This window comes from Streptomyces sp. NPDC089799 (assembly GCF_040684755.1).
Taxonomy (GTDB): domain Bacteria; phylum Actinomycetota; class Actinomycetes; order Streptomycetales; family Streptomycetaceae; genus Streptomyces.
On sequence record NZ_JBFBGR010000001.1, the window covers coordinates 403,700 to 444,770 of the forward strand.

Sequence of the window (41,071 nt, forward strand, 5' to 3'; positions counted from 1 at the left end):
CAGCAGCCGGGCGTGCGGCTCCCGGTCCGGTTCCGTCCAGTCCAGGCAGGAGCGGTCGCGCGTGGCCGGGTCCTGCGGGTCGGGGACGTCCGCTTCGGACCGGCCGTGCGCGGCGAACTCCCGGCGCCTGCCCGCCCGTACGGCATCGCCGAGGGCCGGGTCCACGTGGTCGGTGAAGTACTGCCAGGGGGTGCGGGCGCCCCACTCCTCGCCCATGAACAGCATCGGGACGAACGGGCCGGTCAGGGTCAGGGCCGCGGCGCAGGCCGACAGGCCCGGCGGGAGCGACGCGGACAGGCGGTCGCCCAGTGCCCGGTTGCCGATCTGGTCGTGGGTCTGGGAGTAGCCGAGGAAGCGGTGGGCGGGGGTGCGGCGGCGGTCCACGGGGCGGCCGTGGCTGCGGCCCCGGAAGGACGACCAGGTGCCGTCGTGAAAGAACACCCGCGTGATCACCTTGGCCAGGGCGGCGAGGGGCGCCGCGGCGAAGTCGGCGTAGTAGCCCTGGTCCTCGCCGGTCAGCGCGCAGTGCAGGGCGTGGTGGAAGTCGTCGTTCCACTGGGCGTGCAGACCCGTTCCGCCGGCCTCGCGGGGGGTCGTCGTACGCGGGTCGCACCGGTCGGATTCGGCGATCAGGAACAGCGGGCGGCCGGTCTCGGCGGCCAGTGCGTCCACCGCCTCCGCCAGCTCCTCCAGGAAGGTCACCGCCCGGCCGTCGGCCAGCGCGTGCACCGCGTCCAGCCGGAGGCCGTCGATGCCGTGGTCCCGCAGCCAGGCGAGGGCGGAGCCGATGAAGTACGCCCGGACCTCGTCCGAGCCGGGGGCGTCCAGATTGACCGCCGCACCCCACGGGGTGTGGTGGGTGTCGGTGAAGTACGGCCCGAAGGAGGGGAGATGGTTCCCCGACGGGCCGAGGTGGTTGTGGACCACGTCGAGGACGACCCCCAGGCCGTGCCCGTGCGCGGCCGCCACGAACCGGTCCAGCCCCTCCGGGCCGCCGTACGGCTCGTGCACCGCCCAGGGGGCCACCCCGTCGTAGCCCCAGCCGTGCCGGCCGGGGAACGGACACACGGGCATCAGCTCGACGTGCGTGACGCCGAGCGAGACGAGGTGGCCCAGGCGGGCTGCGGCGGCGTCGAAGGTGCCCTCGGGGGTGTAGGTGCCGATGTGGAGTTCGTAGAGGACGGCGTCCTGCAGGGGGACGCGGCGCCGCGGCGCGTACGAGACCGGCGGCAGGCCCGACGGCCCGGAGCCGGGTGCGTCGGCGGCGGGTACGGGTGCGGGGGGCGGCGCCGTGACCGCGGTCACCGCGGAGAGGCCGTCCGGCCCGTCCGGGAGCCGCCGCCCCCGCGGGTCGGGCAGCACCGCCGGGCCGCCGTCGAGCAGGAACCCGTACCGGTCCCCCTCGGCGGCCTCGGCGTCGGCCAGCCACCAGCCGTCCCGGCCCGGGTCGCGCTCCATCGGGACGGTGCCCTCGTTGAGCCGCATGTCCACGCGCGCCGCGTACGGCGCCCACACCTCGAACTGCACGGACGGTCCCCTCGTGGTCATCGGGGCCGGTGGTGACCGGCATGCGGGCCGTCGTCCGGGCCCGCATTCAGCCCCATCATTCCCGGCCGGACGGGGGAGTTCTGGACACTCCGCCCCCGACGGGCCGACAATCACCCTGTGACGTCCAGTTTCGAATTGCCCGCCTACCCCGCGCCGCGGCTGTCCGACGCCGAGCGCGACCGGGCGCTGGGCCTGCTGCGCGACGGCGCCGCCGAGGGGAAGCTCTCGCACGACACCTTCCTGCGCCGGATGGAACTCGCGCTGGTGGCGCGGCGTTCCGAGGACCTGGCGGTGCTGACCGCCGATCTCGAAACCCGGGGCGGCGGCGAAAGCCCCTGGACGCGCAGGCTGTTCGGCTGGGTGGGGCGGGTGTCCGCCGTCAGCGTCGGCATCCGGCGCGCCTGGCACGCCGAACGACTGCCGAAGCTGCTCCTGCCGATTCCGGGCGGGGCTCCGCTGCGGATCGGCCGGGATCCGGGCAACGGCCTGCGGCTCACCCACGAGACGGTGTCGCGGAGCCATGCCGAACTGAGCCTGCGGGACGGGCTGTGGGTGCTGCGCGACCTCGGCTCCACCAACGGCACCACGGTCAACGGGCAGCGGCTCACCGGCTCCGCGGTCGTCCGCGACGGCGACCAGGTGAGTTTCGGGCGCATGTCCTTCCGGCTCTCCGCCCGCTGAGGCCGCCGTCCGGCACCACGACCACCACGACCATCAGGACCGCCACGCCCATCAGGACCACCACGGCCACCACGGCCACCACGGCCACTATGGCCATCACGACCACCGCGATCAGGCCTCCGTGGCGGAGGATGGCGGACATGACCACCACCGGCTCCGCCAGAACCCCCTCCGGGCAGCCCGCGCACAGCGTGCGCCGGGCCCGCCCCGAAGACCTGCCCCGGATCGTCGAGCTCGTCCACGAGCACGTCGCCTACGAGAAGTCCGCGCCCCGGCCCGCCGGCCTGGCGGACCGGCTCGGGCCGAGGCTGTTCGCCGAGGACGCCCGGCTGTGGGTGCTGCTCGGCGTGACGCCGGACGGCGAGGTGAACGGATACGCCGCCTGCTCGGCCGAGTTCGCGTTCTGGGACGCCCGCGAGTACCTGCACATGGACTGTCTGTACCTCGCCGAGGGCGCCCGCGGCCACGGCCTGGGCGCAGCCCTCATGACGGCGGTGGCCGCCCTTGCCCGCGACCTCGGCCTGGACCAGGTCCAGTGGCAGACCCCCGACTGGAACGAGGGCGCCGTCCGCTTCTACGACCGCCTGGGCGCCCGGGCCCTGCCGAAGCTCCGCTACGCGTGGCCGGTCGGCGACCGGGGCCTGTCCGGTGGACCGGGGCCGGACAGGCCCTAGCGCGCCTCAGGCCACCGCCTGCTTGACCAGTGCGGCGATCCGCTCCTCCACCTCCGGGGTCACCTCGGTCAGGGCGAAGCCGGCCGCCCACATCGGGCCGTCGTCCAGCTTGGCCTGGTCGCTGAACCCGAGGGTCGCGTAGCGCGCCTTGAACTTCTCCGCACACTGGAAGAAGCAGACGATCTTGCCGTCCAGCGCGTAGGAGGGCATCCCGTACCAGAGCTTCGGTGCGAGGGCCGGGGCGGCGGCGGTGACGACGGCGTGGACGCGCTCGGCCATGATCCGGTCCGAGTCCTGCATCTCGGCGATCTTCGCGAGCACATCCCGCTCCGCCTCCGCAGCCTTCTCCGCGGCCGTGCCGCGCCGCGCCGACGCCTTCTTGAGCGCCTGCGCGTGGTCCTTCATCGCGGCCCGCTCCTCGGCCGTGAATCCCTGGTGCGTGCCGGCGTCGGTGCTGCTCATGGTGGATCTCCCTTGAGGTTTCTGGATGTGAAGGTCTGGACGAGTGGATCGTGGGACGGGGCGGGGCGGGACCGGGCCGGGCGTCAGGCCAGCCAGCGGCCCTCGCGCATCAGCTCGCGGCCGGTCAGCTCGTTCTCCTCCCGCCAGGCCTGGACGCGGCGAGGGGTGATGCGGAACCAGCGGTACGTCGCGGTCAGCGAGCGCGGGTCGAAGCCGGTGCGTGCGGCGAACCGGTCGCCCAGGTGCGGGGGCAGTGCGTCGATGTCGAGGACCTCGACGTCGCCTTCGATCATGGCCACGTCGCGGGTGTGGCCGAGGGCGAGCCGGGCGGTCCGGGTCGCGTCCAGGTTCCTGCCGGTGGGGCTGTGCGCCGGGGTGGCCGCCAGGAGCGCCTCGCCGTCCCAGTCGAAGGACAGCGGCACCAGATGGGGCGAGCCGTCCGCCGAGGCACTGGCCACCCAGACGTCGACGTCGGTGGCGAGCCGGTGCTCGGTGTCACGACGGCGCTCTGCGCGGGAGCGGGGAAGGGCGCTCACCGGTCCTGCACCAGCCCCAGGAGGTTGCCGTCGGGGTCGATGAGGGTGGCCACCAGGCGGCCGCCGCCGACGTCGTGCGCGGGATCCTTGACGGTGGCGCCCGCGGCGGTCACCTCGGCGAGCTTCGCCTCGATGTCCGGCACGTGCCAGTAGGCCAGCGACGTGGTCAGGCCCTGCGGCCCGCCGCCCGGGAGGAGGCCGATGTGCTGGCCGGCGGCCTCGAAGCCGACGTAGTGCGGTCCGTCGGTCTGCGGTTCCACACCGAGCAGCGCGGCGTACACGGCCTTGGCCTGGGCGAGGTCGGACACGGGATGCAGCACGGTCTTGATCCCCTGGGTGGCAGAGCCGGTCACGGTCACTCCTGTGGTCGCGGGTTCCGATCGGCCCGGTCGTCCGCCGGGCCGTTCGCTGTGGTCACAGCCTCTCCCGGCCGGGGTACGGAGCGCCTCCGTGCTCACCACGGAAAGCACTACGGATCACGGAGGGCACTACGCATAATGACCCGGTGTCCACTCCAGTGATCTCCGCCCGGGAAGCCGACGTGCTCGCTCTGCTCGGGGAGCACCTGAGCAACGCGGAGATAGCCGCCCGGCTGTTCATCTCGGTACGGACGGTCGAGTCGCACGTCTCCTCGCTGCTGCGGAAGTTGGAGGCGCCGGACCGGCGGGCCCTGTCCCGGCGCGCCCCCGAACCGCCGCCTGCCGAACCGCAGTGCACCGAACCGCCGCGTGCCGAGCGGGCGCGCCCGGCAGCCGCGTTGCCGGCGCCGCTGACGGCGTTCGTCGGCCGGGCGCGCGAACGCGCGGAACTGACAACGGCAGTGACGGAGCGTCGGCTGGTGACCGCCGTCGGTCTGGGCGGGGTGGGCAAGACGCGGCTCGCACTGGCGGTAGCGGCCCGGGTGGCCGGCGACTTCGCCGACGGGGTGTGCTTCGTCGACCTGGTCCCGGTCGCCGATCCGGGGCGGGTGGGCGCGGCGGTCGCGGCGGCCATGGGTGTGGGTGAGCAGCCCGGCCGCGGCATCGACGACGCACTGGTGGCCGCCCTGGCGGACCGTCAGGCGCTGCTGGTGCTGGACAACTGCGAGCAGGTGCGCGACGGGGTGGCGCCGTTCCTGGAACGGCTGCTCGTGGCCTGCCCGGGGATACGGGTGCTCGCGACCAGCCGGGCCCGGCTGATGGTGCCGTTCGAGTGGGTCTTCCCGGTACCGCCGCTGTCACGGGTCGGCGGCGGCGGGTCGGAGGCGGTCGCCCTGTTCCTGGAGCGGGCGGCGGCGGTCGGAAGGGCCCCGGCCCCGGCGGAACACGACCGGATCGCGGCCCTCTGCGAACGACTCGACGGCATGGCGCTGGCCATCGAACTGGCGGCGGCACGGTGGTCCACGCTCGGTCTGGACGGCCTGACGTCCGGCCTCTCCGACCAGCTCCGGATCCTCGCCGGCGGCCCCCGTGCCGACGGCAGGCACCGGTCGGTGCGGGCCGTCCTCGACTGGAGCCACGACCTGCTCGAACCGCAGGACCGGGCCCTGCTGCGGCGGGTGTCGGCGTTCGTCGCCCCGTTCACCGCCGAGGCGGCCGCCGAGGTGGCCGGGTTCGCCCCGCTGGAGGCGGCCGCGGTCGCCGACGGGCTCGGCCGGCTCGCAGAGCAGAGCCTGCTCGCCGTGACGCCGTCCACGGCCGGCACCCGCTACCAGGCCCTGGAGACCCTTCGCCAGTACGGCACGGAGCGGCTCGGTGAAGCCGGTGAGCTCGACGGTGTCCGATCGCGCCACCTGGCCTGGTGCCTGGCCGGTGCGGACGACCTCCGGGAGGACGGCCTCCGGGAGGACGGCGGCCCGGACGGGCGGGCCGGGTTCGACGCGGTCGCGGAGGACCTGCGGGCCGCCTTGACCTGGGCGGCCGGCCGGCCGGAGCAGCGCGCGGACGCGTACCGCCTCGCCCTCCGCCTGGCCGAGCTGGCCTTCCCCCGGAATCTGCTGGGTGAGGCCCAACAGCGCTACGAGCAGGCGGCCTTGCTCGCTGTGGACGCCGACGCAGATGCAGATGCAGGGGCAGGCGTGGACGCGGACGCCGATGCGAAGGCGAAGGCGAACGCCTGCGCCGCGGCCGCGCTGCGGCAGGCCGCCGGGGTGGCCGGGTGCCGCAGGCTCGGCGACGACATGTACCGCCTGCACAGGGCCGCCGCCGAAGCCGCCCGCCGGGCCGGGGACACCGCCGGGGCCGCCCGCGACCTGGCGGCCGCAGCCACGGCCGCGTACCGCTTCTCCAGCACGTTCGAACGGGTGCCGCCCGTGGACGAGGTGAGCGGCCTGCTCGCGGAGGCGCGCGGGCTGGCCGGTGAGGACGACCCGGCCGCCGTGGCCGCGCTCGCGCTGGCCGAGGCCGCCGTGGTCGCGGACGCGTTCGGCGCGGTCCAGGGGGCCCCGGACAACGCCGCGCCGGACACCGTCGCATGCGCCGAACGGGCCGTCGAACTGGCCCGGCGCGCGGACGACCCGGTGGCACGGTCCGCCGCCCTCGACGCGCTCTCCGGCGCCCAGAGCTGGGCCGGCGAGACCTTCGCCGCCGCGGCCGCCGCCCGGGACCGGATCGACGTCCTGGCCTCGGCACCGAGCACCCCCGCCCGGACCCACGAACTGATCGACGCCCTTGCGATGGCCGCCGCGACGGCCGTCGGCGCGGGCGAGCTGTCGGCGGCCCGCCGGTGGGGAGCCCGGCTCGCGGACCAGCCCCAACTCGCCGACGTGGGCGACCACGCCACGTCCTGGCTGCTGGTCGCGGACGCGTTCGCGGGCCGTGCCGACGAGGTGCTCACGGGCAGCGTGCGCTTCCTCGACGCATGGGAGACGACCGGCCGGCAGCGGTCGTTCTCGCTCGGCCCGGCCGCCGCGGCCGTCGCGATGGTCCACGGTCTGCGCGGTGACCACGAGGCCCGGGCCACCTGGCTCGCGATCACCGACCGGGCGGGCGGCAAGGAGGACCACCGCCACGGCCACGGCGCCGTCTTCGACGCCATGGTCCTGCTCCACCACGGGGACGCACACGCGGCCCTGGACCGCGTGGCGCCCGAGCCGGAGCAGGTGTGGAAGTGGGTCTGCTGGGTCTGGCTGCACTGGTACGAGGCGCTCCGGGCGGAGGCGGCGGTCCTCGCCGGGCACCCGGACGCCCGGGCCCGGGTCGCCACCGCCCGGGCCGTGGTCGCCGGGAACCCCGTCGCCACCGCCCTGGTGGACCGCGCGGAGGCGCTGCTCGACGGCGATCCGGCACGGCTGCCGGCGACCGCGGCGGCGTTCGACGCGGCCGGCTGCCGCTACCAGTGGGCGCGCACGCTGCTGCTCGCCGGAGGCGAGCACGCCACCACCGGCGCGTCCGCACTGGCCGCCCTCGGACTCGCGCCCATGGCCCTGCGGTAGCCGCACCACGGGCGCTCCCGGAACGCACCGTCGGGACGGGGCGTGCGCGAACATCCGCACACCCCGCCCCGCGTCAGCCTCGAAGGGCTTCGGCCGGCTGTACGGACGACGCACGCCGGGCCGGGTAGATCCCGGCCACGACGCCGGTCGCCAGACCGATGAGCGGGGCGGTGGCCAGGGTCAGCGGGTGCATGACCGGCGTCCAGTCCCTGATCAGCGCCACCACCAGGACGGCCACGGTGCCGAGGGTCGTCCCGATGAGTCCGCCGAACGCGCCCAGCGTGCCCGACTCGGCGAGGAACTGGGCGGTGACGTGCCGCCGCTGTGCGCCGAGGGCACGGCGCAGGCCGATCTCCCCGGTGCGCTCCAGGACCGCCACCAGTGTGGTGTTGGCGATCCCGACCGCTCCGATGACCAGGCACACCCCGGCGAGCAGCAGGAAGAGTTGTTGGAGGTCGGAGGTCACCGAGGTCCGCAGGCTCTTGGGGTCGGGCGGCGGAACCGCCTTGAGGTACTCGGGGTGGTCGGGGCGCAGTGCCGTGGGGGCTTCCCCGGCCACCTGGCGGGCGGCTCCCAGGTCGGTGGCGATGAGCATCCTGGCGCCCTCGGCGGGTCGTCCCCACATCTCGACCGCGGTGGTCTGGGGTACCAGTACGGAGAGCAGTACGTCGGGCTGGCGCTGGGCGTCCTCGACGATGCCGATGACGGTGAACGGCTGCCCGCCGATGAAGATCGCCGGCTTGGTCTCCAGCGTGGTGATCCCCAGGCGGGCGGCGATGCCCGAGCTGATCACGGTGACGCGCTGGCGGGCGCCGGCGTGGAAGTCGTCGTAGAGCCTGCCCTGGGAGAGCCGGGGTTCGGCTGCGCGCAGGGCGGCGGGGGCGGCGGCCACGATGGTGAGGGCCTGCCCTCCGGGGTCGCCCACCGGGGCTGCGGTGACGGCGAGTTCGGCGGCGTTGCGCCGGGGTTTGACCGTCCACAGGACGCCGGCGTGCCGCACCCCGTTGAGCCGCTCGACGCGGTCGGTGGCGTCGTCGGGGAACGCCGGGTCGGCGAACTTGTCCTGCTCCCGGGCGATGTCCTCGACCGTCACCTCGGTCGCCGAGAGCACGTTGAAGCGGTCGTCGATCTGCGAGGAGGCGGTGGCGGTCAGGCCGAGAACGGCGACGAAGGCGCCGACGCCCAGGACGGTGCCGAGCATGGTGAGGGCGGAGCGGGCGGGGCGCTGGAGCATCCCGGCCAGCGCCTCGGCCAACAGGTCGCGGGGCGCGAACAGGGAGCGTCCGATGTCGGAGAGGGGCACGGCGTGCCGTGTCCTTCCGTTGGTCCGGCTCAGCATGCGCCCACCTGCTCGCTCTCGCTCAGGACGCCGTCCCGGATGGTGATGGTCCGCGCGCCGCGGGCGGCCACGGCCAGGTCGTGCGTAATCAGGACGACCGTGATGCCCTCGGCGTTGAGGGTCTCCAGCAGCCGGAGCACCGCTTCGGCGTTGGCGGTGTCGAGGTTTCCCGTCGGCTCGTCGCACAGGAGCAGCGAGGGCCGGGCGACCAGGGCCCGCGCGATGGCCACGCGCTGACGCTCGCCGCCGGACATCCGGGTGGGAAGGGCCTCGGTGCGGTGGCCGAGGCCGACCCGGTCCAGTGCCTCGCGGGCCCGTTCGGGGCGCTCGCGACGCGAGACGCCGCCGTAGACCATGGCGAGTTCGACGTTCTCGCGGGCGCTGCGGTGCGGCAGCAGGTGGAAGGCCTGGAAGACGAAACCGATACGGCGTCCGCGCAGGGTGGTGCGCTGGGTGTCCTTGAGCCGGCCGGTGTCGATGCCGTCGAGCAGGAAACTGCCCGTGGTGGGGGTGTCGAGGAGACCGGCGATGTTCAGGAACGTGGACTTCCCCGATCCGGAGGGGCCGACGACGGTGATGAACTCGCCCCTGCGGACGGTGAGGTCGCTGGGGCGGAACGCCTCCACGGGCGGCGGCCCCGGGTAGGTGAGGCCGACCTGCCGGAATTGGATGACGGGCGGCCCGTCCGGGGTCGGCTCGGACGGGGCCGGGGACGGAGTCGGGGTCGGGGTCGGGGAGGTGGTCATCCGGTGCCTCCCTGCACGGCGCCGTCGGCCCGGACCCCGATCACCACCCGGTCGCCTTCGCGGAGGGCATTGCCGTCCAGGGGGGTGACCTCGACATTGCCGTCGCCGGTGGTGCCGGGCTTCACCCGCACCCGGCGCTGCCTGCCGTCGTCCTCAAGCACGGTAACCGCGGTGGTGCCATCGGCGCCGGCCGACACCGCACTGACGGGTACGACCAGGACCTTGCCGCCGGTCGTGGCGGCGAGGACGGTCAGTCGGACGTTCTGCCCGGTCCATTCGGCCTCCAGCGGCCGGCCGGGTGCCACGATCATCAGATAGCCGTCCGCGTCGGCCTGCACACCGGTCTGCCCGCCGGTCTGCTGGCCGCCCTGCGCGCCGGCATCGGTGCGTGGCGTCGTACGCGTGCCGGCGATGGACCGTACGGAGGCAGCGGCGGTGGCGCCGTTGGTCTCCGAGAGGAGCTCCGCCTTCTGGTCCGTCCTGATCAGGTCCTTCTGGTGGTCGGGCACGTAGGCGTGCACCACCAGGGGGCCCGAGGCGACGGTCATCACGGCTCCCTCCACCTTCCCGCCGAGCCGTACCGGGAGGTCCTGCACCCGCGCCGGGAAGCTCTCCAGGAACGTCACCTCGCCGGACGGGACCATGGGGCCGGAGGCCGCCCGCGCGGCGACGAGGCCCTCGCGCGCGGTGCCGAGGTCCTCCCGGGCACGGCTGACCGCCTTGCGGAGCGGCGCCAGATCGCGAGCACCGCCTTCCGCCTTGCCCGACGCGCCGGCGGTCGAGCCCGCCGTCTTCGAGCCCGTATCGGACCCGGACTTGGACCCGGACTTGGACCCGCTCTCTGCGGTCTTCAGTGCGTCCTTGGCGTCGTCCAGGGCTCGTTCGGACGAGGTCACCTGGGCTTCGGCGGCGGTGACGGCGGCCGAGCCTTCGGCGCCGCCGACCGGGACGGGTTCGTACCCGGCCGCGTCGTAGAGCTTGCTGACCGCTGCCTTCGTGCCCTCGCCGAAACGCCCCCGGTTGTCGGGGGAGGTGGAGTGGCCGAGCCGCTGGAGCGCGTCCTGGAGCTGGCCCACGTCACTGCCCTGGGCACCGGGCTTGAGGTCGCGGTAGAGCGGAACGGTGCCCTGGAGCGCGATCACCGGACGGCCGGAGATCTCGACGAGCAGCCGACCGGCCCGTACTTCGTCTCCCGCCTTCAGCGGCAGTTTCGAGACCGTGGGACTGCCTCCATCGGCGGATCCTCCGGGAGCGATCTCCACGCTCTGCCCGGCGACCACCGTCCCGCGCAGGACCATCGAGGAGGCCAGCGCCCGGTACTCGACCGGAGTGGTGATCACGGACGGCGCGGGGGGCCGGGAGTCCGCCGCGGCCTGGGCGGGCGACTTGACCAGCAAGGAGGCTCCGAAGCCCGCCCCGGTCAGCGCGACCGCGCCCACCGCGATCAGGGCGAGCCAACGACGCCTGATCCGTACGCCGTCACCACCGTCACCACCGTTACCCCCGCTACCGCCGGCCGCCTCGGCCACGTCCACGGAGGGCTGTTCGTCGTTCTGCATTCAGTTCGCCAATGCCTCGTTCGCCGACTTGATGACCGCGCCCTGATCCTTCTTGATCTCGGCGAACCCGGCGGCATTCTGCTCGATGTAGTCGTTCTGGATCTTCGTTTCGGCGCGGAGCAGCACGGTGGCGAGTTTCGTCTCCTGCTTGCACTTCACATCGGCCTTGGCCACGACCTTCTCCTCCGGTGACGCGGAGTTCCCCTGGGCCGCGTACTTCTCGGCGGGCTGCAGGAACGCGGTGTGCTGATAGCCGGACTTCTTCATGCAGGCCACCCATTCGTCCTGCGCCTTCTTGAACTCCGGCGTCGCCTGGGCCTTCCCGAAGGAGGAGTAGTCGATGCTGAGCAGTCCGATCTTGCCCTTTGCGGGGTCCTGCACCTTGTCGAGCCCCAGCTTGCGGCCCGCCTCCCCGATGCAGCCGCCCTCGGGGATGTCCTTGCCCTGGTAACTGCCGCCCGCGCCGGCCTTGCCGCCCTTCGCGCCGTAGACCATGTACGCCTCGGGCGGAAGCTTGGGCGCGCGGGACACGGAGCCTTCGGCGTGCTCACTGTCGCCCGCCGACGCAATCACGTGATAACCGTGCTCGGCGGCGACCTTCTCGCCGACCACGCCGTACCGACGGTTCACGCCCTTGGCTGCCTCGGCCTTCTTGACGGGCCAGTCGAAGCCGAACCGCTTCATGCAGTCGGCAGCCAGCGTGGAGTGAGCGTTGTCCACCAACGCCTGCTGCTCGGCGGTGAACAGGTACGCGGACACCGGGAGGACGATGTCGGCCTCCGTGACGACATCCCGGACAGCGGCACCGCCGCCGCCACCGCCGGCACCTTCCTGGCCGCCCTCTGAGCAGCCGGTGAGCAACAGCATGCCGACCCCGGCCGCGATGACGAGACGCGTGTAACGCAAGGGAACCCCTGGATAGAGTGGATGTGCGCGGTGGGGCGGAATTGGCCTCCGCCCCACCGTGGTCATGAGCAGGCGATCAGAAGCTGTACACGCTCCCCGAGCAACTTTCGCCGAACCTGTGGGAGTTCATTTTGTCGTTGGCCTCCACACCAACCCCGAGCCAGATGTTCGCCATGTTGGACACGTTGCCGTAAGCGGCGATCTTGAAGCAGGGACCGGCGTATCCGGAGTTGTAGAACACGGAGATTTTGGTGTCGTAGTCCCAGTTGCTGATGGAGCTGACGTTGTCGAGGTGGTAGTCGCCCTGGTAGAGGGCGGGGCCGCCGATGTAGTAGATCTGGGACCAGTTGGGACGGGAGCTGAAGTCGTCCCGCATCATTCCCCAGAAGTCGCTGTCCGAATAGAGGCAGGCGTTGTCCGGGGTGCAGGCCTGCGCGGGCGCGGCCATGGCGACGCTCGCGCCGAACAGGGATGCCGCGGCAAGCAGCATTGCCGAAATGCGTCGAATCATGATCTGTTTCCTCGTTCTTTCTCCATGCCGAACAAGCGGCTGGTAACTGGTGGGAGGTATCCGGCACACAGTGGGGTGAAATTGGCCTCCGCCCCACCTTGGTCATGGGCCGACGATCAGAAGTTGTAGGTGGTCGCCACGCACTCGTTGCTGAACTTGTGCGAGTTCATGCGGTCGTTGGACTTCATTCCGTTACCAAGGGTGATCTGCTCGAAGTTGCTCACGGCGCCGTACGCCTCAACTTTGAAGCAGGGGCCGGCGTAGCCGGAGTTGTAGTACACCGAAATCCTGGTGTCCGGGTCCCAGTTGTCAATGGAGCTGACGTTGTCGACAACTCCGTCTTCCTGGTAAAGCCGGTTGTAGTTGTTGTTGTCGTAGAAGATGAACCAGCTGGGGCGGGAGGTGTAGTCGTCCCGCTTGTGTCCGGTGAAGCCGCTGTCCGACCAGAGGCAGGCGTTGTCGCTGGTGCAGAGGGCGGCCTGCGCGGGCGCGGCCATGGCGACGGTCGCGCCGAACAGGGATGCCGCGGCAAGCAGCATTGCCGAAATGCGTCGAATCATGAGCTATTTCCTTGTATGCGATGTCGAGCAAAAGGAGTGGGGCACCCGGTCCCTCTGCCGCTGATCTCCCAATCCGCTTTGGAGTGGGTGGTGCGGTGGGGCGGAATTGGCCTCCGCCCCACCGTGGTCATGAGCCGAGGATCAGTAGGCGAAGTCGTAGGTGGTACCAGAGCACCAGTCGCCGAACCTGTGCGAGTTCATGACGTCGTTGGCGTTCTTGCCGCTGCTGAGGGTGATGTAGCTCATGTCGCTCACCCTTCCGTACTTCTCGACCTTGAAGCAGGGGCCGGCGTATCCGGAGTTGTAAAACACTGACACCCTGGTGTCCATGTCCCAGTTGTCGATGGTGCTGACGTTTGAGACGACGTTGTCACCCCGGTAGAGCGGGAGGCTGGTACCCCCGTAGGTGATGTTGGCCCAGTTGGTGCGGGAGCTGTAGTCGTCCCGCTTGTCTCCCGTCCAGTTGCCGCCCGACCAGAGACAGACGTTGTCGGGGGTGCAGACGTCGGCCTGCGCGGGCGCGGCCATGGCGACTCCCGCGCCGAACAGGGATGTCGCGGCAAGCAGCATTGCCGAAATGCGTCGAATCATGAGCTGTTTCCTCGTTCTCGATCCATGCCGAATGAACGGTCAATGACCGGCGAAGGAGGCAGCGGAAAGTGGCACCACGCAACCCCCTGTCGCCAATGTGCACGATGTATGGGCATCAGGTGCGAAGTCGAAGGCTAGTCGATCTTCAATGCAATGGAAGTGATCTTGGCTGGAAGCTGTCGATCTTCTGTCGATCCGCCAACCTCGGTAGGTGGATCAGCCAATCCGGCGCGCGCTGATTGCGGCCATCACGGTCGGCGGCATTCCGAGTGTGAGGGGAGGGCTTCCGGTGCGGCGGGACGGAGGCCGTTGTGCGGCTTCAAGGCGCTTTGCTCCGCCGGTTCCGTTTGATCCCGAAGGAGGGGTCTCGGGATGGAGCGGATGGGCGCCGTGGGGTAGGCCGGCCTCCGACCCGCCGTGGCCGTGACTCGGCGATCAGAAGTCGTACATGTTCCCCACGCACGCGTCGCCGAACTTGTGCGAGTTCATCTTGTCGTTGGCGCTGCTGCCGACGCCGATGTTGATGTTCCCCAAGTTGCTCGCGCTGCCGTAAGCGGCGATCTTGAAGCAGGGTCCGGCGTATGCGGAGTTGTAGAACACCGAGACCCTGGTGTCCGGGTCCCAGTTGTCGATGGAGCTGACGTTGTTGATGACGCCGTCACCCTGGTAGAGCGGGATGGAGGTGCCGTCGTAGGTGATGTTGCCCCAGTTGGTACGGGAGTAGAGGTCGTCCCGCTTGTGCCCGGTGAAGTTGCCGTCCGAGTAGAGGCAGGCGTTCTGGATGGTGCAGGAGGCGGCCTGCGCGGGCGCGGCCAGGGCGGCTCCCGCGCCGAGCAGCGATGCCGCGGCAAGCAGCGTTGCAGAAATGCGTCGAATCATGAGCTTCTCTTCCTCGTCTTTTGTCCATGCCGAACGGGCGGTCCGGGAGTGGCGAGGGGTATCCGGGATGCGGTGGCGTCGGCCGGTCCGGTGCGCGACTGCTCGGGTGCGTCGCATTGCACGTCTGTCGTTGTGTACGGCATCCGTGAATAGGCATGCCCATGACACCCACTCACCTTCGTGATGGGCATGCGAAGACGGCACCTCGGTCAGTCCGTGAAGGGTGTGATCACTGCTTCAGCGCAGTACGAACAGGGGCAGACACCCCGTGCCGGCTGACGCTCGTCCCATGTCAACACCGCATCTGTGCGTAGCCCGTGAATTGTGTTCACGCCGGGCCCGTGTCGCCGGAGGTGAATCTAGGCCGGAGCGGCGTGCGGTGGTGTGCGTTGAGTGCCGCGTTTCTGTGCACTCAGTGTGGGGTGACCAAGGAGAGCGCCCGGTGTTTGGTGGGGGTGAGGCCGTAGGTTTCGCGGAATGCGCGGCTGAACGCGGTGGCGGTGGGGAACCCCCAGCGGGCGGCGATCGCCTGGATCGGCCGGCTGCTCAGTTCCCGGCGTGCGAGGTCGTTGTGGGCGCTCTCCAGGCGGCGTTGGCGGATGAGGGCGGCGACCGTCAGGGGCTGGTCACCGAAGAGGGTGTGCAGACGCCGCAGGGAGATGTTGTGCCGGTCGGCGATCAGCCGGGGGGTCAGGTCCGGGTCACCGAGGTTGTTCTCGATGAAGCGGTGGACCCGCTGCGGGGTCTCCTGCGCGCGGGCCTCGGCGGGCGCCTGGCCGGGATCGCCGAGCTGTCGCGCGAGGAACGCGGTGGCGAGGTCAAGGGCGACGGCTCCCATGGCGGGCAGTTCGTCGGGGTGACAGTGCGGGCTGCGTGCGACCAGAGACTTCAGGAAGTCGGCGAGGATTGCTCCCGACCCCGTGTCCGCGGACAGGCCCTGGGCCAGGAGACGGTCCAGCCGGTCTGAGCCGAGCGGCAGGGCCTGGCGCGGGATCTGCAGCATCAGTGTCCCGATCTGCCCTCCCGTGCAAGCCCCCTCGCTCGGTCGCGAGGTGTCCGTGAGCACGAGGCCCCCCGCGACCACCGATTCGTTGCCCCGCTGCGAGATCCTCAAGGTGCCCTGCGTGATGAGTGCCAGCTGCAGGTGCTCGGGATCGCCGCGCCGGACATGGGCCGGGGTGCGGCGCGAGATGACCGGTGAGCAGGTCACGGAAGACAGCTGTGCCACGCCGAGGTCCACGTACATGAGGCTCGCGTGGAAGTCGGCCGCGTTCCGGGTGTTGAGCGCGATGGGCATCACGTCGCTGGACACCGTCTCGCAGAACCAGTCGAATCTGTCCTCGCGCTCCAGAGCATCCGACGAAACCAGCGACACCATGCGCTCCCTCACACCTCGACGTGACGGCGCTCCAGCCCTTGCCGGTCGTCGCACAGCCGCGCTCCACTCCCACCGTCACGAGGTCGATTATCAGACGCGCACTTTCGGACACCTTCTCGGTCGTTGCGGCGAGGAGGTCGGAGGGGTAGCGGTGGCTAGAGGTGGGGGCGGAGCCTGTGGTGAATGGACAGGACCGTGCGGGCCTGGTGTTCGACCTGGGTGGCCACCGGCACCCACCGGGCCCCGAAGCGTGCGGCGAAGGCGTCGCACCACTCCGCCACCAGCAGGTCCAGCCCCGGTGCGGCCGGATGTCCGCCCGCCCGGAGCACCCGCAGCAGCATCGCCGCAGCGCGCAGTGCCAGCCGCCGCCCGAACGCGTCCAGGCTGCCGACGTACGCCCTGGACGCCTCCTCCGGCGCCCCCGGCCCCGTCCACTCGGCCGTGATCCGCGGGATCAGCCCCAGGGTCCAGTCCACCGACCGCAGCAGCGGCCCCACCAGCGGCGCCGGCGACGGATCGTCGCCCGGCAGGCCCCCGCGGCTCGCGGCCAGCACCCCCGCCACCCGCTCGGTGTCCCGTTCCAGCCGTCCCGCCAGCCGGCGCAGCGCCCGCCGCGGATCGGGGTGCGGGGCAGGGTCGTCCACCGCGTCGCTCGCCCACATCGGGACCTCGACGATCGCGGTGGTCCCCGCGTACCGGTGTGCGTGGTACCAGGTGCTCAGCCGGGTGTCCTCGGGGTGGAAGGCCCCTTCCGCCCCGGCGCCCGCCTGCGGCATCACGAAGATCCCCGGCCCGGGTGAGGGCCAGCCGGCGGCGTCCGAGGCGCCCGTCTCGACCGGGATCCGCAACTCCGCCGCCGACTTCCCGAACGGTTCCGCCAGCCCCGGTACGTCCCGGGTCAACTGCACCCAGCTGCCGCCCAGATCGGTGCCGTGCAAGGACACCTGGAGCACCGGCCGCAGCTCGTCGATCAGGCCGATCAGCACCCGGGTCTCCGGCGGCAGCCGGTCCGCGGGCAGTAACGACGGAGCCCACTCGGGCTGTTCGGGACCCGGCGGCCGGAAGAAGTTCCGGTGGTAGTCGAGCAGCGAGTACGGGTGCGGGGTGCGGTGCAGGGCCGCCCCGTCGGGGTCCGCGCACAGCAGGAAGTGCCAGCCGCCGCGCCCGCCGCGCCCGCCGCGCCCGGTCCGGCACTCCGGGTCGCGGATGACGCGGCGGGCCAGTTCGAGGGCGGTGGGCCCGCCGACGGGTTCGTTGGCGTGCGCCCCGGCCACGACGAGCACGCCGCCCTCCCGGGCCTCGTGTGCGCCGGCGCCGACGGAGAGCAGCCACAGCGGCCGTCCGCCCCGGGAGGTCCCGACCCGGCGGAGCCGGACCAGCCCGGGGTGTTCGTCCGCCAGCGCGCGGCCGGCCAGCGCCAGTTCGCGGGGTGTCGGGTAGTGCGGGTCAGGGATGTGGGTCACCGTGGTGGTCTGCCCGCCCCGGGGGCGCGCTACCACTGCGGGGGTGCCACCGGGTCGGCGTGCGAACCCTGTTCGACCCGCACAGGGCTGCGCACGGCCGAACACGGCTGCCCACGGTCGAACACGGCCGCGCCCGCCCGCCCGCCCGCTCGCGGTCGAATACAGCCGCGCCCCGGCCCCCGGGTCACTGCTGGTGCAGCCCCCGCCCGGCCAGGCTGAGGAAGACCTCGCCGACCGCCTCCGACAGCGTCGGGTGCGCGTGGACGTGCCGGGCCACGTCTCCCGGTTCCGCGTCCCAGCCGACGATCAGCTGGCTCTCGGCGATCATCTCGGACACGTGCGGGCCCACCAGGTGCACGCCCAGCACCCGGCCGTCGCGCTCGGCGACCACCTTCACCGTGCCGCCCTGCCCGTGCACCATGCCCTTCGCGACCGCCGTCAGCGGCATCGAATTGACCACTACGTCGTACGAACGGGAACGCGCTTCCGCCTCGCTGAGCCCGACCGCCGCGGTCTGCGGGGCCGAGTACGTCACCCGCGGCACGGCCGCGTAGTCCACCGGCGCCGAGGGGACCCCGGCCAGGGTCTCCGCGACGAGCAGGCCCTCGGCGAACGAGGCGTGCGCGAGCCCGAGCGACGGCGGCGGCAGCAGGTCACCCACCACGTGCACGCCGGGCACCGCGGTCTCCAGCCGCGACCAGTCGGCGGGCGGCACGAAGCCCCGCTCGTCGGGGGCCAGACCGGCGGCCTCCAGCCCCAGCCCGTCGGTGACGGGCACCCGGCCGACCGCCACCAGCAGCCGCTCCGCGGAGATCTCGCGGACCTCGCCGCGGGCGGTCCGCACGACGGCCACGACCCCTTCGCCGGTCCGCCGGCAGGACTCCAGCCGGGCCCCGGTCTGCACGTCGATCCCGCGCTTCTTCAGCCCCCGGGCCAGGTGCCGGGAGACGTCCGCGTCCTCCAGCGGCACCAGCCGGTCCGCGGCCTCGACGAGGGTCACCCCGGCGCCCATGGAACGGTGGAAGGAGGCGTACTCGACCCCGATCGCCCCGCCGCCGAGCACCAGCACGGAAGCCGGCAGCCCCGGCGCGAACAGGGCGTCGTCGCTGGTCACAACGGTCCGGCCGTCCGGCTCCAGACCGGGCAGGACGCGCGGCCGGGAGCCGGTGGCGAGCACCAGGCCCCGACGGGCGGTGAACTCCCGGCCGGCCGGCCGACCGTCCTCGGCGCGTACCGTCCGGGGCCCGGTGAGCCGGGCGGAGGCCCGCACCACCCGCACCCCGGCGTGCGCCAGGTGCGCCTCCACGCCCTTGTGGTTGCGGGAGACGATGTCGTCCCGGGTGGAGGTCAGCGCCGCCCAGTCCACCGAGTCCAGGGTCGCCTTGACGCCCCACCGCTCGCGCGCCTCGGCGATCCCGTCGACCAGCTCGGCCGCGTGCAGCATCGCCTTGCTGGGTATGCAGCCGCGGTGCAGGCAGGTCCCGCCCACCTTGTCCCGCTCGAAGAGGACGACGTCCAGGCCGAGCGCGGCCGCGCGGAGCGCGGTGCTGTAGCCGCCGGTGCCGCCGCCGATCACGATCACGTCGGATTCCGGGGCGATGGAGGTGTTGTCGGTGTCCATGCGCCAACCATGCGGTCCGGCACCGCCATGGGTCCAAGGCAATGATCTTGTAGGAACCATGCACGCTGTTTATGCCGATGCCAACGGCTCTATGCTCCGGCTCATGAGCCTGCGTCAGATGGAGTACTTCCTCAGCGTGGTGGAGGAGTCCTCCTTCACGCGGGCCGCCGAGGCCCTGCACGTCACCCAGCCCGCGCTGTCCCACCAGGTGAAGGCCCTGGAACGGTCGGTCGGCGGGGACCTCCTCGAACGCCTGCCGCGCGGGGTCCGCCTCACCGCGATGGGCCGCGCCTTCCTGCCCCACGCCCAGCTCGCCGTGCGCAGCGCCCGGCAGGCCGAGCGGGCCGCCCGGGCCGCCGCGGGGGCGGCCGGCGGCGAACTGCACCTCGCGACCGTGCACGCCCTCGCGGTCGGCCTGCTCCCCGGGGTGGCGGCCCGCTGGCGGGAGGGCCATCCCGGAGTGCAGCTGGTGGTGCGGGAGTTCGGCTCCACGGAGGAGCTGGAGGAGCAGCTCGACCGCGGGGTCGCCGACCTCGCAGTGGGCCCCGAGCCCAAGGAGTGGAACGGCCCGCTCGTGCCGTTCGGCCGCGAGGAGATCGTGCTGGTCGTTCCCTTCGACGACCCCCTCGCCGGCCGGGGCACCGTACGGCTCGCCGAACTCTCCGACCGCGGCTGGATCCGCTGTGCCATGGAGCCGCTCGTCCAGGGGCAGCCGGTGCTCGACTGGGCCTGCGGACTGGTTGGTTACACCCCGCGCACGGTGGTCCGTACGGAACACACCTCGACCGCCGTACGGATGGCCGCGGCCGGCGTCGGCATCGTCGCCGCACCGTCCCACATGGTCCGCGGCGCGGTCGGCGAGGACTGCGTCCTGCTGTCCCTGGACCCGCCCTGGCACCGGCCGCTCGCCGTCTGGTCCCGGGTGCCCCTGACCGGCGCGGCGGCGGCCTTCACCGACCTGTTGCTCCGCCGGGGCCCGTCCGGCGGATCGGGGCCGGACAGGCCCTAGCGAACGTCCGCCGCCGCACGGCCGAGCCGGAGGATCCGCCCGTCGGCGGTCCCCGCGACCAGCCCGCCGTCCGGCGCCACCGACAGGGACAGCGCGACCGCGGGCATGCCGTGGACCCGCAGTCCGGTGCGCCACCGGACCGACCCGTCGACGGCGTCCAGCGCCACCAGGGTCCCGTCGTTCCGTGCGACGTGGACCAGTTCGCCGTCGGTGTCGAGGGCGGTGGCGGGCGCGTCCGCGCGGTGCTGCCACTGCACGGCGCCGTCGGCCAGGGAACGGCGTACGACGAAGGCGCTGCCGGGAGGCATGCCCTGCGGGTGGTGGACCGTGCCCGCGTACACCAGGGACTCCCCGATTTCGGCGGCGGGACCGCCGAAGAGGTGCTCCCCGGCCCAGGAGTGGGGCACGAGGGGGCCGAGGGTGCCGTCGCCGGCAACGGCCGCGATCCACTTGTCCTTGTGCGGCTCCTCCCGGTCCGCGCCGACCAGGACGTACGGCCGGGTGGCGCGGCGGACCGGGAAGGAGTGGTTGAACACGTCGAAGCCGGTGATCTCCGGACCGTCCGAGAGGAGCCCGTCAGGCCCGAGGAGGAGCAGGCGGCCGGGCTCCTCGTAGTCATCGCCGTCGTCCCGCGGCCGCAGGACGATGCGCCCGCCGCCCGCGGCGACCGTCACGCATTCCGTCACCGGGACGCTCTCCAGGACCTCGCCGTCGGCGGCCGAGATCCGCGCGAGCAGCGGAGCCGACGGCTCGGGCGCCGCCCGCCACGGGTACACGCGGCGCCGTTCCGCGTTCGCCCACACCGATGCGCCGTCTCCGGCCGGGACCAACTGGCGGCCGCCCGTCTCGTCCTCGACGGCCCACTGCCGTTCGCCCGGGGGCAGCCACGCCTCGGCGAGCACTCCGTCCAGGGCGGCGACGACCCGGCCGTCCGCCATCGCCTCGACGGCCCACACGCGCGTGCGCGGGGACCACTGCCGGGCGGTGTCGCCCGCGAGCCCGGCGAGCAGCCGCCGGGCGTCCTCGGCGAGGTCCTCCCGGTCGAACGGCCCGGCGGGGGCGGGAATCTCCTCCCCACCGATGAAGCGCTCCCCGAGGACGCCCCAGTCCGCGCGCTCGATCACGACGGTGTGCGCCTGTCGGAACGCCTGCGGGTTGTCCCAGTCGTCCGTCGGCGCCATGGCCAGGCGCAGGGCGGTCGGGCTCGGCCACTCCACGCGAAGCACCTCCCGAGGGTGCGGCAGCACGGACACCGCCTCGCCCGTGGCCAGGTGCACGAGCAGCAGTTCGCCCTCGAAGGAGTAGCCGCCGTCGTACGCACCCGTGCCGACCGCCAGCAGGGGGAGCGTGGGGTGGAAGGCGAGGGAGTGCACCGGGTACCGGGACCGCAGCAGGTGGCGGCAGCGGAGCCCGTCCCGCTCGTACACGCCGATCCGGCGCCCGGTCCACCCGCTGCCCGCGGTGCCGCCCCCGCTCCACTGAAGGTGGCCCAGGTCACCGCCCACGGCGACCAGCCCGGACCGGTCGTCCGCGACGGCCACCGTGGGCCGGCCGATCTCGGCGAACGGCCCGTCGCCGAACACGTGCAGGACGGCGGGCACGGACGGGGGCACGGACGGGGGCACGGACGGGGGCACGGACGCAGACGCGGGCCGTGGCAGGGGTGGTGGCGGGGACGGTACAGCGGTCATACAGGGAACCTCCCGGGACGGAAGACGGCGAAGGCCGCCGCCCGGACCGGGTCCGGACGGCGGCCGCTCATGGTCTCCCGGTGCCCGTGCCGGGCGCCAACGCCTTTCAGCGGGCGATGCGGAGGAGGACCGCGACCGGGCTCGGGCCGAGGAGGAACTTCAGCGGGACGTCGCCCGCCAGGGCGGGGCCGCCGGGGGACAGCGCCGGAGCCCAGCTGCCGGGGGGCAGGGGGAGCACGGTGTCGCGCCAGCCGCCCGCGTCGCCGAGGCGGAGGGAGAGGCGGGTGACGGCCACCAGGAGCGCATCCGCTCCCCGGGTGAAGGCCAGGCAGTGCGCGGACGCCGGGCCGCGCGCGGCGAGGGGTGCGTAGCCGCGGAACAGCGCCGGGCGCTGCCGGCGCAGCCGCAGCAGGGCGGCGGTCAGGGCGAGCTTCTCCCCGGCGAGCCCGTCCGGTGCCGTCCCGGCGTCCAGCCGGGCCAGGACGTCCGAGGGGAAGCGGACCGGCCGCCGGTTGTCGGGGTCGACGAGGGTGCGGCACTCGGTCTCGCACCCCTGGTAGACCTCCGGCACGCCCGGCATGGCCAGCTGCAGGGCGGTCATGCCGAGCGTGTTGGTCCGGATCGCGCGCCCGAAGTCCTCCGGTACGCCGGCCGGGGCGGGGACGCGGTCCGGAACCGTGGCTTCGTAGGCGGGGTCGGGATCGGTCCAGCCGGTGTGCAGCGCGGCCTCCCGTACCGCCTTCAGCAGGGCTGCCTCCAGGCGTTCGCGCCGCTCGGGCGCGTCCCCGAAGCCCAGCGAGGTCTGGGCGGCGACCCAGCCCAGCTGCGGGTCCGGAGGGGCTGTCCCGTCCGTGCGGCCTGTCCCGTCCGTCCCGTCCGTGCCGTCCGTCGCGGTGTCCGGGATCCGGAGGGCGTCCGGCCGCTCCGACAGCACGGCGATCCGGGCCCGCACGTCCGCGCTGCGCTTGGTGTCGTGGGTGGACAGCACCGTGCCCGAGGCCGGCCAGTCGCGTTCCAGCCGCCCGCAGTACGCGTGGAACTCCTGGGCGGACACCGCCGGATCGCCGGGGTCCCCACCGACCTCGCAGGCCGAGAGCAGCGGCGCGTAACGGTAGAACGCCCGGTCCTCCAGGGACTTGGCGCGCAGCGCGGCGGAGGTCTGGGCGAACCGGGCCGCGAACGCGGGGGACGCGCCGAGCAGGGCGATCAGACGGTCGACGGCGCCCGGCCCGGCTGCTTCCCGGGCCGCGACCACCGCCTCGGCGGCGAGCCCGTCATCGCCCGGGTACGGCCGGTAGACCGGGTAGGCGACCAGTAACGCCCGCAGCGCGGCGTCCGGTTGCCCGGCCGCGTCCGGCACTCCGGCAGGGTCCGGCAGTGCGGCCGGGTCCGGGTGACGGGTCGAGTCCGGCTCCCCGGCAGGGTCCGTGTGCCGGGTCGACTCCGGCCGTCCGGCCGCGTCCGGGTGACGGGCCGGATCCGGCTCCCCGGCAGGGTCCGGTACTCCGGCGGCTTCCGGCCGTGCGGTCGGGTCCGGGTGACGGGCCGGCTCTGGCAGTCCGGCCGGGCCCGGCAGTGCGGCCCGGTCCGGGTGACGGGTCGAGTCGGGCTCCCCGGCAGGGACCGGATCCCCGGCAGGGCCCGGGTGCCGGGCCCGCTCCGCCGTCCCGCCCGACCGGCGCGCCCCGCCCGGCTCCCGCCGGGGCGCGCCGGTCGGGCCGTGGCCGTCGGCGGTTGCCGCCAGCCGGCGCAGTGCGGCCCGTTCCGAGGCGAGGTCCACGTCCAGGACGGACTCCGTGCAGGCGCGGGCCACCGCCTCCCAGCCGGGGGAGCCGGTGGCCGTCCGGTAGCGGGCGGCCAGCTCCGCCGCGCCCGCCGGGTCGGTGAACACGCCGTCCAGCCGGTGCAGTGCGTCGTAGCCGGTGGTGCCCGCCACCGGCCAGCCGGACGGCAGGCTCTCCGTCCGCGCGAGGATCTTCTCCACCACCACCCAGCAGCGGTCGCCGACGGCCTCCCGCAGCCGGGCGAGGTAGCCCGCGGGATCGGCCAGCCCGTCCACGTGGTCGATCCGCAGCCCCGCCAGCACCCCGTCCCGCACCAGCTCCAGCACCTTCGCGTGGGTGGCGGCGAAGACCTCCTCGTCCTCCACCCGGACCCCGATCAGCTCCGCGATGGTGAAGAACCGCCGGTAGTTGAGGGAGGTGCGGGCCTCCCGCCAGCTCACCGGCCGGTACCACTGGGCGGCCGCCAGTTCCGGCAGCGGAAGGCCCTCCGTGCCCGGGCGCAGCGGGAACGCGTGCGGGCCGTACCGCAGCACCCCGGCCGCCGGGTCCGCCTCCGGCGGCGCGTCCCCGTCCGGCGGGTCCGCGAGCAGCGGGAGCAGCACCCGGCCCCCGCCCGCCTCCCAGTCGATGTCGAACCAGCGCGCGTACCGCGACCCGGGCCCGTCCCGCAGGACCTCCCACAGTTGCCGGTTGAGGTGCAGCGGGAACGGCACCGCCATGTGGTTGGGCACGATGTCCAGCACCAGCCCCAGCCCGTGCTCCCGGGCCGTCGCGGCGAGCTCCCGGAGCGCGGTCTCACCGCCGAGCTCGGCCCGGACCCGGCCGTGGTCCACCACGTCGTAGCCGTGGGTGGAGCCGGGCACCGCCTCCAGCACCGGCGACAGGTGCAGGTGCGACACGCCGAGCCGGGCCAGGTAGGGGACCGCGGCCCGCGCCGACGCGAGCGGGAAGTCCGGACACAGCTGGATCCGGTACGTCGAGGCCGGAACCGCCGGAACCGCCGGAAGTGCCGAATCCGCCGGAAGCCCCGTCCGGCGGATGCCCGTGTCTTCGGCCGGACGCCGGCCCGGATGTCCGCTCGCGTGCTGATGGGTCATGAGAACGTACGTACCCAGTGGCGGGGATTCCGTGCCATCGCCCACTGCATCCGGGTGACCGCCCTGGTTAGCGTGTCGCCGGTGGCCGGAACCGTCGACACCTATCGCAGAGTCATCGCCCTGACCGGGCCGATCCTCCCGCTCTTGTCCTTCTTCGCCCGACTTCCTGTGGCGATGTGCCAGTTCGGGAGCGTGCTGCTGGTGGCCGAGACCAGCGGTTCGCTGGCCACGGCCGGCCTCGTGGGCGGCACCCTGTCCGCCGGGCAGGTGCTCTGCGGCCCCCTGCTGGGCCGGCTCGCCGACCGGCGCGGCCAGCGACCCGTGGTGCTCGGCGCCGCCGTGGTCAACGCCCTCGCGACCGCTGCCCTGGTCGCCGGTGCGCTCGGCGGTCTGGACACCGTGCCGCTCGCCGTGATCGCCGGCGTCACCGGGGCGTCCGTGCCGCTGATCGGTCCGCTCGCCCGTACCCGTTCCGTCGCCCTCGCCCACCGGGACGGGGCCGGCGGGGAGGTCATCGGGGCCGTCCTCTCCCTCGAAGGCACCCTGGACGAGACCTCGTTCGTCCTCGGCCCGGCCCTCGTCGGAACGGCCGCGCTCGCCGTCCACCCCGCGGCCGCCCTCGGGCTGGCGGCCGCGCTGGTCGCGGTCTTCGGCACCGCCTTCGCACTGCACCCGACGGCCGCCGTCACGGCCGGGAGCCCCGCCCCCGTACGGACGAAGGGGGCGGCCCGGGCCCGGCCCGCCGGCGTGGTCCGTTCCGTCCGCTGCTCGCTCGCCCTGCAGGGGGCCGTGTTCGGCGGCCTCCAGGCCGGGATCGCCTCGCTCACCGGGGAGTTGGGGGTACCCGGCCAGGCCGGCCTCGTGTACGCCGCCAACGGCGTGGTCAGCGCCGCGGTCGGCCTCGCCATGGGCGCGCTGCCCGCCCGCTTCGGACTCCGGCTGCGCTGGCGCGCGGCCACCGGCGCCGCCCTGCTGCTCTCCGTACCGCTGCTGTTCTCCGGCAGCCTGTGGGGCCTGTACGCGGTCGTGACGGCCCTCGGCTTCGCCTGCGCACCCCACCTGATCACCGCGTTCGCGCTGACCGAGCGGCACGTGGAGCCCGCCCGGCTCGGCGAGTCCATGGCCTACGCGGCCAGCTCGCTGGTCGCCGGGCAGGCCCTGTCCCTCGCCCTGTCCGGCCGGCTGGCCGAGCGGTACGGACCCTCCGGAGCCTTCGCCGTGACGGTGGGTGCGGCCGCGCTCAGCCTGGTGCTGGCCCTGGTCACCCGGGTGCCCGCGGACAGCCCGTCCACGGGCACGCCGGAGGCCGGCGCGGCACACGCCGGCACCCCGCGGGCGGGTACACCGGGCACGGGCGCCCCGCGGGCCGACACACCGGGCACGGGCACCCCGCACACCGGCACCCCGCACACCGGCACCCCGCACACCGGCACCCCGCACACCGGTGCCGCCGACGGCTACGCCGGCCGCTGAAGCACCACCAGGCTCCGGCCGGTCAGCGTCACCCGGTCCCCGGCCGCGTACTGCGGCCCGGTGCCCGCCGCGAGGACCTGCTCCCGGGAGGTGTCCACCACCATCCGCCACTGGTCCCCGTGTCCGGCCGGCAGGGTGAACTCCTGGCCGTCCGCACCGCAGTTGAACATCAGCAGGAACGAGTCGTCGGTGATCCGCTCGCCGCGCGTGCCCGGCTCGGAGATGGCCTCCCCGTTGAGGAACACGGTCAGCGCGCGGGTGCTCTGCGCCTGCCAGTCGCGGGCCCGCATCACCTCGCCGTGCGGGGTGAACCAGGCGATGTCCGACAGTTCGTCGAGGGTGCCCTCCACGGGCCGCCCGTGGAAGAACCGGCGCCGCCGGAACACCGGGTGGTCGCGCCGCAGCCACACCATCTGCCGGGTGAACTCCAGCAGCCCGGGCGCCGCTTTGCCGGGCTCCGGCCAGGACACCCAGGACAGTTCGTTGTCCTGGCAGTACGCGTTGTTGTTGCCGCCCTGGGTGCGGGCGAACTCGTCGCCGTGGCTGAGCATCGGCACGCCCTGCGACAGCATCAGCGTGGCGATGAAGTTGCGCATCTGGCGGGTGCGCAGCTCCAGGACCGCCGGATCCTCGGTGGGGCCCTCGACCCCGCAGTTCCACGACCGGTTGTGGCTCTCGCCGTCCCGGTTGCCCTCCCGGTTGGCCTCGTTGTGCTTCTCGTTGTACGAGACCAGGTCGTGCAGGGTGAAACCGTCGTGGCAGGTCGCGAAGTTGATCGAGGCGAGCGGGCGCCGCCCGTCGTCCTGGTACAGGTCCGAGGACCCGGTGAGCCGCCCCGCGAACTCGGCCAGCGTACGCGGCTGCCCGCGCCACAGGTCCCGTACGGTGTCCCGGTACTTGCCGTTCCACTCGGTCCACAGCGGCGGGAAGTTGCCCACCTGGTAGCCGCCCTCGCCCAGGTCCCAGGGCTCGGCGATCAGCTTGACCTGGCTGACCACCGGGTCCTGCTGGACCAGGTCGAAGAACGAGGACAGCCGGTCGACCTCGTGGAACTGGCGGGCCAGGGTGGCCGCCAGGTCGAACCGGAAGCCGTCCACGTGCATCTCGGTGACCCAGTACCGCAGCGAGTCCATGATCAGCTGGAGCACGTGCGGGGACCGCATCAGCAGCGAGTTCCCGGTGCCGGTGGTGTCGGTGTAGTAGCGCGGGTCCTCCGCCAGCCGGTAGTACGAGAGGTTGTCCAGCCCGCGGAACGACAGGGTCGGGCCCAGGTGGTTGCCCTCCGCGGTGTGGTTGTAGACCACGTCCAGGATCACCTCGATGCCCGCCTTGTGCAGGGCCCGGACCGCCGACTTGAACTCCAGCACCTGCTGGCCGCGGTCACCCGAGGCGTACCTGTTGTGCGGGGCGAAGAAGCCGATCGTGTTGTAGCCCCAGTAGTTGCTCAGCCCGTCGTCCACCAGCCGGTGGTCGTTGACGAACTGGTGCACCGGCATCAGCTCCAGCGCCGTCACCCCGAGCTTGGTCAGGTGCTCGATCACCGCCGGGTGCGCCAGCGCCGCGTAGGTGCCGCGCAGCTCCTCCGGCAGCTCCGGGTGCCGCATCGTGAGGCCCTTCACATGGGCCTCGTACAGCACCGTGTGGTGGTACTCGGTGCGCGGCGGCCGGTCGTTGGCCCAGTCGAAGTAGGGGTTCACCACGACCGAACTCATGGTGTGCGGGGCGGAGTCCAGGTCGTTGCGGCTGTCGGGCCGCCCGAAGTGGTACCCGTAGACCTCCTCCCCCCAGTCCACCGAGCCGCTGATGGCCCGCGCGTACGGGTCCAGGAGCAGCTTCGCCGGGTTGCAGCGCCGCCCGCGCTCGGGCTCGTAGGGGCCGTGCACGCGGAAGCCGTACCGCTGGCCGGGCATGACGCCGGGCAGGTACGCGTGCCGGACGAAGGCGTCCGTCTCGCGCAGTTCCACGGCCGTCTCCGAGCCGTCGTCGTGCAGCAGGCACAGCTCGATCCGTCGGGCGGCCTCGGAGTAGACCGCGAAGTTGGTGCCGGCGCCGTCGTACGTCGCGCCGAGGGGATACGCCTGTCCGGGCCAGACCTGCATAGATAACGACTCTTCCACTCCTGCATCCGGCATCGGTTGGTGTCCGTCCCAGATCTTCCCCGAAAGGGGGTCTCCAAGCGGGGACTTGCGCGGGTCCTACCGGGTGACCCCGTGAGACCTGATATGCGGGTCAGCGGACTGTCGGTGAATCCGATGATGAGTCAACAACCCTCCGGTGTAAGGGCCATCCGGCTGCAACGGGCCGGGTACGCGGAGTACTCTTCCTTGATCACTGGAGGGGTGGCGGAAGGCGGTGCACGGGTGAGCTCGGGAGGTCTGGAGCTGCCCCCTGGTGACGGCGGTCACGAGGGCGGCGCCGCGGAGGCCGGGGCGGTGTCGCTGGCGGGACCGGAGCCGGCGGGCGGTGCCGTGCGCGCCGGGGCCGAGCTGGACTGGGGGGCGGACGCCTGGACCGAGGTGCGGACCCGGGCCCAGCGGGCGGGCCGTGCGTACATCTGGCTGAACCTGATCGAGCAGCGGCTGCGGGCCGTGGTCGGCGCGGTGCTGCGGCCCGTCTACGAGCCGGTGCACGGCGAGGACGACTGGGTGGTCGCCGCCGCCGGGCCGGCCGGGCAGGAATGGGTGCAGCGGGCCGTCGCGGTCCGCGAGGTCAGCCGGCGCAAGGGCTACCTCCTCGACCCGGCCGACGACAACGTGCTGTCCTTCCTGACCCTGCCGCAGCTGCGCGAGCTGATGGTCCAGCACTGGCCCTGCTTCGAGCCGTACTTCGACGACCGGCGGGAGATCGAGCTCGCGCTGGACGAGCTGGAGGTCACCCGCAACGTGGTCTCCCGCAACCGGGCGCTGTCCCGGGCGGTGCTCGGGCAGGCGGAACGGGCCTCGGCACGGCTGCTGGAGGTGCTGGGCGGCGGCGCGGGCAGCCCCTCCGCGGACCGGCTGCCCATCGACGCGGTCGAGGACCTCGTCGGGGACCGGTACGCCGACGTGGTCTCGGTCCACCCCGACCGGGTGCGGCTGCAGCGGCAGCTGCCCGCCGAGGACCTCTTCGGGGGCGCCGGCCGGCTGGACGCCATCGGCATAGGGCTGAACCTGCTCGTGCAGAACTACTCGGGCCGCAGACTGGTGCGGCTGATGGAGGCCGGCTGCCGGGTGCGGCTGCTGTTCCTGAACCCGGCGAGCAGTGCGGTCAAGAGGCGCGAACGGGAGCTGGGGCTCCGCAAGGGCGAGCTGAGCCGCTCGGTGGAGATGAACATCCTGCACGTCCGGCGGGTCCGGGCCGGTCTGCGCGACCCCTCGGGCTTCTCCATCCACGTCTTCGACGAGACCCCGCGCTTCACCGCGTACCTGGTGGAGGGCGGGCCCTCGGGGTCCGGGATCGCGGTGGTCCAGTCCTACCTGCGGCGGGCCCGGGGCATGGAGGCGCCGGTGCTGGTCCTGCGGGGCGGCGGGCGCGGGGTGCCCAAGGACGCGGACCACGGCCTGTACACGACGTACCGGGAGGAGTTCGAGTCGATGTGGGAGGACTCCCGGCCGGTGTCCTGAAGGACGTGGGAACGGCGGACGCGGGACGGCGGACGCGACAGTCCCGCCCCCCGCCCGGCGGCAGCGCCGGAAAGCGGTGGTGACCTGGGCCTTCCCCTCCCCGGTGTGAGCGCTGTCAGTGGCCCGTGGCAGGCTGAAAGCCGTTCGAGACGTCAGACGGGGGAGGGGCGCCATGGGGGAGTGGCACGGGGGAACACTGGTCGGGTTCGACCTGGAGACCACCGGCACGGAGCCGGGGGAGTCGAGGATCGTCACGGCCGCACTGGTCGAGGTGACGGCCGGCGAGATCCGGTCCCGCCGGGGCTGGCTGGCCGATCCGGGCACGGACATCCCGGAACAGGCCGCGGCGATCCACGGGATCAGCACCGAGCGTGCGGCGGCGGAGGGCCGGCCGGCCCCGGAGGTCGCGGAAGAGATCGCGGCGGAGCTCGTCGCGCACTGGCGGGCGGGCGCGGTGGTGGTGGCGTACAACGCGGCCTTCGACCTCACGCTGCTCAGCGCGGAACTGGCCCGGTACGGGCTGCCCTCGCTGGCCGACCGGCTCGGCGGCGCGGAGACGGGCCCGGTGGTGGACCCGCTGACCATCGACCGCGCCGTCGACCGGTACCGGCGCGGCAAGCGCACCCTGGAGGCCGTCTGCGGGGTGTACGGGGTCACCCTGGAGGCGGCCCACGAGGCCGGCGCCGACGCCCTGGCCGCGGTGCAGGTGGCCCGCGCGATAGCCGACCGCCACCCGCGCGTGGCGGAACTCACCCCGACGGCCCTGCACGCCGAACAGGCCCGCTGGCACGCCCGCTGGGCCACCGACTTCCAGTCCTACCTCCGCGGCCGGGGCACCCCGGACGCCCTGATCGACACGGCCTGGCCCCTCCGCGCCTTCACCCCGGCCCCGACGCCGGCCTGACGGCCGGGGCGGGGACCGGAGCGGGCGCGATGAGCGGCCGCCGGCGGCCGGCGCGGGATCAGACGCCGTCGTCTGCGCAGAGGGCCCAGACGTCGGTGTAGGTGTTGGGGGAGCTGCCGCCGCCGGTGTGGGAGTACGCCGTCCAGTACGCGGCGGTGGTGGTGCCGTCGGAGACCGGGGTGCCGCCGGAGTTGCTCGGGTAGCTGCCGTTGAGGTGGTCGCCGACGGAGCCGGGGCCGGTGAAGTTCGTCGTGGTGACGCTGCCGCCGCTGATCGCGGCACCGCCGCTGACGAGCTTGCCGTCGTTCTGGCCGCAGCCGACGGTGGCCGTCTGGCCGGCGGTGGCTGCCGTCGGGCCGCTCACCTCGCCGAAGCGGACCTTGACGGTGACCCCGCTGACGTTGATGTTGCTGCCGCTGCAGATCGCGTACGCGTAGGTGGTGTTGTTGCTGTTGCCGCCGCCTCCGTTCCAGCCGACCGCGGTCCACGAGTCGGGGTTGTTCTCGCCGTCGGCGGCGGCCTTCTGGCCGAAGCCGTGGGCCGAGTCGTTGAAGGTGGGGAAGCTCGCGATCGGCTTGAGGCTGCCCACGCTCGCCGGGGTGATGCGGGCGCCGCCGCCGAGGAGGCGGGTGTTCGCGGGGCAGGTGGCGGTGACCAGGCCCACGGTGCCGCTGCCGGTGGGGCCGGCCAGCTTGTTCATGACCACCTGGGTGTGGTTGACCACGTTGCTGCTGAAACACATCGCGTACGGGGTGCTGGAGAAGTCGGCGTTGACCGCCCCGCCGCTGCCGCCGATGCCGAGCCAGTAGGTGACGTCGGTGCCGACCACGCCGGTGGAGCCCAGGTACTCGGTGCTGCCGTCCGGGCTGGGCGAGGTGCCGTTGATCTTGTTGCCGTTCGAGGAGGTGCCGGTGCCGATGGCCTGGTTGATACCACCGCCGGAGATCAGCCCGCTGGTGCAGTGCGCGCTGGTGGTGATCTCGGAGAAGGCGGAGCCGGGGCCGGAGGTGGCGCCGGGGGTCTTCACCGTGACGGCGACGGTGTTGGCGTAGGCGGTGCCGGGTGCGGCGAGGGCCAGGACGGCGCCGATGACCAGCGCCTTCCCGGTGGCGAAGCGGCGCTTCGAGCTCTTCTTCATGGGGTTCTCGCTCTCTGCGGTCCCGCACCGGCGGGCGCGGCGGAGCCGCACCCGCCCGAGGGGGACGGAGTGGAAGAGGGGATGAGAGGCCCACGGCAGAGCGGTGCCGGGGGTGGAGTCCTGAGGGGCTGTCGGATCCACCACCGAGCGGTGCGGACCGGGATGCGGAGGAGCGGCCCGCGACCCGCTCGGCGGATTGCGCATGCGGACGATACCAGTCCACCAAGACGGCATCTACTGTCTGCTGGGCAGTATTTGATTGCAGCTACCCAGGTGATCTTGCAGATCACACTGCATGTGCGTGTGTGCCGCATGTGGCGGGGCGGGTTCAGAACGCGTGCCAGCGGACCTCGGTCGCACCCTCGCGGAGGGAGGCCACCCGGCGGCCGAACTCCGCCAGGGCCGCGGGGTTCGAGGGGGCGTGCTGCGCGACCCAGGCGCAGCTGGCCGTCTCCCGGGCGCCGCGCAGGACCGCGCAGCCCGGCCAGTCACGGACGTCCCAGCCGTAGCCGGCGACGAAGGCGTCGTACTCGGCCGGCGGGAGGCCGTACCGGTCCCGGGAGAGGGTCATGACGACGAGGTCGTGCTCGCGGAAGTCCGCCGAGAAGGTTTCCAGGTCCACCAGGACCGGGCCCTCCGGGCCCACGTGGACGTTGCGCGGCAGTGCGTCGCCGTGGATCGGCCCCGGCGGCAACTGCGGTACGAGCGCGGCAGCCTCGGCGGCGAAGGCGTCGCGGCGGGCCCGCAGGTACGCGGCGTCGGCCGGGTCGATCGCGTCCCCCGCGAGCCGCAGCCAGCGCTCCACCCCGCCCAGCAGGTCCCGGGCGGGCAGCTCGAACGGCGGGACCGGCAGGGCGTGCACCACGCGGAGCAGCTCCGCCAGGTCGCCGGCGCCCGCCGGACGGGCTGCGGCGGGCAGGCGGTGCCACACGGTGACCGGGTGCCCCTCGGCCACCCGCGGCTCGGGCTCGGCGGCCCGTACCGCCGGAACATCTGCTTCCGCCAGCCATCCGGCGATGCCCAGCTCGCGTTCGGCGCGCGGCAGCAGCTCGGCGGACCGGCCCACCTTCACCACCAGCCCGTCGCCGACGGCGAACACCGCGTTCTCGCCCAGCGCCAGCAGCTCCGCCCGCCCGGTGAGCCCCGCCACCCCGAGCAACTCCCTGGCCCGCGCCTCGTCCATGTCCGTACTGCCCCGTTCTGCCACGTCCCGTTCCGCCGGCGTCCAGTCTCGCACCGGGGCGGCGTACGGCATCGCCGCGGCCGAAATATATGTTGCACGAGACGTTTCGTCTCGCTTACTGTTCCGGACATGAATCCGGACATGAATCCAGTGACTCCGCGCAAGCCCGCCCACATCGCCATGTTCTCCATCGCCGCCCACGGCCACGTGAACCCGAGCATCGAGGTGATCCGGGAGCTCGTGGCCCGTGGCCACCGGGTCAGCTACGCGATCCCCGCCTCCTTCGCAGAGAAGGTCGCGGAGACCGGCGCCACGCCCGTGATCTACACCTCCACCCTCCCCACGGACGGCGACCCCGAGGCGTGGGGCACCGAACTCATCGACAACATCGAGCCCTTCCTCGCCGACGCGGTCCAGGCGCTCCCGCAGCTCGCCGCCGCCTTCGAGGGCGACGAGCCCGACCTCGTCCTCCACGACATCACCTCCTACCCGGCGATCGTCCTCGCCCGCCGCTGGGGCGTCCCCGGCGTCTCCCTCTCCCCGAACCTGGTCGCCTGGGAGGGGTACGAGAAGGAGGTCGGCGAGCCGATGACCGCCCCGCTGAAGGCCACCGAGCGCGGGCGGGCGTACTACGCGCGCTTCCGGGCCTGGCTCGACGGGAACGGTATCCCCGACGACTCCGACCACCTCATCGGCCGGCCGCGCCGCAGCGTCGTGCTGATCCCCAAGGCGCTCCAGCCGAACGCCGACCGCGTCGACGAATCCGTCCACACCTTCGTCGGCGCCTGCCAGGGGGACCGCCGCGAACAGGGCACCTGGCAGCGGCCGGACGCCGCCCGGGGCAAGAAGGTGGTCCTGGTCTCCCTCGGCTCCACCTTCACCAAGCAGCCCGCCTTCTACCGGGCCTGCCTCGACGCCTTCCGCGACCTCCCCGACTGGCACGTCGTCCTCCAGATCGGCAGGTTCACCGACGAGGCCGAACTCGGCGAGGTCCCCGCCAACGCCGAGGTCCACCGCTGGGTGCCGCAGCTCGACATCCTCCGCCAGGCCGACGCCTTCATCACCCACGCCGGTGCCGGCGGCAGCCAGGAGGGCCTGGCCACCGGCACGCCGATGGTCGCCGTACCCCAGGCCGTCGACCAGTTCGGCAACGCCGACATGCTCGCCTCGCTCGGTGTGGCCAGGCACCTCCCCATGGAGCGGGCCACCGCCGACGCGCTCCGGGAAGCCGTGCTCGGCCTGGTGTCCGACCCGGAGGTCGCCGCCCGGGCCGCGGAGCTCCGCGCGCAGACCGCCGCCGAAGGCGGCACGCGGCAGGCCGCCGATCTGATCGAGGCCGAACTGTCAGACCCCCGCCCTATGGTTCGGGCATGACCACCGAGGTGAAGAAGTACGCCGCACTGCTCCGCGGGATCAACGTCGGAGGCAACAAGAAGGTGCCGATGGCCGACCTGCGGGCGGTCCTCCAGGAGCTCGGGCACACCGGGGTCCAGACCTACCTCCAGAGCGGCAACGCCGTCTTCGAGGCCCCGGAACAGGACCCGGCGGTCCTGGCCCGGGCCCTGGAGACCGCGATCGAGGCCCGCTTCGGCTTCACGGTGGCCTGCCTGGTCACCGACGGCGACCACCTCCGCGCCGTCGCCGACGCCTGCCCCTTCCCCGCCGCCGAACTGGAGGGCAAGCAGCTCCACGCCACCTTCCTGTCCGAACAGCCGGCCGAGGAACGATTCGCCCACATCGACCGGGCAGCCTTCCTCCCCGAGGAATTCCGCCTCGGCGACAAGGTCGTCTACCTGTACGCCCCCGAGGGCCTCGGCCGCTCGAAACTGGCCGAGGCACTGGCCCGCCCGTCGGTCCTCAAGGGAATCGACGCGACCACCCGGAACTGGAACACCGTCGCCAAACTCGTGGAACTCACCGCGAGCTGAGCGGCAATTAAATCGGATGTGCGCGCGGCGGCCGGATGGTTAGCTTCTTCCCGTGCCGAAGTTGAATCAGATCATCGCAGTGGAGAAGGGCGTCAAGTCCAAGTCCCTCCAGGAGCTTTCCCAGGCCCACCACGACGTCCAGAAGCCGGCCCTGCTCGCCGGCATCTCCCGGACGTACCAGCCCAAGGACGAGGAGGGCGAGCAGCTGCCGCCCGAGTCCACCCGGGTCCAGGTCAAGACCGAGGACGTACTCGGGAGTGTGGCCGGGACGCTCACGCGACTGTTCGACGTGACGGCCACCAAGGACTGGGCCAACCGGACCGCCGCCGCGGACGTCGTCGTCGACGGCTCCGTGCTGCTCGCGCAGGTCCCCGTGCCCTACCTGCTCTTCCTGGAGAAGCAGCTCACCGACCTGCACACCTTCGTACGGAAGCTGCCGGTGCTGGACGCGGCTGAATCCTGGAACGCCGACCCCTCCACGGACTGCTGGAAAACCGACCCGGTGCGCACCGTCCGCACCAGGAAGGTGCCCCGCAACCACGTGAAGGCCGAGGCCACGGAGAAGCACCCGGCCCAGGTCGAGGTGTACCACGAGGACGTGCCGGTGGGGTACTGGACCACCGTGAAGTTCTCCGGTGCGCTGCCCGCCCGGCGGGTCAACGAGCTGGCCGACCGGGTCGAGCGGCTGCAGCAGGCCGTCAAGTTCGCCCGCGAGGAGGCCAACGCCACCGAGGTCACCGACCAGCGCGTCGGCGACGCTGTATTCGGCTACCTGTTCCGTCAGTGACAGGTGACGGGTAGCCCCCGAGAACGCCCTCCTGGAGCGGAGGGTTGCGCGATGAGCGCAGGAAAAGCTGAAACTGACTGTTGAAGCTGACGAAGAGGTGCAGTTGGGGGTTCGAATCCCTCCCCCGGCACGAACGAGCCGGGGTGGCCCAATCCGGAAGAGGCGGCCTCGTCAATCTCAGATTCTCGCTCCAGTCTCAGCATTCGCCGCCGATCGCCGGATCGACCGGGCGTGGACGGTCATCGATGGATGGGGGTTCAATTCCCCCCTGCGCCTCTCTTCATGGCGCGGTAGTTCAAAGGCAGAACACGTCGATCTCAGAATGATCCGCGACCCTTAAACGCCGCCGGCGTGCGCAATTGGGTGGCACACAGGAGCCCGGGAGCGCGGTAGCTCCCGGGCTCCGTCACGCCCGCGGTCACCCCACGGCGCGGTCACCCCACGGCGTCCAGCAGCTCCAGCTCGCGCGGCGACAGCCGGATCGTGGCCGCGTCCAGGTTCTCGGCCAGGTGGTCGAGCGAGCCGGTGCCCGGCGTGGGGCAGAGCACCGGGGAACGGTGCAGCAGCCACGCCAGCGCGACCTGGCCGGGGCCCGCCTCGTGCTCAGCCGCCACCGTGGCCAGCGCCGCGGCCGGGGTACGGGTCAGGCCGCCGCTGCCCAGCGGGTAGTACGGCAGGAAGGCGATCCCCTTCGCCTCGCACAGCTCCAGCACCGGCTCCGAGGACCGGTCCAGCAGGTTGTACGGATTCTGCACGGCCGCGATCGGGACGATCGCCAGCGCCTCCTCCAGCTGCTCCCGGGTCACCGTGTCCAGCCCGATGTGCCGGATCTTGCCCTCCCGGCGCAACTCGTCCAGGGCACCCAGCTGTTCCGCCACCGGAACGTCCGGGTCCAGCCGGTGCAGCTGGTACAGGTCCAGGGTGTCCCGCCGCAGCCGGCGCAGACTCGCCTCGCACATCGCCCGCAGGTCTTCGGGACGCCCCGCGACGTGCCACTGGTCCGGGCCGGTCCGCACCACCCCGCCCTTGGTCGCCACGACCAGGTCCTCCCGGTACGGGTACAGGGCCTCCGCGATCAGGGTCTCCGCCAGCCCGGGACCGTAGTTGTCGGCGGTGTCGATGAGCGTGACCCCGCGGTCCACCGCCGCGTGCAGCAGCGCCCGCGCGTCCGCGGCCTCCCCCCGCGGCCCCCAGTAGCCGGAGCCGACCAGGCCCCCCGTACCGAACCCGAGCCGGCGTACGGGCAGATCCCCACCCAGATGGAACACAGAAGTATCCATGCCCCGACCCTAACCCGGGCCGAGCGGTGTGCCAGGCTCGGTCCATGCGGTACATCATCATCGGCGCGGGCGCGGTCGGCGCCACCATCGGCGGCCGGCTCGTGGAGTCCGGCCATGACGTCGTCCTGGTCGCGCGGGGCGCACACGCGGCGGCCCTGCGGGCGGACGGACTCCGGCTCACCACCGCGGACGGCACCCGCACGCACCGCCCGCCGGTCGTCACCGGCCCCGAGGAGCTGGGCGAACTCCGGCCGGACGACGCCCTGCTCCTCGCCGTCAAGACCCAGGACGCGGTCGCCGCGCTCGACGCCTGGGGCGACGCGGAGGTCGCGGGCGGCGGCACCGCCGCGCAGCGGCTCCCGGTGTTCTGCCTGCAGAACGGGGTCGAGGGGGAACGGATCGCCCTGCGCCGGTTCGGCACGGTGTACGGGGTGTGCGTCTGGCTGCCGTCGACCTTCCTGGAACCGGGCGTGGTCTCGGCGCTGTGCGAGCCGCTGACCGGCATCCTGCACATCGGTCTCGCGGCCGGAGGCACCGACGCACGGGCCGGACGGGTGGCGGCGGACCTGGCGGAGTCGGGGTTCGAGGCGCCGGTCGTGGCGGACGTGATGCGGTGGAAGTACGCCAAGCTGCTCGGCAACCTGGGCAACGCCATCCAGGCCACCACGGGTCCGGCACCCGAGCCGGCGAAGGCGGCACTCCTGCTGCGGGCGATCCGCGAGGCGAAGGCGGCGTTCGCCGCGGCCGGGATCGCGTACGCCTCGGACGAGGAGCAGTCCGCGGCCCGCGACGGCAAGGTCAACCAGCCGGCGGCACTGCGGGGCGGCTCGTCCTGGCAGAGCCTGGCGCGCGGCACGGGCTCCATCGAAGCGGACTACCTCAACGGCGAGATCTGCCTGCTGGGCCGGCTGCACGGGGTCCCGACCCCCGTCAACGACGTGCTCCGGCACGCGGCGAACATCTTCGCCCGCGAGGGCCTGCCGCCGGCCTCCATGTCCATCGCGGACCTCACCGCCCTGGCGAACGAGGCCGCGTCCCGGACCTGACCCGTCCCGCCGCCGGGCGGGGACGGCCGGGCCGCCGGCCCGGCCGACTCCGCTACCCGGCGTACTCGGTGAGGTCGATGCCGTGGACGTTGAGCGGGAACCCGTACACCGGGTGGACCGTCTCCCGCTCCTGTGCCATGCCGAGCTTGCGCATCACGTTCTCCGACGACGCGTCGCCGGCCCGGCAGATGCCGATCACACGGTCGAGGCCACGGTCTTGCAGGGCCCACTCCAGTACGGCCTGGGCCGCCTCGGATCCGTAGCCCTGACCCCAGAACTGCCGGCCGAGGCGCCACTCGGCCGCCACCGCGGGCATCACCTCGGGCAGGAAGTACGGCACGGACAGCCCCGTGAAGCCGATCAGTTCACCGGAGCCGAGCAGCTCGACGGCGAACAGCCCGAAGCCCTCCTCGTCCCACTCCTCTTCCCAGCGCTCCATCTCGTCGGCGGTCTGCTCCAGGTCGAGCACCGAGCCGTCGCCGGTCCACTGCATCACCGCCGGATCGGCGTTGATCTCGGACATCGGCACCAGGTCGTCCTCTTGCCAATGCCGGAGCACGAGGCGGGGGGTCAGGATCTCGCTCATACGCCCATTGTCACCGACGGTGTTCCACCCGGGTGCACGACGGGTGCACGACGGCCGGGGGACGGGTGCGGGGCAGAGCCCGGGCGGGGAGGGAAAATCCGCCCGGCGGCTACGCCGTCAGGGCGGGGGCCGCCTCGACCGCCAGGGCCTCGTCACAGCGGGTCAGCAGCAGCCGGGCGAGCTCCGGCGCGGCGCCCAGGACGTCCGCCAGGACGTCGGCCCCCGCCTCGGCCGCGCCGGCCGCGATACGGTCCGGCAGCCGCCCGGGGGCGATGACGTACGGGGCGACCACGATGCGCCGCACGCCCTCGGCGCGCAGCTCCCGGACCGCCGCCGCCACGTCCGGCAGTGCAGCGGAGGCGAACGCAGGCCGCACGGCACACCAACCGGTGAGCCGCCACTCCCGCGCGATTTCAGCGATCACTGCGATCGCCTCCGGGTCGGTGGAACCGGCGGACGCGAGCACCACGCCGGTCGAGGAACGGGCTTCGGGCGACAGGTCCACCCCGGCCTCCGCCAGCCGCCGCTCCAGCGCGGCGAGCAGCAGCGGCGAGGGCCCGAGGACCTCAGCCACGCGGACCGAGAGGCCGGGCAGGCGGGCGCCCGCCTCGGCCAGCACCGCCGGGATGTCGGCCTTCGCGTGGAACGCCCGGGTCAGGAGCAGCGGCAGCGCCACGACCTCCCGGACCCCGTCGGAGTACAGGGAGGACAGCACCTGGGGAACGGACGGCGCGTTGAAGTCCAGGTACGCCGTCTCCACCCGGAGTCCCGGCCGCAGCGCCCGTGCCCGGAGGGTCAGGGCGTGCACCGTCGCCGCGTGCCGCGGATCGCGGCTGCCGTGGGCGATGACCAGCAGGACGGGCCCCGGGGAGCCCGCCCTGCGAGGAGCCGAGAGCCGTGCGGAACGCATGATCAGCCCTTGACCAGCAGGCCGCGGCTGCGGAGCACCCACCGCTCCAGCGGGCTGAAGATCAGCAGGTCGATCGCGATGCCGACGATCAGGATCAGGATGATCGCGAGGAACACGCCGGGCAGGTCGATGTTGTTGCGGCCGTTCTCCAGCAGCTGGCCCAGGCCCAGACCCAGGTCCGGCGAGGAGGCGATGATCTCGGCGGCCATCAGCGAACGCCAGGAGAACGCCCAGCCCTGCTTGAGACCCGCCACGTAGCCCGGCAGCGCGGCCGGCATGATCACGTGCCAGACGCCCTTGACGCCGGTGGCGCCGAGGGTGCGGCCGGCCCGCAGGAACAGCGGCGGCACCTGGTCCACGCCGGAGACGAGACCGTTGGCGATCGACGGGACGGCGCCCAGCAGGATCACCGTGAACATCATCGCGTCGTTCAGGCCGAACCAGAGCACGGCCGGCGGCACCCACGCCACCGACGGCAGGGACTGCAGGCCCTGGAGGATCGGGCCTATCGCGGCCCGGACGAACTTCACCCGGGCGACCAGCAGGCCCAGCGGCGTACCGATCGCCAGGGCCAGCGCGAAGCCCAGCAGACCGCGGGAGACGGAGGTCCAGATGACCTCCAGCAGCGTCCCCTGGAGCCACATGGTGGAGAGGCTGTCCCAGACCGCGGACAGCGGCGGCAGCTTGGTCTCCTCGGTGATCTTCGCGGAGACCAGGACCTGCCACACCACCAGGACCAGGGTGACCGCCAGGAGCGGCGGGAAGACCTTCTTGACGAGGACTTCCCGGACCGGCGTACGGCGGATCTCCACGGCGTCCAGCGCGTCGAGACCGGCCTCCAGGCCCGCGAGGTCGTCCGACTTCGCCTTCGTGTCAGTGCTGGCCATGGCGGCGGATCTCCCCACGCAGGTGTTCAGTGATCTCGACGGACAGCTCCGCGACGTCCGCGTCCTCGATGCGGCGCGGCTGCGGGATGTCCACGGTCCATTCCTTCGCCACCCGGCCGGGCCGGGAGGAGAGCAGGACCACGCGCTGGGCGAGGCGCACGGCCTCCCGCACGTTGTGGGTGACGAACAGGACCGACACGCCGGTCTCGTCCCAGATACGGGTGAGCTCACCGTGCAGCACGTCCCGCGTGATCGCGTCGAGTGCGGCGAACGGCTCGTCCATCAGCAGCAGCCGGCTGTCCTGGGCCAGTGCCCGGGCCAGCGCCACGCGCTGCCGCATGCCGCCGGACAGCTCGTGCACCCGCTTGCCGTACGCGCCGCCGAGCCGGACCAGCTCCAGCAGCCGCTCCGCCTCCTGCTTGCGCTCGGACTTGGCGACCCCGCGCAGCCGCAGGGCGAGCTCGATGTTCTTGCCCGCGGTCAGCCACGGGAAGAGGGCGTGCTCCTGGAACATCAGGGCCGGACGGCCCGAGGTCTCGATGTGGCCCTGGGTGGGCTTGTCCAGCCCGGCGACCAGGTTGAGGAGCGTGGACTTGCCACACCCCGAGGCCCCCAGGATGGTGACGAACTCTCCCGGCGCGACATCGAGGCTGATGTCGTCCAGGACGAGTTGCGTACCGGCCGGGCCGGAGAAGGACTTGGAGACGTGCTCGATCCGGGCGGCGTGCGTCTCCTCCGCTACGGTGCCTTCGGCAGCCTTGGCAAGCGTGGTGGCCATGGTCGTCACCTCCTGGGGATTCGTTACGGGACTTACTTGGTGCCGAGGCCGGCGTCGGAGACCTCGGGCTTGCCGGCGGCCTTGAGCACCTTGTTGAGGAGCGTCAGGTCGTAGATGCCGGC

General features: G+C 72.9%; 36 protein-coding genes (1 of these 36 only partly in view). 11 read left to right on the top strand and 25 right to left on the bottom strand.

The genetic code is table 11. From position 1 onward, the window contains the following. A protein-coding gene (gene treZ / locus AB0O36_RS01540) for a malto-oligosyltrehalose trehalohydrolase (protein ID WP_365102558.1) crosses the window boundary here: on the bottom strand, nucleotides 1–1,527 show its 5' portion. The gene continues 279 nt to the left of window position 1, outside the view; only the first 1,527 of its 1,806 coding nucleotides appear in the window; the start codon lies at nucleotides 1,525–1,527; its stop codon lies beyond the left edge, outside the window. 138 nt (nucleotides 1,528–1,665) lie between these two features. On the opposite strand from treZ, the gene AB0O36_RS01545 reads away from it, so the two are divergent. Both AB0O36_RS01545 and AB0O36_RS01550 read left to right on the top strand, forming a co-directional pair. Then, a complete protein-coding gene (locus AB0O36_RS01545; protein WP_365102411.1) occupies nucleotides 1,666–2,229 on the top strand; it encodes a DUF1707 and FHA domain-containing protein in 564 nt (187 codons plus the stop codon). 140 nt (nucleotides 2,230–2,369) lie between these two features. Continuing rightward, a complete protein-coding gene (locus AB0O36_RS01550; RefSeq protein WP_365102414.1) occupies nucleotides 2,370–2,903 on the top strand; it encodes a GNAT family N-acetyltransferase in 534 nt (177 codons plus the stop codon). 6 nt (nucleotides 2,904–2,909) lie between these two features. Here the strand turns inward: AB0O36_RS01550 and AB0O36_RS01555 are convergent, their stop codons facing one another. From AB0O36_RS01555 to AB0O36_RS01565, 3 genes are all read right to left on the bottom strand, one after another. After that, complete coding sequence (locus AB0O36_RS01555; RefSeq protein WP_365102417.1) at nucleotides 2,910–3,365, bottom strand: hypothetical protein; 456 nt, start codon at nucleotides 3,363–3,365, stop codon at nucleotides 2,910–2,912. An 83-nt stretch (nucleotides 3,366–3,448) separates the two neighbouring features. Continuing rightward, the gene (locus AB0O36_RS01560) at nucleotides 3,449–3,901 is read right to left on the bottom strand and encodes a pyridoxamine 5'-phosphate oxidase family protein (RefSeq protein ID WP_365102420.1); all 453 of its coding nucleotides are present in this window, start codon (nucleotides 3,899–3,901) and stop codon (nucleotides 3,449–3,451) included. Beyond that, nucleotides 3,898–4,254: a VOC family protein gene (locus tag AB0O36_RS01565; RefSeq protein WP_365102423.1), complete on the bottom strand. Its 357-nt coding sequence runs from the start codon at nucleotides 4,252–4,254 to the stop codon at nucleotides 3,898–3,900. Before AB0O36_RS01565 ends, AB0O36_RS01560 begins: the two co-directional genes overlap by 4 nt. A 152-nt stretch (nucleotides 4,255–4,406) precedes the next feature. On the opposite strand from AB0O36_RS01565, the gene AB0O36_RS01570 reads away from it, so the two are divergent. Next, nucleotides 4,407–7,313, top strand: a complete 2,907-nt coding sequence (locus AB0O36_RS01570; protein WP_365102426.1) for a LuxR C-terminal-related transcriptional regulator — start codon at nucleotides 4,407–4,409, stop codon at nucleotides 7,311–7,313. Between the two features lie 73 nt (nucleotides 7,314–7,386). Here the strand turns inward: AB0O36_RS01570 and AB0O36_RS01575 are convergent, their stop codons facing one another. The 11 genes from AB0O36_RS01575 to lpdA form a co-directional block, all read right to left on the bottom strand. Then, nucleotides 7,387–8,652 (bottom strand): ABC transporter permease, encoded by a 1,266-nt coding sequence (locus AB0O36_RS01575; RefSeq protein ID WP_365102429.1) that lies wholly within the window; start codon nucleotides 8,650–8,652, stop codon nucleotides 7,387–7,389. After that, nucleotides 8,646–9,398, bottom strand: a complete 753-nt coding sequence (locus tag AB0O36_RS01580) for an ABC transporter ATP-binding protein (RefSeq protein WP_365102432.1) — start codon at nucleotides 9,396–9,398, stop codon at nucleotides 8,646–8,648. The genes AB0O36_RS01575 and AB0O36_RS01580 overlap by 7 nt, the downstream gene beginning before the upstream one ends. Next, nucleotides 9,395–10,957, bottom strand: coding sequence for a peptidoglycan-binding protein (locus tag AB0O36_RS01585; RefSeq protein ID WP_365102435.1), 1,563 nt, complete (start codon nucleotides 10,955–10,957; stop codon nucleotides 9,395–9,397). Before AB0O36_RS01585 ends, AB0O36_RS01580 begins: the two co-directional genes overlap by 4 nt. Continuing rightward, complete coding sequence (locus AB0O36_RS01590) at nucleotides 10,958–11,863, bottom strand: hypothetical protein (protein WP_365102438.1); 906 nt, start codon at nucleotides 11,861–11,863, stop codon at nucleotides 10,958–10,960. Between the two features lie 76 nt (nucleotides 11,864–11,939). Beyond that, on the bottom strand, nucleotides 11,940–12,374 hold the full coding sequence (locus tag AB0O36_RS01595; protein ID WP_365102441.1) for a peptidase inhibitor family I36 protein: 435 nt from the start codon (nucleotides 12,372–12,374) through the stop codon (nucleotides 11,940–11,942). A gap of 116 nt (nucleotides 12,375–12,490) precedes the next feature. Then, nucleotides 12,491–12,934 carry a peptidase inhibitor family I36 protein gene (locus tag AB0O36_RS01600; RefSeq protein WP_365102443.1) on the bottom strand — a complete coding sequence of 148 codons (444 nt, stop codon included), beginning with the start codon at nucleotides 12,932–12,934 and terminating at the stop codon, nucleotides 12,491–12,493. A gap of 141 nt (nucleotides 12,935–13,075) precedes the next feature. Further along, nucleotides 13,076–13,525, bottom strand: coding sequence for a hypothetical protein (locus AB0O36_RS01605; RefSeq protein ID WP_365102446.1), 450 nt, complete (start codon nucleotides 13,523–13,525; stop codon nucleotides 13,076–13,078). A 435-nt stretch (nucleotides 13,526–13,960) separates the two neighbouring features. After that, nucleotides 13,961–14,404, bottom strand: a complete 444-nt coding sequence (locus tag AB0O36_RS01610) for a peptidase inhibitor family I36 protein (protein WP_365102448.1) — start codon at nucleotides 14,402–14,404, stop codon at nucleotides 13,961–13,963. A gap of 412 nt (nucleotides 14,405–14,816) precedes the next feature. Next, a complete protein-coding gene (locus tag AB0O36_RS01615; RefSeq protein WP_365102451.1) occupies nucleotides 14,817–15,782 on the bottom strand; it encodes a helix-turn-helix domain-containing protein in 966 nt (321 codons plus the stop codon). Nucleotides 15,783–15,937: 155 nt separating this feature from the next. Further along, on the bottom strand, nucleotides 15,938–17,245 hold the full coding sequence (locus tag AB0O36_RS01620; protein WP_365102454.1) for a M14 family zinc carboxypeptidase: 1,308 nt from the start codon (nucleotides 17,243–17,245) through the stop codon (nucleotides 15,938–15,940). A gap of 184 nt (nucleotides 17,246–17,429) precedes the next feature. Then, entirely contained in the window at nucleotides 17,430–18,866 is a 1,437-nt protein-coding gene (gene lpdA, locus AB0O36_RS01625) for a dihydrolipoyl dehydrogenase (protein ID WP_365102457.1), read from the bottom strand. A 103-nt stretch (nucleotides 18,867–18,969) separates the two neighbouring features. Between lpdA and AB0O36_RS01630 the strand changes: the two genes are divergently transcribed. Beyond that, nucleotides 18,970–19,875: a LysR family transcriptional regulator gene (locus tag AB0O36_RS01630; protein WP_365102460.1), complete on the top strand. Its 906-nt coding sequence runs from the start codon at nucleotides 18,970–18,972 to the stop codon at nucleotides 19,873–19,875. Here the strand turns inward: AB0O36_RS01630 and AB0O36_RS01635 are convergent. Then, on the bottom strand, nucleotides 19,872–21,512 hold the full coding sequence (locus AB0O36_RS01635; protein ID WP_365102463.1) for a PQQ-binding-like beta-propeller repeat protein: 1,641 nt from the start codon (nucleotides 21,510–21,512) through the stop codon (nucleotides 19,872–19,874). The two genes, AB0O36_RS01630 and AB0O36_RS01635, sit on opposite strands and share 4 nt — an antisense overlap. A gap of 160 nt (nucleotides 21,513–21,672) precedes the next feature. Continuing rightward, entirely contained in the window at nucleotides 21,673–24,447 is a 2,775-nt protein-coding gene (locus AB0O36_RS01640; protein ID WP_365102466.1) for an alpha-amylase family glycosyl hydrolase, read from the bottom strand. Between the two features lie 81 nt (nucleotides 24,448–24,528). Between AB0O36_RS01640 and AB0O36_RS01645 the strand changes: the two genes are divergently transcribed. Further along, on the top strand, nucleotides 24,529–25,920 hold the full coding sequence (locus AB0O36_RS01645) for an MFS transporter (RefSeq protein ID WP_365102469.1): 1,392 nt from the start codon (nucleotides 24,529–24,531) through the stop codon (nucleotides 25,918–25,920). On the opposite strand, the gene glgX is transcribed toward AB0O36_RS01645, so the two are convergent. After that, a complete protein-coding gene (gene glgX, locus AB0O36_RS01650) occupies nucleotides 25,905–28,019 on the bottom strand; it encodes a glycogen debranching protein GlgX (protein WP_365102471.1) in 2,115 nt (704 codons plus the stop codon). The two genes, AB0O36_RS01645 and glgX, sit on opposite strands and share 16 nt — an antisense overlap. Before the next feature lie 261 nt (nucleotides 28,020–28,280). Here glgX and AB0O36_RS01655 point away from each other — a divergent pair, with 261 nt between their 5' ends. Both AB0O36_RS01655 and AB0O36_RS01660 read left to right on the top strand, forming a co-directional pair. Further along, nucleotides 28,281–29,522: an SAV2148 family HEPN domain-containing protein gene (locus tag AB0O36_RS01655; RefSeq protein WP_365102474.1), complete on the top strand. Its 1,242-nt coding sequence runs from the start codon at nucleotides 28,281–28,283 to the stop codon at nucleotides 29,520–29,522. Nucleotides 29,523–29,694: 172 nt separating this feature from the next. Further along, nucleotides 29,695–30,426 (top strand): 3'-5' exonuclease, encoded by a 732-nt coding sequence (locus AB0O36_RS01660; RefSeq protein WP_365102477.1) that lies wholly within the window; start codon nucleotides 29,695–29,697, stop codon nucleotides 30,424–30,426. Between the two features lie 58 nt (nucleotides 30,427–30,484). On the opposite strand, the gene AB0O36_RS01665 is transcribed toward AB0O36_RS01660, so the two are convergent. Together AB0O36_RS01665 and AB0O36_RS01670 are read right to left on the bottom strand one after the other, a co-directional pair. After that, nucleotides 30,485–31,564 carry a hypothetical protein gene (locus AB0O36_RS01665; protein ID WP_365102479.1) on the bottom strand — a complete coding sequence of 360 codons (1,080 nt, stop codon included), beginning with the start codon at nucleotides 31,562–31,564 and terminating at the stop codon, nucleotides 30,485–30,487. 328 nt (nucleotides 31,565–31,892) lie between these two features. Continuing rightward, nucleotides 31,893–32,747 carry an aminoglycoside phosphotransferase family protein gene (locus AB0O36_RS01670; RefSeq protein WP_365102561.1) on the bottom strand — a complete coding sequence of 285 codons (855 nt, stop codon included), beginning with the start codon at nucleotides 32,745–32,747 and terminating at the stop codon, nucleotides 31,893–31,895. A gap of 141 nt (nucleotides 32,748–32,888) precedes the next feature. Between AB0O36_RS01670 and mgt the strand changes: the two genes are divergently transcribed. Genes mgt through AB0O36_RS01685 form a run of 3 tightly spaced genes read left to right on the top strand, consistent with a single transcriptional unit; the run spans nucleotide 32,889 to nucleotide 35,462 of the window. Next, entirely contained in the window at nucleotides 32,889–34,121 is a 1,233-nt protein-coding gene (gene mgt, locus AB0O36_RS01675) for a macrolide-inactivating glycosyltransferase (RefSeq protein WP_365102482.1), read from the top strand. Beyond that, nucleotides 34,118–34,675 carry a DUF1697 domain-containing protein gene (locus AB0O36_RS01680; RefSeq protein WP_365102485.1) on the top strand — a complete coding sequence of 186 codons (558 nt, stop codon included), beginning with the start codon at nucleotides 34,118–34,120 and terminating at the stop codon, nucleotides 34,673–34,675. Before mgt ends, AB0O36_RS01680 begins: the two co-directional genes overlap by 4 nt. A 52-nt stretch (nucleotides 34,676–34,727) precedes the next feature. Then, complete coding sequence (locus AB0O36_RS01685; protein ID WP_365102487.1) at nucleotides 34,728–35,462, top strand: hypothetical protein; 735 nt, start codon at nucleotides 34,728–34,730, stop codon at nucleotides 35,460–35,462. Nucleotides 35,463–35,896: 434 nt separating this feature from the next. Here AB0O36_RS01685 and AB0O36_RS01690 read toward each other — a convergent pair whose 3' ends face one another. Then, entirely contained in the window at nucleotides 35,897–36,742 is an 846-nt protein-coding gene (locus AB0O36_RS01690; RefSeq protein WP_365102490.1) for an aldo/keto reductase, read from the bottom strand. A 44-nt stretch (nucleotides 36,743–36,786) separates the two neighbouring features. Between AB0O36_RS01690 and AB0O36_RS01695 the strand changes: the two genes are divergently transcribed. Beyond that, nucleotides 36,787–37,788, top strand: a complete 1,002-nt coding sequence (locus tag AB0O36_RS01695) for a 2-dehydropantoate 2-reductase N-terminal domain-containing protein (RefSeq protein ID WP_365102493.1) — start codon at nucleotides 36,787–36,789, stop codon at nucleotides 37,786–37,788. Nucleotides 37,789–37,840: 52 nt separating this feature from the next. On the opposite strand, the gene AB0O36_RS01700 is transcribed toward AB0O36_RS01695, so the two are convergent. The 4 genes from AB0O36_RS01700 to AB0O36_RS01715 form a co-directional block, all read right to left on the bottom strand. Beyond that, nucleotides 37,841–38,374, bottom strand: a complete 534-nt coding sequence (locus AB0O36_RS01700; protein ID WP_365102496.1) for a GNAT family N-acetyltransferase — start codon at nucleotides 38,372–38,374, stop codon at nucleotides 37,841–37,843. A 109-nt stretch (nucleotides 38,375–38,483) separates the two neighbouring features. Next, complete coding sequence (locus AB0O36_RS01705) at nucleotides 38,484–39,284, bottom strand: sirohydrochlorin chelatase (protein WP_365102498.1); 801 nt, start codon at nucleotides 39,282–39,284, stop codon at nucleotides 38,484–38,486. A gap of 2 nt (nucleotides 39,285–39,286) precedes the next feature. Continuing rightward, nucleotides 39,287–40,171: an ABC transporter permease gene (locus tag AB0O36_RS01710; RefSeq protein WP_365102501.1), complete on the bottom strand. Its 885-nt coding sequence runs from the start codon at nucleotides 40,169–40,171 to the stop codon at nucleotides 39,287–39,289. Further along, complete coding sequence (locus AB0O36_RS01715) at nucleotides 40,158–40,949, bottom strand: ABC transporter ATP-binding protein (RefSeq protein WP_365102504.1); 792 nt, start codon at nucleotides 40,947–40,949, stop codon at nucleotides 40,158–40,160. The genes AB0O36_RS01710 and AB0O36_RS01715 overlap by 14 nt, the downstream gene beginning before the upstream one ends. Between the last annotated feature and the right edge of the window lie 122 nt (nucleotides 40,950–41,071).

What these genes read in the sequence shown, in the direction of transcription:
- AB0O36_RS01695 (WP_365102493.1), top strand. Translation starts at nt 36,787, where the DNA reads ATGCGGTACATCATCATCGGCGCGGGCGCGGTCGGCGCCACCATCGGC.
- AB0O36_RS01580 (WP_365102432.1), bottom strand. Translation starts at nt 9,398, where the DNA reads ATGACCACCTCCCCGACCCCGACCCCGACTCCGTCCCCGGCCCCGTCC.
- AB0O36_RS01550 (WP_365102414.1), top strand. Translation starts at nt 2,370, where the DNA reads ATGACCACCACCGGCTCCGCCAGAACCCCCTCCGGGCAGCCCGCGCAC.
- AB0O36_RS01600 (WP_365102443.1), bottom strand. Translation starts at nt 12,934, where the DNA reads ATGATTCGACGCATTTCGGCAATGCTGCTTGCCGCGGCATCCCTGTTC.
- AB0O36_RS01710 (WP_365102501.1), bottom strand. Translation starts at nt 40,171, where the DNA reads ATGGCCAGCACTGACACGAAGGCGAAGTCGGACGACCTCGCGGGCCTG.
- AB0O36_RS01670 (WP_365102561.1), bottom strand. Translation starts at nt 32,747, where the DNA reads ATGGACGAGGCGCGGGCCAGGGAGTTGCTCGGGGTGGCGGGGCTCACC.
- glgX (WP_365102471.1), bottom strand. Translation starts at nt 28,019, where the DNA reads ATGCAGGTCTGGCCCGGACAGGCGTATCCCCTCGGCGCGACGTACGAC.
- AB0O36_RS01640 (WP_365102466.1), bottom strand. Translation starts at nt 24,447, where the DNA reads ATGACCCATCAGCACGCGAGCGGACATCCGGGCCGGCGTCCGGCCGAA.
- AB0O36_RS01585 (WP_365102435.1), bottom strand. Translation starts at nt 10,957, where the DNA reads ATGCAGAACGACGAACAGCCCTCCGTGGACGTGGCCGAGGCGGCCGGC.
- AB0O36_RS01610 (WP_365102448.1), bottom strand. Translation starts at nt 14,404, where the DNA reads ATGATTCGACGCATTTCTGCAACGCTGCTTGCCGCGGCATCGCTGCTC.
- AB0O36_RS01660 (WP_365102477.1), top strand. Translation starts at nt 29,695, where the DNA reads ATGGGGGAGTGGCACGGGGGAACACTGGTCGGGTTCGACCTGGAGACC.
- AB0O36_RS01630 (WP_365102460.1), top strand. Translation starts at nt 18,970, where the DNA reads ATGAGCCTGCGTCAGATGGAGTACTTCCTCAGCGTGGTGGAGGAGTCC.
- AB0O36_RS01715 (WP_365102504.1), bottom strand. Translation starts at nt 40,949, where the DNA reads ATGGCCACCACGCTTGCCAAGGCTGCCGAAGGCACCGTAGCGGAGGAG.
- AB0O36_RS01595 (WP_365102441.1), bottom strand. Translation starts at nt 12,374, where the DNA reads ATGATTCGACGCATTTCGGCAATGCTGCTTGCCGCGGCATCCCTGTTC.
- mgt (WP_365102482.1), top strand. Translation starts at nt 32,889, where the DNA reads ATGAATCCAGTGACTCCGCGCAAGCCCGCCCACATCGCCATGTTCTCC.
- AB0O36_RS01705 (WP_365102498.1), bottom strand. Translation starts at nt 39,284, where the DNA reads ATGCGTTCCGCACGGCTCTCGGCTCCTCGCAGGGCGGGCTCCCCGGGG.
- AB0O36_RS01665 (WP_365102479.1), bottom strand. Translation starts at nt 31,564, where the DNA reads ATGAAGAAGAGCTCGAAGCGCCGCTTCGCCACCGGGAAGGCGCTGGTC.
- AB0O36_RS01605 (WP_365102446.1), bottom strand. Translation starts at nt 13,525, where the DNA reads ATGATTCGACGCATTTCGGCAATGCTGCTTGCCGCGACATCCCTGTTC.
- AB0O36_RS01690 (WP_365102490.1), bottom strand. Translation starts at nt 36,742, where the DNA reads ATGGATACTTCTGTGTTCCATCTGGGTGGGGATCTGCCCGTACGCCGG.
- AB0O36_RS01615 (WP_365102451.1), bottom strand. Translation starts at nt 15,782, where the DNA reads ATGGTGTCGCTGGTTTCGTCGGATGCTCTGGAGCGCGAGGACAGATTC.
- AB0O36_RS01555 (WP_365102417.1), bottom strand. Translation starts at nt 3,365, where the DNA reads ATGAGCAGCACCGACGCCGGCACGCACCAGGGATTCACGGCCGAGGAG.
- AB0O36_RS01680 (WP_365102485.1), top strand. Translation starts at nt 34,118, where the DNA reads ATGACCACCGAGGTGAAGAAGTACGCCGCACTGCTCCGCGGGATCAAC.
- lpdA (WP_365102457.1), bottom strand. Translation starts at nt 18,866, where the DNA reads ATGGACACCGACAACACCTCCATCGCCCCGGAATCCGACGTGATCGTG.
- AB0O36_RS01700 (WP_365102496.1), bottom strand. Translation starts at nt 38,374, where the DNA reads ATGAGCGAGATCCTGACCCCCCGCCTCGTGCTCCGGCATTGGCAAGAG.
- AB0O36_RS01575 (WP_365102429.1), bottom strand. Translation starts at nt 8,652, where the DNA reads ATGCTGAGCCGGACCAACGGAAGGACACGGCACGCCGTGCCCCTCTCC.